Source organism: Enorma shizhengliae (genome assembly GCF_009676995.1).
GTDB classification, from domain to species: Bacteria; Actinomycetota; Coriobacteriia; order Coriobacteriales; family Coriobacteriaceae; genus Enorma; species Enorma massiliensis.
In genome coordinates, this window is record NZ_VTFZ01000006.1 from 57,038 (window position 1) to 114,708 (window position 57,671).

The following is a 57,671-nucleotide window of genomic DNA, read 5'->3' on the forward strand; positions in this document are numbered from 1 at the left end:
CGCATCCTCGCCAACCAGGTCGCGGGCGCGCAGGGTGTACCGAGTCGCCTCGTTGCGGTCACCCTCCTGCGCGGCATCGGTAGCGCACATGAGCAGGCAGATAGCGATCTCGGCGTTCGGATCGGCTTCGAAGCCCTGCTCTTCGAGTGCGCGGGCCGCCTCTTCCTCGCTCGCATTCGCCTCCTCGGGAGCTTCGGCCATGAGGCGCTGCATGAGGGAGAGCGTCTGCCGCTCGCCGGGAGCATACGCCGCCGCGCGGCGCGCGAACCCCGAAGCGAGCATCTTCTCATCCTTATCGAGGAAGAACAGTCCCAGACCCGCGCACGCGCGCCCGAAGAGCTTGGCATCTGCCGCACGCGCGAGCACGGAGTAGTTGAGCGCCGCCCACTCGCGCGCATCGCCGAGCACGCGGTACAGCTCGGCAAGGTCGAGCCGGTAGGCGCAGTTCATCGGATTCCAGCGCACGGCCTGCTTGAGGGCATCGCGGGCGAGCGCGTACTCCTGCTGCTGGATATAGACGAAGGCGAGGTCCGAGTACACCCGGTCGAACGGAATCGGAGCCTGCTGGATGGTGCGCGGGTCTTTCTCAACCCGGCGATACGCCAGAAGCTCGAACGAATCGGAAAACGTGAAATACTGAATATGGTCGGTCGCACGGCACACGCGCTCCGCATAGTCCTCGATGGCGTCGCGCATCTCCAAAAGCGCGGGCAAGGCGCTCTCAACATCTCCCTGACCGAGGAAGTTCTCTACGTGCTGGATGTCCTCCAAGCTTACGGACAGGTCCATTGGTCCTCCAAAAAACTTGCATCGAGCGGCGCATGCAGCCGCCCGGCGTACTCGCTGCTTCGCATCAGTGTAGCGCACGCGGCGAGGTGACGAGCGCCAGATCGAGATGGCCGCGCGCGGGATTGGCCGAGAGCACCTCGACGATCACCCGGTTGCCGGGGCGCACGGTGCGGCCGCTCACCGACCCCACGAGCGCAAGCTGGCGCCCGTCGAAATCAAACCATTCATCTCCCAGGTCACGCAGGTGGATGAGCCCCTCGGCCTGCGTATCGTCCATACGGGCGAAGGCGCCCATCTCGCTCACCCAGCTGATCACCGCATGGTACTGCTCGCCGATGCGCTCGCCATAATATCGCGCAACCTCGACCTTCTGCGAGGCATGAGCCGCCGCGTCGGCGATGCGCTCGCGCTCGCTGCACGCCCTGCAGAGCGCAGGGAGCACGGCATCGAGCCCCTCTCGCCCCGCGCCCACCAGACGCGGAGCGCGCTCGCGGACCGCGCGTGCACCCAGGCGCTCCCGGGCAAGGGCGAGCTTGAGCGTACGGTGCACGATAAGGTCGGGGTAACGCCGGATGGGGCTCGTAAAGTGGCAGTATGCCTCGGCTCCAAGCGCATAGTGCCCCTCGTTGTCTGGCCGATAGACCGCACGCTGCATGGCACGCAGCAGCAGGGCGTTCACAAGCTCAAAGACCGATGTTCCCGCCGCCTCATCGATGGCACGGCGCATGGCTTCCTGGCTGCCTGCAGAGATGGCAAGGCCGAGCGCCCTGTCGATGACGCCGAGCTCCACGAGGGCTGATGCCGCGCCCTGAAGGTGATCGGGGGCCGGAGCATCGTGCACGCGGAATGCGCTCGCAACGCCGCGCCGCGTCAGGTATGCCGCAACGCACTCGTTCGCAAGGAGCATCGCCTCCTCGACAAGGCTCGTTGCAGCGGTCCGCTTGCGGCACGTGAGCTCGTAGGGCCTCCCCGCTTCGTCGAGGAGCGCGTGAACTTCTACGGTATCGAAGTCGAGCGCGCCCCGCCGTTCGCGAACCGTGCGGCGCAGCCGCGCAAGGTCGTCCGCTGTGCGCAGCACCTCGACAAGGTCCGCTCCCTCAGCTGCCGCATGCGCAAGCTTCCGAGCAAGGGCGCTGTCCGGGCCGCCCTCGGCCGCAGCAGCCTCCCCTGCCTCCAGAAGCCTATCCGCCTCGCCGTAGGCCAGGCGCACGCGGGAGCGAATGATGCTCGGGTACATGCGCGCACCCTGCACGCGCCCGCGGGCATCGAGGTTGATATCGACCGTCATGGCAAGCCGGTCCTCATCGGGTCGCAGCGAGCAGAGGTCGTTGCACAGCCGTTCGGGAAGCATGGGCAGCACGCGGTCGGCGAGATACACCGACGTGCCGCGGCGCCGCGCTTCAAGATCGATGGAGCTTCCCCACGCAACGTAGTGCGACACGTCCGCGATGTGCACACCGAGCTCGAAACCGCCCGCAGGCGTGCGCTCAATCGAGATGGCATCGTCGAAATCTCGCGCGTCGGCAGGATCGATGGTGAAGGCGAAGCGGTTTCGCACGTCGCACCGAAGCGGATCGGCGAGCGCGCCCTCAATATCTTGGACAAGCTCAGACGCCGCGCGCTCGGGCTCCTCAGGATAGCCGTCCTCAAGATCGAAACGGGCCATAACGCACTGGATGCCCAGGTCGGCAGCATCCTCGCCACCGATGCGGCGCTCGATGGTCACGACACCCGACTCGTAACGCGACGGATAGGAGACGATGCGAGCGCGAACGATGTCGCCCACCTGCACCCCTGCATCGCGCGCGGAGCGGTCGTGCGGGAGTATGAAGAAGTCGGCCTTTATGCGCGTATCGAGCGGATGCACGGCACCGAGCGGGCCCGCTTCGGCGTAGGTGCCCACGATGGAAGCCGCCGCGCGCTCAATCACGCTCTCCACCGTGGCGCGCTTGCCGCCCTCACCGCGCTGGACGCTCACGGCCACAACGTCGCCGTCCATGACCTCGCGCAGCGCGCGGCCAGCCAGCTTCAGCGACCCTTCGGCTGTCTCGACGAACCCGTGCCGTTCGGTAAGGCGAACCGTGCCCGTCAGGCTCGGTCGCCGCTCACGCCGCACCGGCGAACGCCGCCCGCGCCCCGAACGCTTTCGGCCCATGCTTCTCACCTGCCTCCATCCAAAAGGAGAACATCAGCAGAGCCGATGTTCCCACACACGTTCTACCCACTGTCCCAAGGTATCCAAGGTGTAGCCCAAAACCTTTACAGGGAAGGCCGGCCTTTCCTCGCGCGCGATTCCGCAGGAGTTCAGCAAAAGCTGAACTCCGAGGACCAGCGCGAGAGGAAAGACTGGCCTTCCGCTCGTGAGCATTCTTGGGCTACACCTTGAGATACCGCCGCATCGCGATGGCGGAACCAAAGAGACCGATGACCAGGCCGACCAGAATCAACGCGCCGTAGGTCATGAGGTACACCTCGAGCGGAATCTCGAACTGCCACCAGCTCACCATGTTCATGACGCGCGGCATGAGGAAGTTGCGGACGAGTTCCAGCACGCCAATGGAAAGCAGCGCGCCCAGGAGCGCCTGCAACACGCCCTCGGTCACGAACGGCCCGCGAATGAAGCCGTTCGAGGCGCCCACCAAGCGCATGATGGCGATCTCGCGCCGGCGCGCCGTGATGGAGAGGCGAATCGTGTTGTTGATGAAGATGAACGCGATGAAGGTGAGCAGCGCCACGAGCACGATGCAGGCGATGCGAATGTAGCCCGTCACCTGGAACAGACGGCCCACCATCTCCTGGCTGTACTGCACGCTCTCGTCAACATCGCCGTTATCGGCCATGGCCTGGAAGTCCGTATCTTCCTTGATGCGGTTGGCCATGTCCTCAACCTGCGAAGAATCCTCCATCACGACCTCGTACGAGCGGGGCAGCGGATTCTCGCCGTCGAGCGCGGCAATCGTTGAGTCGGCGCTCGACGACATGTTGCGCCAATCCTCCAGCGCGTCGTCCTTCGACTTGAAGTTGACGCTCTGGACGTTCTGCCAGCTCTCGAGCTTCTCTTGGAACGCCTGCACCTCGTCGTCGGTGGCGTCGTCCGAGATAAAGACGTTGATGGTCACCGTGTCCTCGATCGTGCCAATGGCAGACGTAACGAGCGCCGAGCCCACGATGAAGAGGCCGATGATAAAGAGCGACAGGAAGATGGTGATGACCGCACCGAACGACGTGGTCCAGTTGCGGAAGAAGTGGCTGAAGGCCTCGCGGAGCGAGTAGCCGATGTTAGAGGGCGCCATAGTTGCCGTAGCCTCCCCTCTCCTGGTCGCGCACGACGTGGCCGGCCTCGAGCGCGATCACGCGCCGGTGCATGGAGTCGACCATCTCGCGGTCGTGCGTCGCAACGATTACCGTGGTCCCCGTGCGGTTGATGCGCTCGAGGAGCTTCATGATGCCCAGCGAGATCGCCGGGTCGAGATTGCCCGTAGGCTCGTCGCAGATGAGCAGCGGCGGGCGGTTGACCATGGCGCGCGCAACGTTCACGCGCTGCTGCTCGCCACCGGAAAGCTGGTCGGGCGTGGAGTTCATCTGCTCCGCCAAGCCCACCAGTCGCAGCACCTCGGGCACCTGCGCGCGGATGACGCCGCGCGGCTTGCCGATGCACTCGAGCGCGAAGGCCACGTTCTCGTACGCGGTCTTGTTGGGCAGGAGACGGAAGTCCTGGAACACGATGCCCATCTGGCGGCGCAGGTAGGGCACCTTGCGGTTGCGAATGCGGGTGAGGTCCTGCCCGGCGACCATGACGCGGCCCTGGGTGGGCTTGACCTCGCGCATGATGGTGCGCAGCAGGGTGGACTTACCCGAGCCGGAGTGGCCCACCAAGAAGACGAACTCACCGGGGTAGATCTCGATGTTGACATCCTCGAGCGCGGGCTTGTTGGGCTGTGCCGGGTAGATCTTGGTCACGTGCTCCATCACGATCACCGGGTCGACGCCCGCCTCGCGCGCCATCTTCTTGCGCGATTCCTGCACCGGCGCGAACACCTGCGTGAAATCAGAGCTCTGAAGCGCGGTGTCGAGGGTCGCGACCTCATGGGCCTGGTCGGCGGTTACCTCGGGTTCGGGAGCCGCCATGGGATCGGGGATCTGAGGCAGTTGGGAGCTTAGATCGCCTTGCGGCGCAGGTGCGTCCAGAGGCGACGGCACGCCCGCAAGCGCATCCGCAGAAGCGGAGGCTGCGAAGTCGTTGTTCGCCGGTTGGTAGGCAAACGGGTCAATGGTTGGTTCAGAGACGCTGTCCTGGGCGGCATAGGCCGCGGGTTGCGCGTACGCCTGCTCGGCAGGCGCGGCGCCGAACAGGACGTCCTCGTTCGCATCGGCGCCTGCTGCAAAGCGCGAACCGGCCTGTCCCTCGGATTGCCCCTCGTACGAGGTGGAATACGCAAAATGGGAGGCCGTCTGCGGCTCTGTTTGGCGCGGAGCGTCCTGCCCTTCATCGGGTTTACGGAAGTGGTTGCCCACTGTTGCTCCTTCAAGTCGTGCGTTTTATCTACATGCGCGATTTATTGTACCAGCAAGCGCCACCGCACACAGAAAAGGCGTAGAGGAGCTGTGCCCCCGCGAGGCGGTGGCGTACAACGCTAAGCGGGGCAAGCGCACAACCGGCACTCGCCCCGCCCCACACGCCCGCACGCAGGCGAGCGGCATATCGCTAACCGTCTACTTACCCAGCACCTCGCGCACGCGGGCGGCGAGACCTGCAGCATCCAGACCATAGTAGGCAAGAAGCTCGGCCGCGTCGCCGGACTGGCCAAAGGTCGTCATGCCCAGGCGCGTCACCGGCACGGGGTGCTTCTCGCTGAGCAACTCGGCCACGGCGGAGCCCATGCCACCATAGATGCTGTGCTCCTCGACCGTCAGCACGCGTCCGGTCTTTGCCGCGGAGGCGATGATCGTCTCCTCGTCGAGCGGCTTCACGCTCATGACGTCCACGACTTCCGCCGAGATGCCCTCAGCGGCCAGCGCGTCTGCCGCCGCAAGCGCCTGCGCAACCTCCACGCCGCACGCCATGATGGAGATGTCCGAGCCCTCGCGCAGCACGTTGGCGAAGGCGACGTCGCAGGTGAAGCCCTCGTCATAGACCTCGGGCAAGGGCTCACGCCCTAGACGCACATAGAAGGGACCAGGCGTTGCCGCAGCCAGGCGAATCGCAGCCACGGCGCTCGCGTAATCCGCCGGCACGAGCACGCGCATGCCCGGCAGCACGCGCATGAGGGCGATGTCCTCGAGCGCCTGGTGGGTCGCGCCGTCCGCGCCCACGGTAATGCCCGCGTGCGTGGGGCAGATCTTCACGTTCAAGCCCGAATCGCACACGGTATTTCGGATCTGCTCCCAGCAGCGGCCGGTGCCGAACACCGCAAACGAGCCGGTAAACACCGTGCGCCCGGTGAGCGCCAAGCCCGAGGCCACGCCGATCATGTTCTGCTCAGCGATGCCCACATCAAAGAGGCGGTCGGGATAGGCCGCCCCGAACTTAGCAGTCGTCGTGGAGCCGCAGAGATCGGCGTCCACGGCCATGATGTCCATGCCCTCGTCAACGAGCTTGATGAGCGTCTCGCCGAACGCGGCGCGCGTCGCTTTCGCCATGACTTACGCCTCCTTCTGCGCGGCGAGGAGCTCCTCGTACGCGGCATCGATCTCTGCAATGGCCTGCGCGGCCTCCTCATGTGTGGGCGCCACGCCGTGCCAGCTGGCCTGGTCTTCCATGAAGGAGACACCCTTGCCCTTCACCGTCGAGGCGACGATGATGGCCGGCTTGCCCGTCACCGCGACGGCCTCGTTGAGCGCGCGGTGCATGTCGGCGACGTCATGACCGTCCGCCGCAATGACCTCCCAGCCAAAGGCGGCAAACTTGTCCGCGACGGGCTCGATGCCGTTAACGTCGCTCACATGGCCATCGATCTGCAGGTTGTTGCTGTCGAGAATCGCCACGAGGTTATCGATGTGCTGGTGCGCGGCGAACATGGCCGCCTCCCAGTTCTCGCCCTCCTGGAGCTCGCCGTCGCCCGTGAGCACGAACACGCGCTTGGGGTCTCCACCGTCGCGCGCGGCGTCGGCCCGGAAGCCGAGCGCAATGCCGCATGCAACGGAAAGGCCTTGGCCAAGCGAGCCGGTGCAGACCTCCACGCCCGGGCATGCATGGCAGTCGGGATGCCCCTGCAGGCGCGACCCCATATGACGGAGCGTCTTGAGCTCGTCATGCTCGAGATACCCGATCTGGGAGAGCGCCGCGTACAGAATGGGGGCGGCATGGCCCTTCGAGAGCACGAAGCGATCGCGCTCCGGATTCTCGGCATCCTGGGCGTCGTAGCCCATCACGCCGGAGAAAAAGAGCGTTGCCACGATGTCCGCCGCCGAAAGCGACCCGCCCGGATGCCCGGAGCCCGCCGCCTCGAGCATCTCGACGACATCGCGCCGCATCCGGTTGGCGATGAGGGCAACCTGCGCGTCGTCGTGTGCGCAAGCGCTTCTCAACTGTTCTGTTGCCATGTCCGTCCCTTCAAAGAGAAGTCCCCCTAAGACTCGTTCATCATAACAGGTGGAAGGCGGTAACTGGAGGCTGCAACCACCGTCGCGAAAACTGCACCAGCGGCGGCACGCGAAACGATCCCGCGCCCGCATATGTGGCCGCAACCCGCCGGACGCCCGGCTTACAGACGGGCCAGACGCAGCTTCGCATGCATGGGATTTACCCATCTACTTTGGGGGTCTGACGAAATCCGATCCTTTGGCACGAGTTTTGTTCGCATCATCTACCTGCAGAATTGCATTATTGCTGCAGGTAGATTGCGTTCTATTATTTGGAAAAACTAGCCTCAAAGGATCGAATTAATATGAGCCGCCTCAGTAGGAAACCAATCCATGCATATTAATGCCGCCAGATTGCATATTACGCCCCATCGACGACGCAGCGGGACGCTCAGCGAACGCCGAGCCTGACCGCGCTACGCAGAAAAATCCTTGAAACCGTAACCGATGGCTTCGCTCACGTCGGTAATCATGATGATGGCGTTGGGGTCGTACTCATGCACGATGGTCTTGATGATGGGGATCTCGCTCTTGCTCATGATAAGCAGGATGACCGGTCGCTCGGTTCCGGTATACCCGCCGCGCGCCATGAGCTCGGTGCAGCCGCGGTCCATCGTCGTAAAAATCGCCCCCTTGATGTTCTCCCACTCGTCCGACACGATGAAGGCCGCACGCTGGCGGTTGCCGCCATCGACCACCGCATCGATCACGTAGCCGGAAAGCACCATAGAAAGCGCTGCATACAACGCCTGGATGAGCGAAAACACCGGCGCCGAGGCCGCGCACACCGCCACGTCGATCACCATGACCGTCGCGCCCACGGGCAGCGATGTCTTGCGCGAGATGATCTGCGCGATGGTATCCGAGCCGCCTGTGTTGGTGCCGGCGCGGAACACGAGGCCATAGCCAAGCCCCGAGATGATGCCTCCCCACAGCGCAGAGAGCATGAGGTCGTTCGCCGCGTCGGCGAAGGTTTCGGCCAGCGGCACGAAGAGGTCGGTAAAGAAGCCGAACAGCACGAAGCCCGTGATGGTGCGCACCGCATAGCGTACGCCGCCCGTGCGCATCACGAAGAGCAGCAATACGATATTGAAGACGATGGTCTGTAGACCAACGGGCAGGTAGAAGCCGTTGCGGCGCGCAAGCTCGGAGAGGATGGTGGCAAGACCGGTGAGACCGCCCGCAGCGAGGCCGTTGGGCACCATGAAGATGTCTACCGCGAGCGCAGCGATGGCGCAGCCCGCCACGACGAGGGGCAGGTCGCGCACGAAGCGCGAACGGACGAGTTCGGTAAGGTTGACGCGCGAGATATTCACCCGAGAGGCCATGGGCCCGTTCCTTTCTGCGCACGGCGCGCGCGGACCAACCGGGCCGCCTCGCACCGCCGTACCCTAACAGGCGCATGACGTTGAGTTTTCCGCTGGCTATGGTAGCACGTCAACCGTTCGTTCACACGGATGCCGCAATGTCGTGGACCAAGAAGGGCCGAGAGCGTGCATTCGTTCCACTTTTGGGAACATCTATTTCGCTTGCCGTCAGACAGCGCCCTTGCAGTCGCCGCAATCCTGCGGTTTCCCTCAATGCAAACCAAACTTTCCGGATGAAGCCGGAAAGATATTCCCAAAAGTGGAACGAGCTGACACAAACGGCGCAGAAAGGGCGTGCCCTACTCGCCCGCGAGGTGCAATGCACCGTCATCTCCAAGCGCGGCGAGATGCGCCTCGGGATCGTTCGGCTCGCCATCCTCCGAAGGCGGCAGATCATATGACACGTTCACGGCATGCAGAACGGGCACTCCGTCTACCTCATCGAGCCCGCAGATGGTCGCATAACACGCTGAACCTTCAGCTTCCATCGTCGAGCCCACGTGCCCGCACAGCTCAACGTGCTTCTGGTCAGCAGACCACGTCATAAACGTTGGGCGCTCGATATCACCCAAGTAAAGGTCGGAATAGATGTTGAAGTTAAAGTACGCGAGCGGCGCGTCGGGGTCGGGGTTCTCGCACGGTGCAGCATCGACCTCGTTGCAACGAAGCACCCGCCATAGGGCACAAGCTCGCAGGAAACGCTCAGCATGCCGCCGTCCATGAACGCCTTGTACAACCCGTCTTCGTCAACTTGCTCGCCGCCGAATGAAAGCGTCGCCGATGGCCCCACCATGATGGGATAGCTCGTACCAACGCGAACGCTCGGCACCGTCGCATCGGGCTGCTCGCTCACCACAACCAACGTCGTAAACGTGATGCCGCCTTCGGTTTCCCAACGCTCGTCTTGCACCAAGACGCCCGATACGGCAAGCGGTGTTGAGGCCGATAAATCCGTGCCGGTGTCGAGTTCTTGAGCAAGCGCAACCAATGCCGGATCCGCGTTTTCATCAACAAGTATCTGGTTGTTGGAGGACTGGTCGACCGGCGGGCTCGCGGCAGCAGCAAGGGAGCAGAACGCGGTAAGCGCTACAACCACTGCTCCCAAACCTACCGCAGAGCGCTTCGTCCGGCGGCCCGCCGCCTGCGGCACGCTAAAGGCATAGCATTGACCATAGCGCTCATCACTTTCCACATTCAAAAATGGCTCAGCACACGCCCACGCAAGACCACCCATACACCCGCCCAAGGTGTTGGCGCACACATCAACGATGTCCGTGAGCCCGAGCTCAAACACGTACTGCAGCACTTCGAGTACAAAAGAGACAGCGAGGGCCACGAGTGCAGCCCGCGCAATCGACCCAAAGCGACGGCAAAGATACCAGCCCAGTGGCACGAACAGCGCAATGTTGAGCAGAAGCATACCGGGATATACCTGAACCGTGGCAACAACATCGGCGAGGTTAAGATTAATGCCCCGGATGCCCACGCTCTTGCCCAGAATCGCAAAGAGCAGACCTGCGAGGTAGACACCGAACGCAACGCGCGTAAACGCAAGATACACCCTGTTATTCAGCGTCTGGTAAACAAGGGCCGCTGCGAACACCGCGAAGAGGAGCGACACGAGCATCATCGGCATCGAACTCGAGAGCACGCCCGGGCCCAACAGCCCAATCATGCCGGAATACGCCTGCGTGTTCAGAAGCAGCAGCACACCGAAAAACACTGCGACACCCGCCGTGAGCGCAACGATGAGGCGAATGACTCGCTTTGTTTTATTGTTCATGTTGTCACCTATACGGCCGCCTCGCATGAATACGAGTCGGCATTCGTCAGTCAGGTAATTTGCCGAACGCGGCGATGTACTCGTCCTCGTCCATCCAGTCGATGATGTCACCAGGCTTGCAGCGGAGCGCCTTGCACATGGCTTCAAGCGTCGAGAAGCGGATGCCCTTGAGACGACCGGTCTTGATACGCGAGATATTCACCGGAGAGATGCCAACCTTCTCTGCCAGCTCGATGGAGGACATCTTGCGGTCCGCCATCACGCGATCGAGTCGCATAACGATGGGCATGATGTCCCCCTTTCTAGTACGTCATAGAACGTTAGCGTCATTTTACAGAATGTTATCCGAGTCTTCCTGTAAGATTCTGCCGTATTCAGAAATGGCGGCAAAGATGAAGAACATGATGGACGTGGAGAGTTGGCGCAGGTCGAGCGTTGGACCAACCGCAGCTCCCGCTTCGTAGCCTTGAAAGCTCGACAGGGAGATGCTTGGGACAAGCAGCCCAAGCGCTACCTGCACGAGCATGAGAATCGCAATGACAAGAAGCCTATAGGTTTGTCCTTTGCTAAAGATCTCGCCCTTCCGTGCCACGACCAGAGCAAACGAAACGAAAACGACGAGGACAACGGCATCAAGAACATCGCTGCAAAACGTAATAATCAGATAGCACCACACATTACCAGAAGCTTCAAGATTAGATGGGAAGCCGATGGACAACATGTCGCTCACGTCAAAGATTAAGTTGATGAGACAGCCAAAAGTGAGCACGCAACAAAGCGCTATCAGCAGCCTAATTAGCTTCGATGCCTGTTTCGCCAAGTCCAGCATAATTGCTCCTCATGTAGCTTCATCCAATAAGAAGCTAAAAGCCGATCCTGATACCTCCGATTATTCTGCATGGCCTTTTGCTCTGCACCTCAATCGCAAACAGCATTAGAAAACTCCTTTCACGCCATTGCCACAAGCACGAAGCTCACGGCATCCTCAATCGACCGCTTGTTGTACGCACAGTATGGGTCGCGGCAATCTGCGCGACCATATTCCATATAAGCTCGTGCTCTACAACCACCTCCGCATAGATAGCGCTTGTTACAGTCCTTGCAGCCGTCGAGCTCGTCGACAGTAGGCAAAGCAAACCGAGCGAGCGAATCGCGCAACGTATCGGCTGAATCCTCAAACGCATTACCCAAGAGAAATGGAGCATAGCGCAGCATGTGACACGGATACACCGAGCCATCGGCGGCAACGCTCACGTCCGTTTTGCCTGCTCCGCAGCACGCACAGGCCTGAAGGGTTGGCTGCGCGCCATCAAGGAAGACGCTGTCAACACCCGCCGTTGCCCCTGCCGCCTGCATGACCTCGGCAAGGCGCACGAAATCGTCATCGCTCGGTGCAAGGTCGCCGAGTGTGCCGGTAAGTCCGCTCAGCAAGCTGAAGCCCACGGTAGCGCCGAGCTGTTTACCCAGCTCAAGGTATGCCGGGACGTCGTCTATGTTCTTGGCATGAATCGTTGGAAGAATATGCGCTTGAATGCCGGCACCCTTGATGCGTTTGATCACCTCGACCAGCCGGTCAAAGAGCTGCTTGCCGCGAATATAGGACGGGCTCTGCGACGACGGCCCATCAAACGAGACGGAAATGGTGTCTACCTTGCCTGCAAGCGGGGCGATACGTTCGTCGGTGCAAAGCATGCCGTTGGTAAGGATGATAACCGTGGCAATTCCGCCCTGTTTGGCATGCGCAGCAAGCTCGGCAAGATCCTCTCGTAGGAACGGCTCACCGCCCGAGACAATCAACTGCTCGACACCAAGCTCAACAAGCACATCGACGGCATGCGCCAGCTGGTCAAACGTCGGATCCTCATCACGGTTGCGTCCTTCATCCCTTGAGTAGCACCCAACACATGAAAGATTGCACCGATTGGTCACGTGGAGATAAGCGGAGCGAAGCCGCACCCGGTCGGCGTGCAAAACGCCCTCGCCCGCTCCATCCTCAATAATGCCATGCTGCCTCATGTAGGCAACAAGCTCGACGCAGTCCGCAGGCACGTCCGCTTCGGGGACATCGCGTGTCGCCATGGCCGCACATAACGCCGCCCCGCTGCTGGTCAACCCGATGATGGCGCCTGTTTCAACGTTTCCAATCGCAGGCACCCGCCCAAGATGAAACCGAACTGATTGCCTCGACAATTTCATAGCACAATATCCCTTATGAAGAAAATCGTGTTATAGATTGTAAGTGCATCATAACACACCATGCACAGCCCTCGACGCAGCCCTCCACCGGACTTTCTTGTATCCTCATCTATTATGTATTTTGTCCTATTATTCATATTTTATATTAATATCACACCTACATTATCCTTGGGCATTGCTCCAAGCGAGATCGGAGATTAGAAGATGAAGCACCCATCGCCGCAGGTGTCCAAAGTTTCTGCTGTAGTCGTGCTTGTCTTGCTCGCCTGTGCAGCTGGCATCGCTGTTCTCTACTGCCATGCTGCACAGCAAGCCGATGTCGCTGTGGAAACAACAGGGGGCTGGGATGACGCCATGCATTATTCCAGTGGGACGGTCATCTCATGCGACCAAGAACACCACACCGTTACCGTGCACATCGATACAGACTCAAGCGGCTTCGACGCGGGGAGCCGCCCCGTCTTTTCGTTCAAAGACACCGTTGACCTTTCATGGGTACAGGCGGGCGATCGCGTCACCGTATTTCATTGGTCCCCCTACGAAGACCCCACCATCCCCGTTCCAGCACGGTCGATTTCACAATCGGATGAGTAGATCGCGCGATGCTGCGCCTGAACCACGACTCAAGAATCGCGAGTAAAGGCGGTCTAGAGCTATGAGCCGGACCACCTTTCTCATATCAATCCCAGAAGTCCCGCGCACTGGTTCAAAATGACCCCGTCCCAAAATGAGTCATTTCGCGTACAAAGACGGCCTTTCGTAGTGCCCGAGATTGCCCTGAAAGAGGAGGGAGCACGCCTTGCGTGCGGCGACCGACGATTGAAGGGCAAGGTTGGGTGCTACAAAGGGCCGCCCAGGTTAGGAGACCTCCTCGCTCGTAGCCCAACGGTGGTAGCCGATGATGAACGGGTCCAGGTCTCCCTCCTCCAGCACGGCATCGACATTGCCGGTCTCCACGCCGGTGCGGAGGTCCTTGACCATCTGGTACGGATAGAGCACGTAGCTGCGGATCTGGTTGCCGAAGCCGATCTCGGTCTTGGGACCGCGGATCTCGTCGAGTTTGTCCTCGCGCTTCTGCAGTTCCAGCTCGTACAGGCGCGCCTTCAAGATCTGCATGCACGCGGCCTTGTTCTGGATCTGCGAGCGCTCGTTCTGGCAGGTCACGACGATGCCCGTAGGCAGGTGCGTCACGCGCACGGCGGAGTCCGTCGTGTTCACGCCCTGGCCGCCGGGGCCGCTCGCGTGGTACACATCCACACGGATATCGTCGGGCGCAATCTCGATGTCGATGTCGTCGGGCAGCACGGGGATGACCTCCACGCCCGCGAACGTGGTCTGGCGGCGCTTCTTGGCATCCGTGGGGCTGATGCGCACCAAGCGGTGCACGCCGGCCTCGGCGCGGAGCATCCCAAACGCATCCTTGCCCTCCACGGTGAAGGTCGCACGGTCGATGCCGATCTGCTCGGCCGCCGGGCAGTCGTTGACCGTGACCTTCCAGCCGTGGCGCGCACAGTACTTCATATACATCTTGAACAGCATGAAGGTCCAGTCCTGGGCCTCCAAGCCACCCTGGCCGGGCTTGATGGCCACGATGGCATCGCCGTGGTCGAACTCTCCGGTAAACCAACTCGTAAGTTCCAGCTGGTCGATGGAGCGGCCGAGAATCTCGGCCGTGGACGCTGCCTCGGCCACCAGGTCGGCCGCCTCGGGGTCGCCCCCCATCTCGCCGGCGAGCTCAAGCGCGGCGCGCGCGTCGGCAAGCTCCGCGCGGGCATCCTCGACGGCCTTCACATCATCGCGCGCCGCCGAGAGCTCTGCCATGATTGCGCGCGCATGCTCGGCATCGTCCCAGAAGCCCGGCTGGGCGCTCTGGCGCTCGAGCTCCACCGCACGCTCGCGCTTCTCGCCTAGATGCAGGTAGACCTCAACCTCATCGAGGCGCGCCGCCAAGGCGTCGAGCGCCTCGGCCGTGATGTTCTCCTCGGCCATTAGCGGTTCCTACCGTGGCAGTTCTTGAACTTCTTGCCGCTACCACAGGGGCAGGGGTCGTTGCGCCCCACGTTGGCGTACGGGTCGCCGCTCTCGGCCTTGACGTAGGTCTTGACCGTACCCTGTGCGGATGCCGGCGCGCGGCCAGCAGCGTTGGCAGCCTGCGCGGCGGCCTCGCGACGAATGGTCGAGGAACCGCCCTCGCCATCAACATCGGCCGGGCCGGAGTACGTCGCGTTCGAAAGCTCCGCAGGTTCCTCGGCCGCCCGCTGCGCGGCGCGCGGGGCTTGCTTGACCTCGATGCGCAGGATGGTGCGCAGGTAGTCCTCGTACATGGTGTCCACGAGCGTCTGGAACGCGCGGAACGCCTCGCTCTTGTACTCCACGAGCGGGTCGCGCTGGCCGAAGCCGCGGAGCCCAATGCCCTGCTTGAGGTAGTCCATCTCCTGCAGGTAGCTCATCCAGCGTGTATCGATCACGCGGAGCATGACCTGCGTGTTGAGCTCGCGCATGAGCTCCTCGCCCACACGCTCGGCCTTCTGGTCGTAGCAATCCTTGACATAGGCGAGCACCTGCTCGTTGATCGCGCTGAAGCTCGCGTCCTCGTCATCGATCTGCGGCGCGTCCATGCGACCGGTGAGCTCGACGATCCACTTGTGCAGGCCCTCGAAGTCGCGCTCGCCCTTCTTGGAGTCCTTGGGGCAGAACTCGGCGACGCAACGCTCGACGGTATCGGCCATGACGTCGGTGATGTGCCCGGCGAGGTCTTTGCCGTCGAGCACCTTGTTACGCTCGGCGTAGATGACCTGGCGCTGCTTGTTCATGACGTCGTCGTACTCGAGCACGTTCTTACGCATGGAGAAGTTGATGTTCTCGACCTTGCGCTGCGCGCCCTCGACGGCCTTGGAGATGAACTTGTGCTGGATGGGCAGGTCGTCCATATCGGCCGACGACATGAGGCTCGAGATGCGATCCATCTTGTCGCCACCGAAGAGCCGCATGAGGTCGTCCTCGAGCGAAAGGTAGAACTGCGTCTCACCGGGATCGCCCTGACGGCCGGCGCGGCCGCGGAGCTGGTTATCGATACGGCGGCTCTCGTGCCGCTCGGTGCCGATTACCGTGAGGCCGCCCGCCGCAAGCACCTGCTCGCGCTCGCGGGCGCACGTCTCGCGGGCCTGCTTGAGCGCCTCCTCATAGGCTGCCGCCCGAAGCTCCTCGTAGCCCTCGGCCTCGGGGTCGAGCCCCTTTGCCTCGACCATCTCGTTCGCGAGCTCCTCGGGGTTGCCGCCGAGCAGGATGTCCGTACCACGGCCTGCCATGTTCGTTGCGATGGTCACAGCGTCCAAGCGGCCGGCCTGCGCAACGATGTGCGCCTCGCGCTCGTGGAACTTTGCGTTCAGGACCTCGTGCTTGATCCCGCGCTTGTTGAGCAGGCGCGACAAGCGCTCGGAGCTCTCGATGGAGACGGTGCCCACAAGCACGGGCTGGCCCTCGGCGTGGCGCTCGGCAACCTCATCGGCGACGGCGCGGTACTTGGCATCGATCGTGCGGTACACGAGGTCGTCATGGTCTATACGGACCACCGGTTTGTTGGGCGGAATGACCTGCACGGGCAGGTTGTAGATCTCGCGGAACTCGGCATCCTCGGTGATGGCGGTACCGGTCATGCCGGCAAGCTTATCGTAGAGGCGGAAGTAATTCTGCAGGGTGATCGTGGCGAGCGTCTGGTTCTCCTCGCGCACGAGCACGCCCTCTTTGGCCTCGATGGCCTGGTGGAGGCCATCGGAATAGCGACGGCCTTCCATGATGCGGCCCGTGAACTCGTCGACGATCTTGACCTCGCCGTTCGTGACCACGTACTGCTTGTCGCGGTGGAACATGTACTGGGCCTTGAGCGCCTGCTGCAGGTGGTTCACGAGCTGGCCGGAAAGGTCGGCGTAGATGTCATCGATGCCGAGGCGCTTCTCGATCTTCTTCAAGCCCTGCTCGGTTGCTGCGATGGTGTGCTTGGCCTCGTCCATCACGAAATCGCCGTCGGGCTCGGGCGCGGGCTCGGGCGACAGCGGGTCGTGCTCGACCTCGGGGGCGCGCTTAAGACCGCGGACCGCGCGGGCAAAGTCCTTGTAGGTGCTCGCCGACTTGGTGCCGGCGCCGGAGATGATAAGCGGGGTGCGCGCCTCGTCGATAAGAATCGAGTCGACCTCGTCCACGATGGCAAAGGCATGACCGCGCTGCACGCGCTGCGATGCGCGAAGCACCATGTTGTCGCGCAGGTAATCGAAGCCGAACTCCGAGTTGGTGCCGTACGTGACATCTGCCTCGTAGGCAGGACGCTTCTGCATGAGCGGCATGCCGTTCTGCAAAAGGCCGACCTTCATGCCAAGGAAGCGGTAGATCTGGCCCATCCACTCAGAGTCGCGCTTGGCGAGGTAATCGTTCACGGTGACGATGTGCACGCCCTTGCCGGAAATCGCGTTGAGGTAGCCGGCGAGCGTTGAGACGAGCGTCTTGCCTTCACCGGTTTTCATCTCTGCAATCTGGCCATCATGGAGCGTCATGCCGCCGATGAGCTGCACATCGAAGTGGCGGAGGCCGGTGGTGCGCTTGGACGCCTCACGAACCACGGCAAACGCCTCGGGTAGCATGCTGTCGAGCGACTCGCCGTTCGCATAGCGCTCGCGGAAGAGCTCGGTCTGGTGGGCGAGCTCCTCGTCGTCCATCTTCTCGTAGGTGGGCTCGAGACCGTTGATCTTCTCGACAACCTTCTGATAGCGCTTGAGCTCCTTATCGGAGCCGATTGAAAGGAGTTTTGAGACGAATCCCATGTGGTTCCCTTTTCACAGGAGGTAGTTCGCGCCGCGCGACACCCGTCGCGCCCCAGAACCGCCCCCGATGGACATACTCAGACTGCTTAACTCTATCCCTTTGGCGCACGGACGATACACACGGCGCGCGCATCCCACGGAGAAACCACGGTGAATGGGCTCCCGGGGCCATGTCTCGGCTGTTTGCCTGCAACTCGGGCAGCTCCGACTCGCACGCACATCTTGCAAGCAGAGAATACGCATATCGACAACGAGCAGGCAGCGGCTTCGCGACGAACGTGCCCGCGCCGTTAGGAAGCACAGCAGTTTACTCTCATGGTCAATTTAATATGATTGGTGGTAGTTAAGAAGCGGCGCACGCCCAGCTAAACCTCATTTTGGGGGCTTATTCATGATTGCCATCGATAATCGGGCAAAAGGCACCCTGCCTGGACCACTCCACAACGCTCTTCAGCAGCGCTAGGTGCTCCCAAGCACCACTAACCGTACTAAATTGGCCATGAGGGCGAGAATTTATAAAATCGCAGCCGAACGAATGCCCATACAAGCCTCGCTATATGATTGGTTGCGTCAAGTAATTACGTCAACCATGCTAGGGGGCTCACGTTGAACATGAGACTGGCAAAACGCGAGGTACGCGAAGCGAGTGAGCTGCGGGCAATCGTCGATAGCTGCCAAACCGTGCGCGTCGGCGCCGTTGACGAAGAGGGAATGTTCATCGTTCCCATGAGCTTTGGCTACGACTGGGAACTGGACGAATCCGGCACTCCCCGCCTAACGCTTTGGCTGCATTCAGCTGGCGCGGGACGCAAGGCCGCGGCATTTGGGGCAAACGGAAACGCCGGGGTCGACGTCGCGATCGAGATGGACTGCGAAGATGGCGTCATCACCGGGCCGTACGCGTGCTCGTACTCCTTTGCGTACCGGAGCATCATGGGGACGGGGCGCATCTACCCCATCGCTAGCGGCGAAGACAAGGTCTACGGCCTCACGCGCATCATGGAGCACATGGCTCCCGGCGCACCGCAAGCGCTCGGCCCGGGCGTGCTCGACCGCACGGCGGTGTGGCGTATCGACGTTGCGCGCTTCACCGGCAAGCAGCGCCAGCCCAAGGCATAAGTCGCCAAAGAAATAAGACCTTGCCAGAACGCTGCATGACGGGTTTTCGCCCACCGAATCTAACGGGCTTCATCCAGACGGACTTTCAATAAGGTAGGCCGTTACCTTTCAACCGGGCAGGCCATTATTCAAGTGACCATTAATTAGGCGAGCCTTTATCAAGGCACCCAAAACAGGCGCGCCTCGACCTTCGTGATTGTTGGGCAGCTTTCGAATGTTCGAGGCATCGTTGGGCGAGATTCCGTCATAGCGCGGGCCCTATGCGGCGAAATATCGCCCAAATACGCCCCAGATGTCCGAACCTCGCCCGACAACGCCCCAGGCGTCATATTTCCCCGGGCGCCCGAATCTCGCCCGACAACGCTCCGAACATCCAAAGCTCGTCCAAAGGCGTGCGGCGCGCGCCAAGCAAGCGACAACACTCACATGGCGAGGCACATACAACAAAAAAACGACCCGCACCGGATTCCGATGCGGGTCGCTTCTTCCCTCTGTGCGCGCAGCAGGTGCTACTCAGCAGCAGCCTCGGTCTCGGCCTCAGCAGCGGGAGCCTCGGTCTCGGCGGGAGCCTGAGCGGCCTCCTCCTCGGCCTTCTTGGCGGCCTCGGCGGCGTACTTGGCAGCACGCTTGGCCTTCTCGGCAGCCTTGGCCTCGCGCTCGGCGGCCTTCTTGGCAGCGGCCTCCTCGGCGGCCTTCTGACGCTCAGCCTTCTTGGCGGCCTCGCGCTCGAGCGCAGCCTGAGCGGCACCGCCGAACTTGTCGGCGAAGCGCTGGACGCGTCCACCGGTGTCAACGAACTTCTGCTGGCCCGTGTAGAACGGGTGGCACTCATTGCAGAGTTCGACGCGAATCTCGGGGACGGTGGCGCGGGTCACGAAGGTGTTGCCGCAAGAGCAACGGACCGTGCACTCCATGTACTCGGGATGGATTCCAGGTTTCATGCAGGGACTCCTTACGATCTCGTCCTGGTTACCGACCAGGGCATAAGGCGTCTTGGTTTCCGACCAAGACAGAACAACTGCGATAGGATAGCACACCTGCGCGAAAGCTAGGCGAAGTCATAAAAGCATCATGCTCCAGGAGAACGCATGCCGCAACGTGCACCCGGCCTTACGGCATCTTAACCCGCGGCTGGGTTAGCCCTCATCGCACCCGGCGAAGCGCCTTCTCCCCCAGGTCCTCCCCAAGCGAAACGCCAACCGCGCGTGGCGGCGGAGCCCATGGAAACGACGACAAAGCCCAGAAACAACGGACCACTTGCCCAGCGCAGCAAAACTCTCGTCAAAGGTGCGGATTTTCGAGGACCGCCCAGATATACCCCGTTCAAACAAAATTAAAACCGCAGATAGGAGAAGTGTCGTTGTATAGGCTACTCCGCCCGAGCCATAAAATTCGATCCTTTGACGGGAGTTTTGTCCCGCGCAGGGCCACGAAGGGGCGGGACGCCTCGGATGCCGCGGCTAGGGCGTCCCGAAGCCTCGGATGCCGCGGCCGCAGCGTCACGAGCGCCGCGCGGGGGGGCAGCTTACTCCTGGTCGATGAGCCCTAGATGCACGAAGGCGTTCCAGAGGCCGTCGTCGTCCACATCGGTTGTAACCCAATCAGTGGCCTCCTTGGCCTCCATGCCGCCGGAGCCCATGCAGACGCTCTGGGCGCACGCCTCGAACATGGGGATGTCCACCTTGGCGTCGCCCAAGGCGATGGTGTCGGCCAAATCGGCACCGAGGTGCTCCACGAGCACGCGCACGGCATGGGCCTTATCGATACCCCTAACCCCAAGGTCGCCGAACAGCGCATGCTCGCCCTTTCCGCCCCATGTACCCGCTTTGAGGTCGGGGAACTCCTCGACAGAATCAAGATGGTCCTGATAGCTCGACAAAATGAAGCTCACTTTGTTGAGGTCGTCGCGGTAGAGCTCGGCACCATACACGATGCCGTGAAGGACGTCGTCGACCTCGAGCCCATCGACCTCCTCGGGCGTAGCCCCTTTGCCCAGCTTATACTGGCGCAGTACGGGCCGCGCCGCCTCCTGGAAGCGTTCGCTCGCAAACAGACCGTTGTTGCTCTCGAGGTAGAACTCAAGGCCGCGGCCGTGCAACCAGTCCACGACACGCTTGCACTGGTCGAATGTGATGAGCTGGTGCATCACGACCTCGCCTGCGTCCTCGACGTACGAACCGTTGCCGCCAATCATGCCGTCGAAGCCGATTGCCCAGATTTCTGGCAGATTCTCGGCCTTGCTGCGGCCCATGCACATATAGACGCGGTGGCCGCGGGCGCGAGCTAGCCGAATCGCGCGAACTGCCGAAGGCAGGACGTTGTTCTCGTAGTCCGTGATGGTTCCATCGACGTCGAGAAAAATGATCTTGCAATCGGCCATGGAGCATCCTTTCCGCCTGCCGCGAGAAGAGAACTGCCGCCCAACGCTTCGAGGCGAGGGCGGCACGCCTGCGCGCCCGCTCTGGGGCGACGCCATCGGCGCACCACCCCTCGAGCCGAAGGCGGCGCACCGGGAGCGCAGCCTCGTCTTCTCATCTAAAAGTCCTAGGGTCGCCGGCGCATGATGAGTCAAAACAAACCCGTCCCAAAATAGCTCACTCGCAGAGGTGCTCGACAACGCTGCATGCATCGATATCTATACGCAGTCGCATAACCTCTATCCTGCGCAGATGTTCTGCGATCGGCTGCTCTCCGCAGGGCGCAACGCAACCTGCCACGAAAGCCCGGAGCGGCTCGTGCGAACCGCCCTGGCCACAGGGGCCAACCACGCCGCGGTGGCCATCTCGTACTCGGGGCTCAACCAACAGCTCGATGCCCTCTATGGATGACTGTTCGCTCGCGACTACGAGCGCAGCATCGCGTTTCTGGAACGGTCGCTCCCCTACACGAGGCTGCCGGGATCGGACGACGCGGAGCCCGGCCAGGCGCACCCCCCCCCGATCAGCGGGAACCGGAGCGCGGCCGAGCGGTACGGGGCCCTCAATTCAGTCATAACTCCATATTTGCCACAGTGGTGATACGCGGCGGACGCCGAGCGCAGCATATATGGAGTTAAAGGGGCCTAGGACCGGTCATAGCTTCAAATCTGTCGCGGTGGAGATACGCGGCACCCGCCGAGCCCCGCTGGATGGCAGCTCCACCGCCCGGAGCCCCTTCGGCAGCAGCCCTCCTGGGCGCCCCTCCGCCGGATGCAGACCCCTCTACATGTTGCCCGCATGTTTCGCCGGTGTGGTTCTCCTGTGTTCCGCGCCGCCCGCCGCGCTGCTCCATTGCGCAAATGGGTATAGGTGAATCCATGCATCTACACCGCCCACGGGCCGGGGAGCCCGCGAGAGAAAGGCGCCTCATGGCAGAGAACGCATCCAACCGCATCGTCATCACCGTGCTCGGAAAGAATCGCCCGGGTATCGTCGCAAGCATCTCGCGCGTGCTCGGCGATGAAAACGTCGATATCCGCGATATCACCCAGAGCATCATCGAAGACATCTTCACCATGACGATGATCGCCGACATCTCCGCCGCCGCGTCCGATTTCACCACGCTCCAGGAGCGCCTGTCTGAAGCGGGCGAGAGCATCGGGGTGAACGTGCAGATCCAGCGCGAGGATGTCTTCAACTACATGTACCGCCTGTAAAGCGAACGCTTCGCCAGGCTGAGCGCCGCGCCCGGGCACGAGCTGCGGCGCCCACGGCCCGCGCGATCGGTTAGGTCGCGCCGCCTCGAACCCGAATGGAGGTTGCTGCCCGTGAGCATGACCGAGATCAATCTGAGGCACCCGCTCATTGCCGAGCGCACAACGATCGACTTCGCCGAGACCCGCGAGGCCTCCCCTGCCACCAAGCGCCTGTATGACGGCGCCGTCATGGTGCCCTACGACGAGGAGCTCTTCCGCTCCCATGATGTTAAGCGAGGCCTGCGCAATGCGGACGGATCGGGCGTGGTCGCCGGCCTTACGAGGATCTCGGACGTGCATGGCTATCGTCGCGAGAACGGGACGCTTGTCCCAGATGAGGGCAAGCTCACCATATGCGGATACAACATCGAAGAACTCGTTGCCCATGCGCAGCAGGAGCAGCGCTTTGGTTATGAGGAACTCGTATTCCTGCTGCTCACCGGCGAGCTACCGCGGCAAGACGAACTCGATGCCACCTGCGCGCGCATCGCAAGCCAGCGCCTGCTGCCCATGGATTACATCAACGAGTTCCCCATCACCACCAAGTCCAAGAGCATTATGAACGTGCTCGCGCGAGCCGTTCTCATGCTCTACGCCTTCGACGAAACCCCCGACGACATCTCCGCTCCGCACGAGATCGATGTGGCGCTCTCGCTCCTCGCCCGCTTGCCGCGCATCGCAGCCATCGCGCACAGCGTGCGCAACGCGGAGTTCGAGGGGCGCCGGGCGCACATCCCTCGGCCCAACCCGTCCTACTCGATGGCTGAAACCATCTTGCAGGTGCTCCGAGAGGGCGACAACTTCACCCACGACGAAGCAATGCTCCTCGATGTGATGCTCATGCTCCACGCCGAGCACGGCGGCGGTAACAACTCGACCTTCGCCTGCCGCGTTCTTTCGAGCTCCGCGACCGACGCCTATTCCGCCTACGCCGCGGCCATCGGCTCGCTCAAGGGACCGCGCCACGGCGGCGCCAACTCCAAGGTCATGGCCATGCATGCAGATATCCGCGAGCACGTGCGCCGCTGGGACGACGACGGCGAGGTAGCAGGATACCTCATGAAGATCTTGAACCGCGAGGCGTTCGACGGCGCAGGCCTCATCTACGGCATGGGGCATGCCGTCTACACGCTCTCGGACCCACGCGCCAAGATCTGCCGCCAGTACGCGCGCAAGCTCGCGGAGCAGAAAGGACTGGGCGAAGAGTTCGCGCTCATCGAGCGCATCGAGCGCCTAGCGCCGCAGGTCATGCGCGACGTGCGCGGAACCGCCAAGCCCATCTGCGCGAACATCGACCTCTACACCGGCTTCATCTACAACATGCTCGGCGTGCCCGAAGACCTCTACACGCCCATCTTTGCCGTAGCGCGCACCGCCGGCTGGGCTGCCCATCGCATGGAGGAGATCTATGGCGCCAACCGCATCATCCGTCCTGCCTATAATTCTGTGATGGAGCAGGCGGAGTACGTTCCCCTCTCCGAGCGATAGGCAAGCGAGGCGAGGGCGAGGCAGCCGTGCCACACCAGAACTTGATCTTCTTTTCCGACCTCGACGGTACGTTTTTGACATCGAGGAAGGAGATACCAGAGGGCAATCTAGCGGCGCTCGACGCCATTTACGAGGCGGGCGCGCAATTCGTGCCGTGCACGGGACGGTCCCTTGCCGCCATTCCCAAGGCGCTGCTCGAGCACCCCGCCGCGCGCTATGCCGTGAGCGCGAACGGGGCAGCGGTAACCGACCTCTCCACCGGCAAGGCCATACATCGCTGCGATCTGGGCCACGAGCGGACGCGGACGCTGCTCCGATTTGCCGATGGTCGCGACGTCACCTTCGACCTCTTCGCAGACGGGCGCGTGTTCGAGCATCGCAAGACGTACGACCGGCTTGCCGAGTTCGCGGACGACCCCTACCAGCTTGAGCTCATGCGCTCCATTCGCACTCCCTTTGATGGGGAGACCGAGGCGTTCATGACCACGCTTGAGCACATCGAGCGCATCTCCTACTTCTGGTACGACCCCGCTGACTGCGCCGCGCTGCTCGAGGCGGTGCAGCAGGTGCCCGATATCTCGGTCGTGCGCTCGGTATCCAATAGCATCGAGATCTCCGACGCGCGGGCCACCAAGGGCGAGGCGCTCTCATGGCTCTGCTCGCACCTGGGCATATCGCGCGCAGACGCCGTAGCATTCGGCGACAACATCAATGACATCCCGATGATAGAAGCGGCGGGCACCGGAGTGGCCGTGGCCAATGCCGAAGACGAGACGAAGAGCGCAGCCGACGCCGTGTGCGGTGCCAACAACAACGCGGGTGTTGGGACCTTCATCATGCAGCTGCTCGCAGAGTAATCCGACTGCACATAAAACGTGAAACGCAGACACCCGGTGTCCGCGTTTCAACTTGCCTGCGGCGTCCGGATCTTGCCCGAGAACGTGGCGCGGTGCGAACAGAAATAACCCTTTGTCGAACAGTTTGACCGTTCGTCCGGTTGGAGACTGCGAGACGGAACACGAGGCAGTAATGTGAGTATTTAGGTGCAAAATACATCGCCAGCACCGCATGACAGAGGGGATACGCATATGCTGTTTGAGAACGACAGCTCCTACGGCGCGTTGGGCGAAATGTGCTCCAACACAAGCCGACGGTTGGGAGCGAACGCCCGCGGCACCTGCCCCGTCGATATGACGCGCGCGCTCGTGGGCGTGGCGCACGCGCAAAGCTGCGGCAAATGCACGCCGTGCCGCGTGGGCCTGGGCGCCATGACCGACATGCTCGAGCAGATCATCGGCGGCACCGCCGATCCGGGCACGATCGAACGCCTTGAAGACCTTGCCGAGCAAATTCGCGTGAGCTCCGATTGCGCGGTAGGCTACCAGGCCGCCGAGCAGGTGCTCATGAGCGTGAAGGCCTTCCGCGACGACTTCGAATACCACGCCGCCACCGGAGGATGCCTTCGCAGCTCGAGCCAGGGCGTGCCGTGCGAGGTCAGCTGCCCGGCGCACGTGGACATCCCCGGCTACATCGCCCTTACCGCAGCGGGCCGCTACGACGAGGCCGTGGAGCTCATCCGCAAGGACAACCCCTTCCCCAGCGCATGCGCCTACGTATGCGAGCATCCCTGCGAGGAGACCTGCCGCCGCACCATGGTGGACGATGCCGTGAACATCCGCGGCATCAAGCGCTACGCCGTAGACCACGCGACCGGCCCGCGCGCGACCGACCGAGGCCCCGCCACGGGCAAGCGCATCGCCATCGTGGGCGCCGGGCCCTCGGGCCTCACCTGCGGCTATTACCTCGCCCGCATGGGCCACGAGGTCGTCGCGTTCGAGCAGCGCGAGAAGGCGGGCGGCATGCTGCGCTACGGCATCCCCAACTACCGCCTGCCCAAGAGCATCCTCGACGACGAGATCGCCTCCATCGAGGCCGCCGGCGTCGAGATTCGCTGCAACACCCCGGTGGGGCCAGACGGCATCACCCTCGAAGAGCTCCAGCGCGACTTCGACGTGGTCTACATCGCCATGGGCGCGCACGGCGACAAGAAGCTCCGCATGCCCGGGGAGGACGCCGAGGGCGTCGTGCCTGCCGTGCGGATGCTGCGCGAGATCGGTCTGGGCAACACGCCCGATTACACGGGCCTCGAGGTCTGCGTGGTGGGCGGCGGCAACGTGGCCATGGACGCCGCGCGCTCGGCCGTGCGCTGCGGGGCAAAGAAGGTCACCGTGGTCTACCGTCGCCGCGTAGCCGACATGACAGCGCTACCCGAGGAAATCGAGGGAACCATCGCCGATGGTTGCGAGATCGCCGACCTCATGGCCCCGCTCGAGGTGCTCACCGATGCGGAGGGCCGCGTTCGCGCGCTCAAGGCGCAGCCCCAGATCATCGGCCCCGTGAAACGCGGGCGCCCCGCACCCGTGACCGCCGACCGCGAGCCGCATGAATTCCCCTGCCAGGTGGTCTTCGTGGCCATCGGCCAGGATATCCAGTCCGACTACTTCGCCGACGAGGGCCTTCCCACGAGCTGGAAGCAGTTCGATGTGAACGAGAACCTTGCCGTGCCGGAGCATCCGGGCATCTTCAGCGGCGGCGACTGCATGCGCGGGCCCGCAACGGTGATCCTCGCCATCGCCGACGGCAAGAAGGCGGCGCGTTCCATCGATACGTACCTCGGCTTCCACCACACCGTTTCGGTCGACATCAAGCTGCCGACGCCGCGCCTAGACGACCGCGTGCCCTGCGGCCGCTCCGTGAACGGTGAGCGCCCCACCGAGGAGCGCGTGCACGACTTTGAGCTCGTAGAGTACGGCCTGTCGGAACAGGAAATCCGCCAAGAGACGCTCAGGTGCCTCAACTGCGACCACTTCGGCTGCGGCATCCTGCATGAGGAAGGACGGATGTCATGGTAGAGATCACGATCGACGGTAACGTCTACGAAGCCGAAGAGGGCGCCACGATCCTTGAGGTGGCGCGCGAGCACCGCGTGGACATCCCCACCCTGTGCTACCTGCGCGAGATCAACGAGATCGGCGCGTGCCGCGTATGCCTCGTGGAGGTCGAGGGCATCGATCACCTCGTGGCAGCGTGCAACAACGAAGTCACGGATGGCATGGTGGTCTACACCGATACGCCGCGCGTGCGGCGCGCCCGCGTGGCCAACCTGCAGCTCATCCTTTCGCGGCACGATCGCCGCTGCCCCACGTGCTTCCGCAACGGAACCTGCCAGCTGCAAGCGCTTACCGATCGCATGGGCGTCCACGAGGTGCCCTACACCACGTTCTTCGAGACCAAGCCCATCGACGCGCGGTTCCCGCTCGTGCGCGAGCCCGAGAAATGCGTGAACTGTTTGCGCTGTGTATCCACATGCCAGAAAGTGCAGGCGCTCGGCGTTTGGGACCTCGTGGACTCCGGAAGCCGCGCGCACGTGGACGCCGTGGCTCCCGACGACTGCGCTTTCTGCGGCCAGTGCATCGCCAACTGCCCCACGGGCGCACTTCACGAACGCGACGACACCGAGCGCGTCTTCGATGCGATCTTTGACCCCGACACGATTACCATCGCGCAGGTGGCTCCTGCCGTTCGCTCCTCCTGGGCAGAGCTCCTCGACTTGGGAGGCAAGCCGCCGACACCGGGCCGCATGGTCGCGGCGATTCGCCGCCTGGGCTTCGACTACGTCTTCGACACCGACTTCGCCGCCGACGTGACCATCATGGAGGAGGCAAGCGAGCTCATCGAGCATCTGAAGGAAGGCGCCGAGGGGCCCATGTTCACCTCATGCTGCCCCGGCTGGGTGCGCTTCGCGAAGACGCGCTACCCCGAGCTTGCGAAGAAGCTCTCCACCACGAAGAGCCCGCAGCAGATCTTCGGCGCGCTCGCCAAGACGTACTATGCCGAGATCCTCGGCGTGGACCCCGCAAGGATCTTCGTCGTGTCCTATATGCCGTGCGTCGCCAAGAAGATGGAGGCCGCCTACCCCGGCATGGACTCCACCGGCACCGGCCCGGACGTGGATGCCGTGCTCTCGGTCCGCGAGCTCACGCGCCAGCTTCGTCAGCGCTTCGTAAACGTGGACCTTTTGGAAGAAGAGGACTTCGACCGCCCGCTCGGCGTGGCGACGGGCGCCGGACACATCTTCGGCGTGACGGGCGGCGTGATGGAGGCCGCGCTCCGCACCGCCTACAACTTTGTGACCGGCGAGAACCCCGACGCGGACGCATTCCATGAGATTCGCTCCGAAGGGCCCGAGCGCGGATGGCGCGAGAAGGAGTTCCAGCTGCCCGACCGTACGCTCCGCATCGCGGTGGCGAGCGGCCTTGCCAACGCAGACGCGCTCTGCCGTGCCATCGAGCGCGGCGAGGCGAGCTACGATTTCGTGGAGGTCATGGCCTGCCCCGGCGGCTGCGTAGGCGGCGGTGGCCAGCCCATCATCGAAGGGTTCAACCTTTCCGCCGACCGCGGCTGCACGCTGCGCATCATCGATGAGCAGAGCGAGCTGCGCTTTAGCCACGAGAACCCGGCGGTCAAGGCCTGCTACGACGACTTCCTGGGCGAGCCGCTCTCCGAGCGCGCGGAGGAGCTGCTTCATTCCGACCACGGAGACTGGGCCATGCCCTTCCGCGTTACGGCCGACGGCACCGAGGCATAGCCCTCGGACACACAGCGGGGCGCGCGACGGGACCAGGCCTCACCCAAAAGCGTCGCATAACTCGTAGGCGAAGGCCTAATATCGACCTCGCCTTCGAGTTGTGCGACGCTTTGCGAACAAGGGGCGCGACCTCGAACGTATCGCGCCATGCTCTTGGCACCGCTTCAAACGAGAATGCGAGGCGCTGAGACCCGGTCTCAACGCCTCACGCACGTATGGAATCGTAGACACCTGGTGCCTACGATTCATTCTTCGGTAGGCATACCCCTCAGCCTAGAGACGCTCCTCATAGCGCTCAAGGCGGCGCTCTACGGCATCGAAGAGCTCCGAGCGACCGTGAACGCCAAGTTTTGCGTATACGTGCCGTATGTGGGTTCGGACGGTGTTCAAGCTCACCGTGAGCTCGCGCGCGATACCTGTCGCCGTGAACCCTCGAAACAGGTACCCGAGCACAACGCGCTCGGCATCGGTCAGCCCCGAACCCTCAAGCGCCTGGTCGAGGAACCCAGCAGTACGCCGCGAAAACGCCAGGCGCCGCCGATAACTCGCCATCGTACTCGCAAGCGCCCACGCGCCGCAAACCACACCGATGGCGACCAACGCGATAACCGAGCGAACGGAACCTTGCGGCTGGAGCAACGCATCGACGAGCACACCGCCACTGCACCCAAAGCCAAGAAGCCACGGCATAGCAATGGGAGAGAGCACGTCGAGCAGAGACCGCCCTGCACGTTGGGCGAAGCGCATTGCCCGCATCGACACATACAGCACAGCCGAAAGCGTCGTGCCGTGCAGGACAAGATGCCATGCGAGCGACGACGCTAGGCGCCATGGATGCAAGGCGGTATACGACCCGTTCAGCAGCTGGAAGAGCATACCGCAGGACATACCTGCCACCACCAGAGCCGCGCCGCGCACGAGACCGATGCGAAGCGAGAAGGCCCGCGGCGAAGTTCGAGAATCCCCGCCATGCGGAACGCTTTCCCCAGGTATGGACGAAGCGGAGACAGACGCGCACGAGCACGCGTGGACCACCATGGCAGCAATGCAGACAACACCGCAGCTGAGCACAACCGGCACCAGCGCATCGAAGCAAACGGAGCACCCGAACGCCAGGGATGATGCCATGGGAACAGCAACGAGCTCCCACAGCGGCAGGGCATCGCGCCACAGGCTCCAAAGCGCATGGAACGCAAGCGCAACCGCAGCGCCCCACGAGAGCATCGGCGCGAAGTCGGTGTCCGCCATGTTGATGAGCCCCGTTTCGAACGAGCCGCTGCATACCAGCGCGCAAACGGCGCCGGTTACGAGAGCGACCACGGCGAACGACAGCATCGTCGCAATCATGAGTGCAGCCATGCAGGAAAGCGACAAGCGAACCGGGTCGACACCCTTGGCTACGAGAAGGCTGAGGTACCCGTTCTTGAAGCTCCACGTGCTATCGGCAAGTAAAGCAAGGGGAAGCAGCAACGCGAACGCCTCCGAACCGCCCATCGTCATCGCCGCCATGAAAAGCGGAGGCAGGTCGACGCCGAGTAGGCTATCCGCACCGACCGTGCCGTATGAGATGAATAGGTCGTCAGTCAGTTGGTACGCCACAACGATCGCCATCGCGACGGTGATGAGCGCGAACCGCCTCCCGCATATCAGGCGAAGCAGCTGCCTGATGAGCACGAACGCACCCACGCTAGCCATGCGCACTCCCCTCAGCATCCCAAGCCTTTCCATCCCGCGCCCCCTCATCCCGCAAACATACGGAACGCATCACGGCATCAGCATGGCAGACAAAGCGAAGACCGTCTGTCGTACGGCATGGGTGAAATGTTGTATACGCAGGTAGAAAGCGTGAAGTCATCGAGGCGAAACCATATCGGCCCCGTCGCGCACGCGCGGGGAGCGCATTCGATTCCGCACTGATATAGTGGTAGGTATCCGCGCTCATCACACAAATTCTGGGGGTTTCCATGGGCACCACGCAACAGCAGCACCATGCCACCATCACTCGCCGCGCTTTCGCCAGCGGGCTCGCCACCATCGCCATCGGTCTGGGTATCACCGGCTGCAGCTCAAATACGGACGGTGGGTCGAACGCCGGCAGCGGGATGAACTCTTCGAGCGAGGGCGCAGAGCCCACCACCGTGCGCATCGGCGCGCTCAAAGGGCCTACGGGCATGGGCCTCGTCGGGCTCATGGACGCCGCGGGCATGTTCGCAGCAAGTGATGCTGCGGCCACCGACGACGGTTCGTCGGGCGATGCTGTCGCGACCGATACCCCCGTGGGCACCGACCCCGCCGGCATCGGCGCGCTTGAGAACGACTACGAGTTCACGCTCGCGAGCTCTGCCGACGAGCTCGCTCCTCAGCTCATTCAGGGCGACCTCGACGTGCTGTGCGTGCCCGCGAACCTCGCCGCCACGCTCTATCAGAAGACCGAAGGGGCGGTAACGGTACTCTGCGTGAACACCCTCGGCGTGCTCGACATCGTGGAAGCAGGAGAGACCATCCACGACATCACCGACCTCGCTGGCCGCACCATCTATTCCGCCGGCCGCGGTTCGACCCCGCAGTACGCGCTTGAGTACCTGCTGCGCGAAAACGGCATCGACCCCGAAACGGACGTGGCCATCCAATGGGCGAGCGAGCATGCCGAGTGCCTGGCGGCGCTCCAAGCCGACCCGTCCATCGTCTGCATGCTCCCTCAGCCCTTCGCCACGAGCGCGCTTGCCAAGGTGGAAGGCGCGCGCATCGCACTCGACCTCACCGAGGTCTGGGACGAGACCGTCGCTGCCAACGGAGGCAACTCGCAGCTCATCACCGGCGTGGCCGTGGCTCGGAGCACGTTTGCCTGGCAGCACCCGGCGGCGGTCGAAGAGCTCCTTGATGCCTACGCTGCATCCGTCGGCTTCGTGAACGACGACCCCTCGGCGGCGGCCCAGCTCATCGAGGCAGCCGATATCGTGACCGCGCAGGTGGCCGAGCAGGCCATCCCCTACTGCAACATCGTCTGCATGACGGGCGCGGAGATGGCGGGAGCGCTCACCGGGTATCTCCAGACGCTCTACGACGCCGACCCCGCCTCCGTGGGCGGCGCGATGCCGGGCGACGATTTCTGCTACGGCGCCTAGCCGAGCATATCTAGATCCATGAGCAAGCGGCAGACATCTGAGCGCACGGAACGCGAAGGGCACATCGGTGCGAAGGACGCGCGCCCAAGCCGTCGCCCGGCTCTCTGGGCCGGCGCCTTCTGGCTCGCGATCTGGCAGCTTGCCGCGGTTGCCCTGGGAAGCGAGCTCTTGCTGCCGGGACCCGTCGCCGTGCTCGCGCGCCTCGTCGAGATGGTGCCCCAGCCCGCGTTTTGGGCGCGCGTGGGGTTCTCCCTCGTGCGCATTGCGGGCGGCTTCGCGCTCGGAGCGGCATGCGGCGCTGTCGGGGCATTCGCCGCCGCGCGCTGGCGCGTCGTAGAGGAGCTCCTCGCACCCCTCATGGCGCTCGCAAAGAGCGTGCCTGTGGCGTCCATCACCGTGCTCGCGCTCATCTGGCTGCGCGCCGCCAACCTCGCCATGCTCGTCGTGCTGCTCGTGGTGCTGCCCATCGTATACGAAAACGTCCTCCAGGGGCTGCGCGCGACAGACGGCAAGCTGGAGGAGGCGGCCAGGCTCTACCATGTCCCGCCTGTTCGCCGCCTGCGCCTTCTCGTGATGCCAACGCTCTTCCCCTATCTGAGCACCGCACTTGCGCTCGGGCTCAGCACCGCATGGAAAGCCGGAGTTGCGGCCGAGGTCATCGGCATACCTGCAGGATCGCTCGGCGAAGCGATCTACGACGCGAAGGTTTACTTTGACACGCCCGCGCTCTTCGCGGTGACGCTCGCCGTGGTGCTGGCGAGCGCCGCGTGCACAGCCGCCCTGTGCGGGGCGCTCGCATGGATTGAGCCCCTTGCCTGCGGGCGGGCAGGAAGCGCCGGTCGTATCGAGCGCACAACGACAGCCGAGTCGCCGGTCGGCAACGCGCAGGCAACCGGTGCACCCGCCGCACGGAATGCAGAGCATCGCTTGTGTCTCGAGCGGCTATCGAAGGCGTTCGGCGGCGCGCCCGTCCTCAATGGCGTCACGTTCACGGCGCGCAGCGGCGAACCGATCTGCCTCATGGCGCCGTCCGGCTCGGGAAAGTCAACGCTCCTGCGCATCATCGCCGGGCTCGAGACGGCCGACGACGGATCCGTCGTGTTCGGGGATCCATGCGATCGCGAGCCCCTCCCCCGTGTCGCGATGAGTTTCCAAGACGACCGCCTTGCTGACCAAGCGAGCGCGCTGGCGAACGCACGCATCGGGCTCCCTGCCGAGAGCCCTGCATGGGCCGAGGCTCCGAGCCTGCTCCAGGCTCTCGGCATCGGCGAGCGGCAACTCGCTCCGGCGGGCATCTGCTCAGGCGGCGAGCGTCGGCGCATCGGGCTCGCCCGGGCGCTGCTCGCCCCGCACGAGATACTATTGCTGGACGAGCCCTTCAACGGACTCGACGCAGCCGCCCGGGAGCACGTCGCCACCATCATTCGCGAGCGCGAACGGGGGCGCATCGTTGTCATGGCTTCGCACGACAAGCGCGACGCCGAGCTCATCGGCGCGCGCATCGTGCACGTAGGGCTCAGATAAGAGCAGATCCGGAGCAGAAGCGGAAGCGCATGTGCATGCAGAAGGCGCGCCAGCCCTAATCCGCTCTACCGAGCACGGCAGCGCGAACCGAACGCGCTAGCCCAAGCTCTCCAAGAGCTTCCGCATCTCGCCCTGCACAGCCTGGTCATAGTTGTAGCCAATCACGCGGTTGGCAACTGCCTTGAGCGCGGGGCGGCCGTTGGCCATCGCGCAACCGGTGCCCACGAACCGGATGATTTCGTAGTCGTTCATCGAATCGCCGAACGCCATCACCTCGTCGCGCGTAATCCCATGGTGCGCCATGACCTGCTCGATGCCCGTGGCCTTGTTCACGCCGCGCTGGAGCGCATCGATCCAGTGCGTGCCCGAGGGCGCGAATAGGAACTCGTCGCCCAGCTCGCGGGAGAGCGCGTAGGCATAGTCCATCACGTGCCCGTCCTCGCAGTAGATCGAGATCTTGAGAATGCTCACATCGGGCTCGGGCAGATACCAGATGCGCTCGGCGTTGGGAAGGTCCTTGTCAATCTCGCGCACGAACTTATCCTCGTCGTCGAGCAGGAACGACTTCTCATCGTCGAAAAGCGCCATGTGCAAGCTCTCGAATTTACCAACGGTCTTCGCCAAGCGGCGAATGCCCAGATGGGAGAACACCTCGCGATCCACGAGCTCGCCATCCACATACACCTGGGCACCGTTGGCGGCCACGAAATCCATCTTGTCTCTCACGGGCGCGAAGAACTGGCACAGCCGGTCGAAGCGGCGCCCCGAGGATGCGGCGAAGTGCACGCCCTTCTCGCGCAGGGCGAGAATGAGGTCGTAGGTCTCGGGCGGAACCTCGCTATGCTCGTCAAGCAGGGTACCGTCCATGTCGGAGGCGATGAGGCGGATCAACATGAGCTCCTTTCGGCATTAGCTTGCATACGTGAAGGTCGTGACATCGAAAACGCCCTCAGGGCGAATCCTGAGCGTGGGGATGACCGGAAGCGGGAGGAAGATCATGCCCATGATGGGATCGAGCGGGGGCTCGATGCCGGCAGCGCGCGCAGCCTGCACGAAGGCATCGTGCTCGCGGGCCACGTCTTCCGCCGTGCCATCGCTCATGAGCCCGCCGAGCGGCAGCGCGAGCTTTGCGATAACCGCGCCGTCGCGCACGAGCACAAAGCCGCCCTGCCCCACGTTTCGCACGGCCTCGAACATATCGTGCGGGTTATCGCCCACCACGCAGACGTTGTGGGAATCGTGCCCCACCGTGGAGGCGATAGCGCCACCGGTGATGGTGAAGCCGCGCACCCATCCACGCCCGATGTGCGTGCCCGTAAGGCCGTATCCAGCAGGCCCCGCGCCGTCCGCGCCCGCAGCCTGCGCGGCCACGCCGCGGCCATGACGCTCAATGAGCATGATGCGCCGGAGGCCCTCGCTAGAATCGGGATGCGCGGCCCCCGTAATGGCATTGCCGGGAATCACATCGATCACCGCGCTTCCAGGCCGGAAATCGTAGGAGAACACCTCGGGCGAGAGCTCGGGCAGGCGCACGGAGCCGCGAAGCGTCGCCTCGAGCTCCTGCACGCGCGCGGTCTCCGGCGCAACGTCGCCCACGAACAAGCCGTCTTCGGCAACGAGCTTTCCCGCAGCATACACACGGTGCGGAGCGCGCTCGAACGAAAGGTCGTCAAGCAGCAGCAGATCGGCGCGCTTGCCCGGCGCGATGGCGCCGCGATGCTCGAGCGGGCCGCCGTGGCCGTGATCGAGCCCGAAGCACTCGGCCGTGGAGAGCGTACCCATGGAAATGGCGAGCACCGGATCGATGCCGCGCTCCACCGCGAGCCTGCAGGCGTTGTCGATCATGCCGATCGCGAGGGCATCCGACGGTGCACGGTCATCGGTGGCAAAGCAGCAGCGGCGCGCGCGAAGCGGGTTCTCGAGCACCACGGGGCTTAGCGCCTCTAGATCGTGGCTGCATGTTCCCTCGCGCAGCATGATATACATCCCGCGCGAAAGCTTATCGAGCGCCTCCTCAGGACCGGTGCACTCATGGTCGGCAATGACGCCGCTTGCAACATAGGCGTTGAGGTCCGCCCCGGCTACGAGCGGCGCATGGCCGTCCACCACGCCCGAAATGGTCGCAGCGGCGGCATCGATGCGCGCAAGGGTCTCTGCATCCGCCGCCTCAACGCCCGGATAGTTCATCATCTCGCCCAAGCCGAAGACCTCGCCCGGATGCTCACCCATAAACGCGCGCATATCCTCGGCGGTGATGGAGGCGCCCGCTTGCTCGTCGGGCAGCGCGGGCACGCACGAGGGCATCATGAACTTGATATCGAGTGGAATGCGGCGAGCGTCCTCGATCATGAACGCGAGGCCGTCGAGCCCGCAGACGTTCGCGATCTCGTGGCTGTCCGCGATGGCCGTCGTGGTGCCGCGCGCGAGCGCCATGCGCGCGTATTCTGCGGGCCGCACATTCGAGGATTCGATATGCAGGTGGCCGTCAATGAAACCAGGGGCAAGATAGCAACCCTCACAGTCGATGACCTGCGCTGCAGGGGGATCGGGAACAGCGCCGTCGCGATCGTCGAAGAGCACTCCCGCAATCGCACCATCTGCCACCGCCACACGGCCGCGCACCACGCGCTGCCCGTAGACGTCTACGATCTGGGCATTGGTGAACAGCGTATCGGCCTGCGCACGGCCCTCCGCCACGTCGACCAGGAGCTTGATCTCGTCTGCCGCCATGCTATCCCCTCTCCATCGGGTGCCGGACCGCCCTCGCGCGCAGGAATCCCTGCCGAACCACGCGCAGGGATCCCCACCGAACCACGCAGCGCACGTTTGTGGAGCATGATACCCAAAACCGCGCGTGCAATCCGCTGAGGGGTTGCAGCGAAACATAGGAGGAGCGCGATAGATGAAAAAGCGGGGAGCCGCGCATAGCACGCCGCACCCCGCAATGCTTCGCCGAGTACTCGCCGTATCGCTAGTCCGTAGGATTGGCGGCGTTCGTGTTATAGCTCGTCGCCGGCTGCATGGGAGCCATCATGATGCGACCGGTACCACGGTACACGTTCACCAGGCCCTCCCCGCTCATCGCAGAGCCGATGAGCGACTTGCCGGAGCGCTCGACCGCGAACTCGAGCCCCGAAGTCCATGCGAGCGCATAGTTGCCATCGACCTTGAGCTCGTCGTTTTGCAGGTCGACGTAGAGCACTTCGGTTTGCGGGCACGGCGACTCGAGCGCGACCACACCCGCGCCATCGAGCCTCAGATTGAACAGGCCTTCGTTGCCCGCCACGGCCGACGACATGTTCGACCGACGCTGCAGGTCGTGGCGAATGGTGCTGTCGCATGCAAGGAACAGGCCGTCGTTGAGCACGATCGAATTGCCCCATTGCGAGAGATCGAGCAAGAGCAGGTGGCGCCAGGTGGGCTCGCACACGAGCATGCCCGTGCCGGAATACTCGGGCTTGATGATGGAATCCTGGCTCACCGCGCCGCGCACCATCTTTCCGAAGAGATCGCCCGCGCTCTTGACGCCGGTATTGGCATGGACCTGGCCGACCGTCCACTGCATGGCCCCTGCCTGCAGGGTCACGCCCGTGCGGCCATCGAGGGTCGCGACGAGCTGACGGCGGCGCACATCCATCTGCGATGCGAACCACGCCTCCTGCGCGCTCCAGGGAGCAACGGATAGGTCGCGGTCCCACTGGATAACCTGGAACTGCCCCGCCTGGTGCAAAACCTTTACGTCGTCGTTATTGAGAAAGTTGTAGATGGTGTACGACATGATTGCCCCCTCATCTGCGCCGTGCGCCCTAACCTTACCGGGATTATAGGGCCGCGAGGCAGTGCGCCGGGCGCCCTTTCGCCCAACGGGGCCGTGGTGCGCGCGAGTGCCCCGAGAGCAGGCAGGCGGATCGTCGCGACGGCTAGCGCCCGCGCCGGTGCACGTCCTCATCGAGCTCTCGACGCCAAACGCCCGCCTCCAACGGCTCGCTGCACCGCACCATGCGGGCTGCGCACGACGCCGCCCGATACATCACATTCGTGCCGACCTCATCGTGCACGTACCCGACGGCACAGTCGCGGTCGATACCGAGCCGTTCCGCCTCGCGGGCAACGTCGATGTTCGCCCCGATGAAGATGAACTCCCAGCCCTTCTCCCTCTGCCGCTCGATCAGCCGCTTTACCTCGCGATACGAGTAGCGGCTGCTCGCATTCTCCATACCATCCGTCGTGATGATGAAGAGCACTTTGTCCGCTTCGTAGCCCGCAGGCTGCACGCGCTGCACGAGGTCGACATGGTCGATGGCCCCACCCACCGCGTCGAGTAGCGCCGTGCAGCCGCTGCAGCGGTACTCGTTCCGCGTGAGCGGCTCGACGCTGCGGACATCCATGCGGTCGTGGAGCACGCGCGTATGATCGTTGAATATGAGCGTGGACACGATGGCCTCGCCCGGTCCGTCGCGGTGCTCGGCAAGCATCGCGTTGAAGCCTCCCACGGTGTCGTCTTCCAGACCTGACATCGAACCGCTCGCATCGAGGATGAATATCAGCTCGGTGCGCGCGGCGGGCTCATCGCGCTTGGCGCGCTCGGCGTGCGTGGCGGACTCGCTGCAGACGTGCGAACGGGTGCGCCCGGCGTTGTGATCGAGGTGTCGCTTATCCATGGTTGCCTCCTTACGGCATCGACTATCCGACACCGTGAAGGGTACGCTGCGCCCGCGCTCCGGTGGTCAACCAGCAGGCGACATTTGGCGCAGGCGCCCGGAACGCGCCCGCGGAACGCCCGGCGCCACCCGAACGCCCGGCCCGCCAAGTGCGCCGGCGCCCACCAAGTGCCCCGGCGCCGCCCGAACGCGGCTACACCGAACCGACGAGCGGCAGGTCGTAGGCGAACAGCACTTCGTTAAGCTGGAACAGGTCGTAGATACCGCGCTCTATGAAGAAACGAACGATCACGTCGAACTTGCTGCTCTTCGACAGCGTGAACCCCGCGCGAGCAAGTAGGTCCTGCGTGGCACTCATATCGAGCTCAAGCGCGATGGCGAGCGCCACGACCGTCTGCTTGGACGGGCGGTACGATTCATTTCCTCGTATCTTCGAGAAGAGCTGACGGCTGATGTTCGCACGATGGTACGCCTCGGCGTCCGTCATCCCCCGGGCATCGATGAGAGCGAGCAGCGTCGTGGAAAACGGTGCGTCGAGCGTGGCGACCAGCTGGGCAATCTCCGCATCGAGTGTAGTGCCGGCACGCGACGGCGCGCCTGGCATCGCAGCGCCCGGTGCCGTGATGCTTGAAGCAACGAACGGCCTCGACGCGCTCGGCATCACGATAGGCGCATCGTCCTCTCGGAGGTATTCAGGCAGGGCGACGGGCTCGGCCATCTCCACAGAAAGCGGCGCGGAGGCATCCTCCATCCACCGCAGCTCGCGTTCAAGCTCGCCCGTATCGCGCCGCATAAAAGAGCTCGAATCGACGTATTCGTCATCGATATACTCTTGAACCTGCTCGACGAGCGCGTTGCCCATCTGGACGACCGCACGCTCGAACACCACGAGTGTCAGCTCAATTTCGTCGTGATGCTCCAGAAGCGCGGCAACTTCCTCGCGCACGATAGCGAGCGCGCGCTCAACGGGGAATCCATAGATGCCCGCCGAAATGAGCGGGAACGCGACAGACCGGGCGCCGAGCTCCACCGCGCGCGCGAAGGCGCTGCGGTAGCAACGGTGAAGCAGCTCCTCCTCGTGGGCTCTCCCGCCGCGCCAGATGGGCCCCACGGCATGCACGCACCAGCGCGCAGGCAAGTTGAACGCGGGCGTCGCCACGGCATCTCCCGTCGCGCACCCGCCGATAGCCTCGCATGCCGCGCGCATCTCGTCGAACCCCGCAGCCGAGAACAACGCCCCGCATACGCCGCCGCCCGGCGCCAAGCGCACGTTTGCGGCATTCACCAGAACGTCTGCGTGCACGCGAGAGATGTCATCGCGAACAATCGAAAACGGCATGACCGACCCCCATCAACCTAGCGCCGCACGTACCCGCCGCCGCCAAACGACAGCCCTACCGACACGCGCCACGAGCGGATACTTTTGCATGCAGCATGCCGATGCACGCTGCCGCAATCGCCGGAACGATCCAGCCGAGCCCCCAAGAGGCGAGCGGCAGAGCATCGATGGGCAGCCACGCGCCCGGAGCAACCGCATCGCGCACGCTCCCGAGCACGCCCACCACGGCAACGACTCCCACCACCCAGGGCCACATCTGGGGCAGGCGGTCGCACACGGAATGACACATGCCCATGATCACGAGCACGATCGCCACCGGATACAGGGCGCTCAACAGCGGAACCGAGAACGCCAAGATGGCGTCGAGGCCCGCATTCGAGGCGATGCACGAGAATAGAGCGAACGCAAGCGCCCATCCACGATACGGAATACGCGGCACCTCCTGCGAGAAGTAGGTACCGCAGCAGCCGATGAGCCCGATGCAGACGTTCAGGCATGCCAGCAGGAATATGGCAGCGACCACCGCCGTTCCCACCGTTCCGAAATGCAATGTCGCAGAAGCCGTGAGCACCGTGGCACCGTTCGTAGCGCCCGCGAGCGATTCACTCAACCGGACCCCCACCACGGCAAGACCGCCGTAGATGAGCATCATGAGCACGCCGGCGATGAGGCCCGCGCGGCAGACCTCGCGCGTCACGCCAGCGGGCTCGGTCACGCCCATGCCGCGAATGCTCGTCGCAATCACCAGGCCAAAGGTGAGCGACGCGAGCAGGTCCATGGTCTGGTAGCCCGTAAGAAAGCCCTGCACGGCTGGATTTGCGTCGTACGGGGCGCTGGCGGGCGCGAGCGGCTCGCCCTCGGAAAAGAGCGCAGAACCCACGACCGCGATGATGAGCACGATAAGCAGGGGGCCGGTAATCTTGCCCAGAAGCCTTGTGATGCGCCCCGGGTGCATGGCGAGCGCATAGGCGAGAACGAAGAACGCCACCGAGAACGCCAGACGCATCAAGCCGGGGTCCACGGATGTGGGAAGGAGCGGCAGAAGCATCTCATACGCCGTTGAAGAGGTGCGCGGTATGGCAAGGCAGGGACCGATGGCAAGGTAGACCACCGCGACGAAGGCGCGTGAGAACACCGGATGGACACGGGCGGCGAGGTCGCGCACCGTGCCCGCGAGGGCGACGGCAACGATACCCAGCACAGGCAGGCCTACTCCCGCGACGAAAAATCCGATGAGCGCGGGCAGCGCATCTTGCCCCGCCTGCACGCCAAGAAGCGGCGGCAAGATCAGGTTGCCCGCCCCGAAGAACATAGAGAAGAGCGCAACGCCCACCGAGACCATCTGGCGTGGCGCCAAGACCTCGCACGACGGCGTCTGGTCGGGTTGATTGGGTTGCTGCATCGCCAAGCCCCATCCTTTCCCGGACGCATCTTTTGCATGAGGCTCGGTCGCCGCATGCCGCAGCGTCCCCGCATGCCTGCATTGAGCACCTGCCATACTAGCATGCCGGGCCCTCGGCCGAAACGGCATGGAGCGGCCCAGTCGCCGCGGGCCCTGGCGCGCCCCTCGCCGCCAGACCTCATCGATCGGATGGCGCCTCCACCATGGCATGGCAGGCCTCTCATCACCTGGCCCGCACTTCCACCTCTCCATGCACCACAGCACCCTGCGGCCGCTCCATCACTCGGCGAGTGCCTCCGCCACGGCACGCCGCAGCTTCTTCTTCGAGCCCGCCGACACGATGTCACCCCTCACCCGCACGTACACGCTGCCCTTAAGTTCAGGGTGCTTCTTTCTGCACACCCCGAAGCAGCCACAGCGGACATCTTCCTTGCCCACGGCGCCTTTAAGGTCTTTGGCCTTGATACCAGAGCATTTCTTGCATAGGCGAACCTGAGCTGCCACGGAACCTCCCTCGGCGTCGTCGGCGCATCTGCGCCTCTCGTAAATGATGCCACGATTGTGCCATATAAGATAGCCAAGGGCAACTTTCTCCGTGGAGAAGGACTGCTACGCGAGGCGCACGATCTTGGTCCCATGGACCTCGTTCACGCCGAGCTCGCCAGCAATGCGCGTAGCGTTCTCATAGGTGATGCCGGCACCGGGAAGAATGGCCAGGCGCCCGTTTGCGTATGCGATGAGTTCCCGCAACCTAGGCAGGTTACCATCGATGGGAGTGCCTGCGGGACCGCCATGCGTGAGGATGCGCGTCACGCCCATCTTTACGAGCACGTCGATGGCCTCGAACTGGTCCTCGGGAGCGAGCTCATCGAACGCCATATGAAACGTGATATCGATGCGCTGGTCCTCGCGATCAAACTCACGCGGAATACCGCTCCAGTCGCGCTGGTCCTGCATCCAGCGAACACGGGCAACGAGCGCCTCAATAGCGGAAAGATCGAGCCAGAAACCGTGCCCCCGGCGCTCAAGGCAGCCGAAGACGATGCCGTCGGTGCCAAGCCGGCAAGCCGTCTCGATATCCGATTGCATCATCTGGAGCTCAGCGGGCCCGTACACGAAGTCTCCCCCGCGGGGGCGAATCATGGTCATGACGCGCGCGCCGCGCTCATGCGCGTAAACCGTCGCGGCGCCGATCACGCCAGCAGAAGGCGTGGTACCGCCCACCGCCAGATTGTCGCAGAGCTCGATGCGGTCGGCACCGGCTTCGATGGCGGCAGGAACATCGGTGAAGTTCTCGGCGCAAAACTCGCGCAGCAGGCTAAGAGACATTGGGCAGGCTCCTTAATCGCAATGCATTCATGCCCTCAGAGTACCACGGAACGGGAACGAGGTCGCCCCCTCCCCAGCGCCGCAAGCCGACACGCCCTGCGCCTCAGGCGCGTTGCGCGCTTCATATGGAATGCGCGCCGAACGGGAAGCTGTTCTCCAACGTATTTGCAACTTTTGGGCACTCCATACAGGGAAGGCTAAGTACAGGGCTTGCAGCGACGCATGAACCCACAGGAGGATTGATCGCCCATTTCCGGGATACTTGGCCGGTGCGCTTTAAAGTGCCCAAAAGTTGAAAGCGCCATCGCGCCACGCCCGCGCGCGCCTTTTCCGCGTCGATTCGGCATGATCTGAGCCGCAATCCGGGCGGTAACGCAGGAAGCCCCGGCCCTCTTTGAGCGATTCCGCAGGAACTCGGCATGGCCGAGTTCCGAGGACCAGCTCAGAAGGGGACCGGGGCTTCCGTAGGGAGTCTACCCGCCCAGGTATGCCTTCCTCACATCGTCGTTATGCAACAGCTCCTGACCGGTGCCAGAAAGCGTGATCCTACCCGTTTCGAGCACGTAACCGCGCGTTGCCACCGAAAGGGCCATCTGCGCGTTCTGCTCGACCAGCAAAATCGTGGTACCCGCATCGTGAAGCGACTCGATGATCTCGAAGATCTGCTCCACGAGAATGGGTGCGAGACCCATCGAAGGCTCATCGAGCATGAGGAGCTTGGGGTTCGCCATAAGACCGCGGCCCATGGCGAGCATCTGCTGCTCTCCGCCCGAGAGCGTGCCGGCAACCTGGCGGCGGCGCTCCTTCAGGCGCGGGAACTGGGCATACACGCGCTCCAGGTTCTCGGCGATGCTCTCCTTAGGCTGGGTATAGGCGCCCATGTCGAGGTTCTCCTCGACCGTCATCTGCTGGAAGATGCGCCGCCCCTCGGGCACGTGCACGAGGCCGTTCTGCACGATCTTCTCGGCAGGCATATGCATGAGGTCCTCGCCCATGAACTTGATGGAGCCGGAGCGGGAACGCAGCAGGCCCGAGAGCGTCTTTAAAGTCGTGGACTTTCCGGCGCCGTTCGCGCCGATGAGCGCCACGGTCTCGCCGTCGTTCACCTCGAAGGAGACGTTCTTGATGGCATGGATCGCCCCGTACCAGACGTTGATGTTGTACACGCTGAGCATCTACGCCTCGCCCCCTTTCTGCTTGCCGAGATACGCCTCGATAACCGCCTCGTTCTGCTGGATCTCCTCCGGCGTGCCCTTCGCGATGATCTTTCCGAAGTTGAGCACGCACAGGCCCTCACAGATATTCATGACAAGGTTCATATCGTGCTCGATGAGCATGATGGCGATCTGGAAGGTGTCGCGAATCTTGACGATGTTCTCCATAAGGTCCGCCGTCTCAGACGGGTTCATGCCCGCCGCAGGCTCGTCGAGCAGCAGCAGCTTGGGATTCGTGGCGAGCGCGCGCACGATCTCCAGGCGGCGCTGGGCACCGTAGGGCAGCGAGCCGGCCTCGTGGGTGGCGAGCCCCGTCATGTCGAAGATGTCGAGCAACTCAAGGGCGCGCTCGTGGTACCAGCGCTCGCTCTTCCAATGATGCGGCAGGCGCAGGACGCTCGTGGCAAGGCCGCAGTGCCGCTGGTTGTGCAGGCCCACCATCACGTTCTCCTCGACCGTCATCGTGTTGAAGAGACGGATGTTCTGGAAGGTTCGGGCCACGCCCAGCTGGTTCACCTTGGCCGGGTTCATGCCGGCGGTGTCCTTGCCGTCGACCATGATCGTGCCGTGCGTGGGGTTGTAGACCTTGGTGAGCAGGTTGAACACCGTGGTCTTGCCTGCGCCGTTGGGTCCGATGAGGCCGCAGATCTCGGTCTTGCCCACGGTAACGTTGAAGTCGTCCACAGCCTTGAGGCCGCCGAACTCAATGCCCAGGTGCAGGCACTCAAGAGCGGGCGCAGACCCAAGGTCGCGCTCGGGCATGATCGAGACGCTCGGCACCGGCACCATCTTGGTGGTCTCACGGCGCTGCTTGCCAAAATCGGTGAGCTTACTCATCGGCCTCGCCTCCTTCCGCAGCAGGCTTGGGCGCCGCCTTATGGAACCGCTCGCGGAGTGCATCGGCCGCGCGCTGGTACACCTTGGTATGCGGCACGACCATCACGAGGATGAGCACCACGGCATAGATGAGCATGCGGTAGTTGTTGATGGGGCGAAGGACCTCGGGCAGCACGGTGAGGAACGCAGCCGAGATGATCGAACCAGAAATGTTGCCCATGCCGCCAAGCACCACGTAAACGAGGATGAGGATGGACTGGTTGAAATCGAACTGCGAGGGAATGACCGTGGAATAGTTCATGGCGTAGAGCACGCCCGCCATGCCTGCCAGGGCCGACGCCACGGTGAAGGCGATAAGGCGGTACTTCGTGGTGTTGATACCCACGCTCTCCGCGGCAATGCGGTTGTCGCGCACGGCCATGATGGCGCGGCCGTCGCGGCTGTGCATGAGGTTCAAGACCACGGCAACCGTGATGAGCACCACCACGACACCCAGGACAAAGGTCGAGATCTTGTCGATTCCCACGGCACCCTTGGGCCCGTTGATGAGAATCGTACCCTGGCTCATGCCGAGCGACGAGCTGTCGGTCATAGAGAAGTGCAGCCCGGCATCGTCCACGCCGATATAGAAGTTGTTCAGCAGATTCTTGATGATCTCACCGAACGCAAGCGTCACGATTGCCAGGTAGTCACCACGCAGGCGCATGACCGGGATACCCACCAAAAAGCCGATGATGCCCGCAACGACGGCACCGACGACGGCAGACCCCGCGAAGAGCAAAAGCTCGGACTCGACGCCCATGCGCGCCAAGCACCCCGCCACGATCACGCCGGTGAAGGCGCCCACGCTCATGAATCCCGCATGTCCGAGCGAGAGCTCACCCGAGACGCCCACCACGAGGTTGAGGGATACGGCGAGCGACACGTAGGCGCAGATGGGCACGAGCTGACCCGAGAGGGAGTTGGAGATGAGCCCCATCCCGTCGAGGAGCGTTACCACGATGAACGCGACGATCACGATCGCATAGGTGATAACGGTCGAGCGCGTCTGCGGCTTGAGATGCATGAAACCCATGTGAATCACCTACACCTTCTCGCTCACGGTCTTGCCCAGAAGGCCCGCCGGCTTGATGAGGAGCATCACGATGAGCACGGCGAAGACCACCGCATCGGCCAGCTGCGTGCCGATGTAGGCACGCGCGAAAATCTCGATGATGCCCAAGAGCACGCCACCGAGCGCAGCGCCCGGAATGGAGCCGATGCCGCCGAGCACCGCCGCCGTGAAGGCCTTGATGCCGGGCATGGATCCCGTCGTGGGCATGAGGGTGGGGTAGGCCGCGCACATGAGCACGCCCGCGATGGCAGCGAGGCCCGAGCCGATGGCGAACACCATCGAGATGGTGGAGTTCACGTTGATGCCCATGAGCTGCGCGGCGTCACGGTCCTCGGAGCAGGCACGCATGGCCTTGCCCATCTTGGTCTTACCGGTGAACATGGTGAGCGCCACCATGATGACCACGCATGCCAAGATGGTGATCACGGCCGTGGCGCTGATGGTAAGCCGGCCATCGAACAGATGGAGCGCCGGCAGGCTGATGATCGACGAGAAGCTCTTCGGATCAGAGCCCATGATGAGCAGCGCCGCGTTCTGCAGGAAGTAGCTCACGCCGATGGCGGTGATGAGCACGTTCAGCGACGGGGCGCTTCGCAGGGGCTTATAGGCAAGACGCTCGATCACGATGCCAAGCACCGTGCACCCCACGATGGACAGAAGCACGCCCGCGATCGCCGGCAGGCCCAGATAGCTCACGGAACAGAAGCAGATGTAGGCGCCTACCATGATGACGTCGCCATGGGCAAAGTTGAGCATCTTGGCGATGCCGTACACCATGGTGTAGCCGAGCGCGATGATGGCGTAGACGCTGCCCAGGCTCATGCCGTTGATGAGGTTGGCAAGTACCTCCATGTCCCCCTCCTTTCATGTGAAAAGCGGAGACCGCCGCGAGGCGGGCGATCTCCGCTCAAAAACAAACTTGCGAATGGGATTTGGGCGAGACCTTATGCGAGCGGCATGTACACGCCGTCCTCGATGACCATGCCCATGGGCTGCTTGGAAATCTCGCCCGTATCGGACCAGGTAGCAGCCTCGCCGGCCGTGGTGAGGCCGGTGAAGGAGAAGTCCTCGGAGGTGAAGGTCTCCACGAGCGCGTCGCAGATGTCGGAGTAATCCATATCAGGGGTCACGCCGGACTGCTCGATGGCGGCACGCAGCGCGTAGATGCAGTCGTAGGCATCGGCGGCGAACTGGTTCGGGGTCTCGCCGTCACCGTAATCGGCGCTCTGGTACTTCTCCACGAAGCTCTGGGTGGCCTCATCGGTCGCCGTGGCGACGAACGGGGTCAGGAGCATGGCGCCCTCGGCGAGCGAGGTGTCGAAGCCCTCGACCGTGAGGATACCATCCATGCCGTCCACGCCGAACCACTTGGGAGCGTAGCCCATGCTGTTCGCCTGGGTGAGGATGAGGGAGATGGGCGTGTAGTAGATGGGCAGGAAGACGAGGTCGGCCTCGGCGTCGCGCGCGGCGTTGAGCTGCACGGAGAAGTCGGTGGCGGAGTCGTTGGTGAAGGCCTGCTCGGAGACGATCTCGAGACCCAGCTCGGAGGCCTCAGCGAGGAAGCTCTGGTAGATGCCCGTGGAATAGGTGTCGGAGTTGTTGTAGATGATGGCAATCTTCGTGCCAAGCTGCTGCTCGGAGATGTACTGAGCAGACGCCGCACCCTGGTTGGGGTCGGTGAAGCACATCTGGAAGACGTTCTCCTTGCGCGGGGTGGCGATGTTGCCGTCGGCGTCGGGCTGGCCGCCGATCACGTCGGTCGACGAACCGGAAGGAGTGATCTGGAACAGGTTGTCCGCATTGGTCTCGGCGGACACGGCCACGCAGGGCGCGGTGGTAACGGTGCCCATGAGGATCTGCATGCCCCAGTCCTTGAGGTTGTTGTACGCATTCACCGAGCGCTCGGCGTCGTTCTCGTCGTCCTGGAAGTTGTAATCGAACTGGATGTCGCCGCCCTCGGCGTTGATCTCGTCGATAGCGATCTGGGCGCCGATGCGCACGCCGTTGCCATAGATGGCGGCGTCGCCCGTGGTGGGCCCGATGCCACCGATCATGAAGGCGCTACCCGAGGCGGAACCGGAAGCGGAACCGGCCCCAGAGCCGTCACCCTCGTTGGAGCAGCCAGCGAGAACGCCGGCAAGGCCAAGGCCCGCCGCACCCGCGACGAGGCTCCTGCGGTTGATGGAAACGTTCTGCATGTTCTCGAGCATAGACATGCGATGCTCCTCTCGTGACGCGCCGAGCGCCTGCCCGGCTTACCCTTCCATTCCTCCGAGGTCGAGATGCCTCGCAGGCCCCCGCCCGAACACGCTGTGCAATCAGGTGGTTCGTGCTAGAATACTCCGATTTTATGCAAAAGGTAAGGCAGCCGAACCATTTTGAGGGGTTAGAGCAGCGAAGAGCCGGTATCGCGTTCTTCGCCCAAGGTTTCTACCTGCAGTTTTTATCGGCCTGAAACATCATGAGACGTGTTACATCTGTGTTTCGCATGCATGCCCCATTCCTCGGTAGAATACTAGGCAGATATGGTCGAGGAGCCTTCGCGATGAAAAACCCGCGCGGCCGGGGCCCAGCGCCTGCGGGCGCGGCACCGGTGGCACCCTCGCGGCCAGATGACCAGCCCGCACGCAGCCTCGAATGCAAAGGAGACGCAATGCCAAGCACCACCCGCACCGTCAACGTAGGACTCATCGGGCTCGGAACCGTGGGCGGCGGCGTCGCCCGCGTCATCGCGCGCCATCACGACGAATACCTTTCCGCCTATGGCATCGACCTGCGCCTCAAGATGGCCAGCGCCCTGGAACCCGAGCGCGCGGCAGAGCTGGGCATCGCGCCCGAAGCCTTCACCACCGACTGGCACGACGTCGTAGCCGACCCGGAAATCGACATCGTCATCGAGCTCATCGGCGGCGATCACCCTGCGACCGAGATCTTCGAGAGCGCCATCGCTGCCGGCAAGCACGTGGTCTCCGCCAACAAGGCGCTTCTGGGCCGCCGCATCGACTACCTGGGAAGCCTCGCCGCACAGGCCGGCGTGCAGATTCGCTGCGAAGCGGCCGCGGGCGGCGGCATCCCCATCGTGAACGCGCTCGAGCACGCGCTCGTGGCAAACGGCATGCTCACCATCGCGGGCATCCTGAACGGCACCACCAACTACATCCTCTCGCGCATGGCTTCCGAGGGGCTCGACTTCGACGATGTGCTCGCCGACGCCCAACGCTTGGGCTACGCCGAGGCCGATCCCACGGCCGACGTCGACGGCTTCGATGCCGCGAGCAAGGTGGCCATCCTCTCCTCCATCGCCTTCCACACCCGCGTGACCACCGACGATGTGTACATGCAGGGCATTCGCAACGTCTCCGCCGCCGACATCGAGCAGGCGCGCGAGATGGGCTACTGCATCAAGCTGCTCGGCATCGCCCGCAAAACGGCCGAGGGCATCGACGCGCGCGTGCACCCCACCATGATCCCCGCCGACCACATGCTCGCCGGCGTCTCGGGAGCCATGAACGCCGTGTTCGCCGTGGGCGACGCGGTGGGCGAAACCATGTTCTACGGTGCGGGCGCGGGCTCCTTCCCCACCGCGAGCGCCGTGGTTGGCGACGTGCTTGAGCTCGCGAACGGCATCGCCAGCGGGATCGACTTGGGCCCCGAGCCCGAGCCCTTCCCCCGCACCGCGCCGATTCGCTCCATCGAGGACCTCGAGACGCGCTATTACATCCGCCTTTCCGTCGTCGACCGCGTGGGCACGCTCGCTCCGGTTGTAGCGGCCTTCGCGGACGCGGGCGTTTCCATCTCCGCCATCAACCAGCTGCGCGACGGAGACGGCACCACCTGCTCGGTCGTCTTCCTTACGCACACGGCCCGCGAGCGCGACGTACAGCGCGTGTGCTCTGCGCTCGAGGCGCTTGATGAGGTTGCAAGCGTTGCCAGCGTGATCCGCATCGAAGATGTGGACGCGTGGAGCGAGGGCGCAGAGGAGAACGAGTAGGCTAGAGCCGGGGGTCGAGGCGGGGCCGGACCTGCTGCCGGGGGGGTCGAGGCGGGGCCGGCCCGCGGCTTGAAATCGAGCTGCTCCGGCTGGAATTGCCGGCGCCTTCCCGCGGCCGGGGATTGAGCTGCCCAGAGTTACCCCTCATCTGCCGAGTCCGTCCTGGATTGCCTCCTCTCTCTAGGCCGTCCCCTCGCCCTTTAGGACTGCCCCGCGAAGTCACGCCCGGGTCGGGCCCGGCACGTCACCCCCCTCGCTCTCTTAGGCAGCTCCCTCGCCCAGTAGTTCCCTCGCTCAGTGCTGCATATATGGAGTTATCCGCATCCAGAGCTGCAAATATGGAGTTATCGGCCTCTGCAGGTGGCCTTAACTCCTGATCTGCTGCGCTCGCCGATGGTAACTCCAGATTTGCTGCGCTCGGAGGGCAGGCCGGTCCCGGTAACTCCAGATTTGCTGCGCTCGGCAGTCGATAACTCCAGATTTGCCGCGCTCGGCAGTCGAGACGTTGCCGGCAACTCCATATCTGCTGCACTCGGGAAGGGGCGGTACCCGTAACTCCGCGTGCGCTGCACTCGGTAGCGGGAAAACAGCAACCTCCCGGCACCGCGCTCGTAGCAGCGGGTTATTTGTAGCAGACAACTTCGCCAACTGGATGCATGGCAACCTGCCGTATCATAGAGACGGTATGCAGCCGCTCGGGGGAACGGTTCCGCGAGCAGGATTCGAAGGGCAGGGTTCATGGTCTCTCGCATCTATGTGGAAAAGAGGGCGGGCTTCGACGTCGAGGCGCAGCAACTCAAGAGCGAGCTTACGGAAATCCTTGGCGTAACGGGCCTCACCGGCCTTCGCCTCATCAACCGCTACGATGTGGAGGGAGCAAGCGAAGAGCTCTTCCGCTCGTGCATCCCCACGGTGTTCAGCGAGCCGCAGGTGGACCACGCATACGACGAGCTGCCGTCGAGCCCCGACGCAGCAGCCGTCTTCGCGGTGGAGTACCTGCCCGGCCAGTTCGACCAGCGCGCCGACTCCGCCAGCGAGTGCATCCAGCTCATCAGCCAGGGAGAGCGCCCCACGGTGCGCTCCGCCAAAGTCTATATCCTCGAGGGCGCGCTCTCGGAGGCCGACATCGACGCCATCAAGCACTATGTCGTAAACCCCGTGGAGGCGCGTCTCGCATCGCTCGAGAAGCCCGAAACCTTGGTAGCCGAGACCCCCGACCCCGAGCCCGTCGAGGTGCTCGATGGCTTCCGCGAACTCGATGAAGCCGGCCTTGCGGCCTTCATCGCCGAACGCGGGCTGGCCATGGATGCGGCCGACATCCGCTTCTGCCAGGAATACTTCACCGAGGAGGGCCGCGACCCCTCGATTACCGAGATTCGCGTGATCGATACCTACTGGTCGGACCACTGCCGTCACACCACCTTTGGCACCGTGCTCGACGAGGTCAAGATCGACGACGCCGTGGTGCAGGAGGCCTTCGACCGCTACATGGAGATGCGCCATGAGCTCGGCCGCGACGAGAAGCCCGTCTGCCTCATGGACATGGGCACGCTCGGCGCCAAGTGGCTCAAGCACACGGGCCAGCTCACCGGCCTTGACGAATCGGAAGAGATCAACGCCTGCACCGTGAAGATCACGGTTGATGTTGATGGCGAAGACCAGGACTGGCTCTTCCTCTTCAAGAACGAGACCCACAACCACCCGACCGAGATCGAGCCCTTCGGCGGCGCGGCCACCTGCATCGGCGGCGCCATCCGCGACCCGCTCTCCGGCCGCAGCTATGTGTACCAGGCCATGCGCGTGACCGGCGCGGCCGACCCCACCATCCCCGTCGCGGAGACGCTCGAGGGCAAACTCCCGCAGCGCAAGCTCGTAACCACCGCTGCCGCCGGATACGCCAGCTACGGCAACCAGATCGGCCTCGCCACCGGCCAGGTCTCCGAGCTCTACCACCCCGGCTACGTTGCTAAGCGTATGGAGGTGGGTGCCGTGGTGGGCGCCACCCCGGCAAGCCACGTGCGCCGAGAGGAGCCCGCACCCAGCGACAAGATCATCTTGCTCGGTGGCCGCACCGGCCGTGACGGCATCGGCGGCGCCACGGGCAGCTCCAAGGCGCATAACGTCGAGTCCATCGAGAAGGACGGCGCCGAGGTGCAGAAGGGCAACGCCCCCATGGAGCGGAAGCTCCAGCGCCTCTTCCGCCGCGGCGATGCCTGCCGCCTCATCAAGCGCTGCAACGACTTCGGCGCGGGCGGCGTGAGCGTTGCCGTGGGCGAGCTCGCCGATGGCCTCTACATCGACCTCGACCAGGTTACCAAGAAGTACGAGGGCCTCGACGGCACCGAGCTCGCCATCTCCGAGAGCCAGGAGCGCATGGCTGTGGACGTGGCCGAGGACGACGTGGACGAGTTCATGGCGTATGCCACCGAGGAGAATCTCGAGGCCACCGTCATCGCCGAGGTCACGCACGAGAAGCGCGTGCGCATGGCATGGAACGGCGACGTAATCGTAGACCTCTCCCGCGCCTTCTTGGCCAGCAACGGAGCGCCCAAGCACCAGAGCGTGCACGTGACGGCGCGCCAGGTGTGGCAGCCGGCTTGGGAGGGTGCCACGCTCGCCGAGCGCATGCGCGCGCTCGTAACCGACCTCAACGTCTGCTCGAACAAGGGCCTCTCCGAACGCTTCGATTCGACCATCGGCGCTGCCACGGTGCTCATGCCCTTTGGCGGGCACACCCAGCTCACCCCTGCGCAGGCTATGGTGGCGAAGTTCCCTGTCGACGGCGAGACCTCGACCGCGAGCGCCATGGCATGGGGCTTCAACCCCTATCTCATGGAAGCCGACCAGTTCGCGGGCGCCTACCTCTCAGTCGTTGAGAGCGTGAGCCGCCTCGTGGCCGCGGGCTTCTCCCGCAAGCGCGCCTACCTCTCCTTCCAGGAGTACTTCGAGCGCCTGCGCGACGTGCCGGAGCGCTGGGGCAAGCCAGCAGCAGCCGTACTCGGCGCGCTCATGGCGCAGGTGGACCTTGGTGTTGGCGCCATCGGCGGCAAGGACTCCATGTCGGGCTCGTTCGAGGACCTCGACGTGCCGCCCACCCTCGTGAGCTTCGCCGTAAGCACGGGCCGTGCCGACCATGCGGTCTCCCCAGAATTCAAGGGCGCGGGACACCCGGTCTTCCGCATCGCCCCCGCTTCGTATGGCGACGACCATCGCCCCGACCCCTCGCAGCTCCTCGCCGTCTTCGATGCCATCGAGTGCCTCACCCAAGATGGAAGCGCCCTGGCGCTGGCAACCCCCGGCTACGGCGGCAGCGCTGAAGCCCTCTTCAAGATGTGCGTGGGCAACCAGATCGGCTTCGAGCTTGCCGACGACGTCGACATCGAGAGCCTTTTCGAGCCGATGTACGGCAGCTTCATCGTTGAGGTTGAGGATGCGGCGGCGCTCGATGCACTCGCTGCAGATTCCTTCGTGATCGAGCCCTTGGGCACCACGGTCGAAGGCTACGTGCTCGAAACCGCAACCGAGCAGATCGACCTTGCCGAGCTGCAGGAAGCATGGGAAAGCGGCATCGAGGGCGTCTTCCCCTACCGTACTCCGGCCGAGGAAGCCAAGAAGCTCGACGATGTGGAGCAGCTCACCTTCACCTGCAGCGACACGGGCCGCATCGCACCGGTCTATGCGGGCGAGAAGTTCGCGCGCCCGCGTGTGATCATCCCGGTCTTCCCCGGCAACAACTGCGAGTACGATAGCGCTCGCGCCTTCCGCGCCGCCGGCGCCGAGGCCGATGTCTTCGTGATCAACAACCTCTCGCCCGAGGCCGTGGCCGAAAGCACGCACGAGCTTGCGCGCCGCATTCGCGAGAGCCAGATCGTCATGATCCCGGGCGGCTTCTCCGGCGGCGACGAGCCTGACGGTTCTGCCAAGTTCATCACGGCGTTCTTCCGCGCGCCCGAGGTCACCGAGGCCGTGCGCGACCTCCTGCAGGCACGCGATGGCCTCATGCTCGGCATCTGCAACGGCTTCCAGGCGCTCGTGAAGCTGGGACTCGTTCCGTACGGCGACATCGTGGACGCCACGCCCGAGGCACCGACCCTCACCTTCAACACCATCGGCCGGCACCAGAGCCGCCTGGTACGCACCCGCGTGGCCAGCGACCTCTCGCCCTGGCTCTCTGCTTGCAAGCCCGGAGAGGTCTACACCGTGGCCATCTCCCATGGCGAGGGCCGCTTCGTGGCGAGCGAGGCCGTCCAGCGCGAGCTCATCGCGGGCGGGCAGATCGCGACCCAATATGTTGATGAGACGGGTGCTCCGAGCATGGACCTTTCGGTGAACCCGAACGGCTCCGTGCTTGCCATCGAAGGCATCACCAGTCCTGACGGACGCGTCTTCGGCAAGATGGGACATGTCGAGCGGCGTGGCGAGAACCTGTATCGCAACGTTCCAGGCGAGAAGTTCATGCCGATCTTCGAGAGCGGTGCTGGGTACTTCGCATAGGGCTCGATCCCGGCGGCCCCTGCGTTCGTTCCTCCTTGCTCAAGCATTCTCGAAAGGCCCAGCACTGCTGGGCCTTTCTACGAAACTGCGCAAGAGGAATGCTTGCGAGACCCACTTTTACCCTGACCGAGCAATCTGAAAGGGAACCGCGGCTAGCTCATTGCAATGCTGCACGTGACCGGCAGTGACCTCACCGTTGTAGTTCGGCAGAACGGGCTATCATGTTTGAGGCGCTTGAAAGGTGGTTGGCATGGATACGACAACAGCAGTTGCAGAAGATACGGTCTCCATCGACCGTGAGCGGGCGCGAACGGCGTTCGAAGCGTACCTCGCCCCCTACGACCGGGAGAATCCGCGCATCGCGCTCAAAGCGGAGCACACCTATCGTGTCGCCGACCTTTGCGACCGCATCGCTCGCGCGTCGGGCCTCACTCAGGCGGGCACGGACCTCGCCTGGCTCTGCGGACTCCTGCACGACATCGGCCGATTCGAGCAGCTTCGCCGTTGGGGCACCTTCAAAGACAGCATGTCCGCCAGCCATGCTGCTATCGGCGTTGACGTGCTTTTCGAGGGCGGGCGGCACCTGCTTGACGGCTCGCTCGCCCGCGCGAACGCCACACTGCCGGAAGCCCTCTCCCATGATGATGAGTTCTCGGCCCACGTGCGCACCGCTGGCACCGTTCGCGCTTTTATCGAAGATCCCTCAGCCGACGAGATCATCCGCGCAGCAGTAGGCCACCACAGCGATTTTCGCCTTCCCGACGACCTCGACCTTCGTTCGCGCGCGCTCTGCAATCTTGTGCGCGATGCCGACAAAATCGATATCCTGCGCGTTTCGTGCACTGATACCGTCGAGACCGTCGTGGGAGCAACCGAAGACGAGCTGCTCGCAGGCGACATTTCGCCCGCTGCCGAGGATGCGTTCTTTGCGCACCAGACCGTCCGCTATAGCGACCAATCGACCGCCGTGGACCACGTGGTGGGGCTCGCCTGCTTTGCTTTTGAACTGGTCTACCCCTCAAGCCTCGAGGTCATGATCGACCAAGGGTATCTGTTCGAGCTGCTGAGCACGCCTTTTGGCATAGCGCGCCCGTACACCAACCGTGCCACTCGCGCACTCATCGGCCGCATGGACGGGCATCTGCGCGCTTGGATCGACGAGCGGCTCAGCTAACCGCCGGGCATTTGGGTCGTTGAGGCACCCGGACGTCGCTGAATGCAACTTTTGGGCACTCCAGGGCGTAGCGAACGAGTATAGGCAGATAGGAAGCAAGAGAATGCCCAGCTCAGAGGGCTAATAACTCATGAGCTATCGCGGTTGCACTCAGGGCACACGCCGTGGAGTGCCCAATAGCTGCATCCAAGTCTTACCTGACGGGCTTTCGCGTTTCCTCGCTGAGCCAATCGATAGTGGAAACGCTCGAGAAACATTTCTGGCTGCCGGCTGCATCGCAGCTTTACCGTGATAAAGTGTCCGCAATCCGATGGAGACTACAGAAAGGCTCCGCTATGACCGCCATCGTCAACAACGCCGATACGCTGCACCTGATGCAGCAGGCCGCTGCCTGGTGGTGGAACAAGCGCATACCGTCTCTCTCGGATTAGCAGGCTCCCCTACCAACGCGCTACACCATGGAAGGCCTCCGGTAATCCGGGGGCCTTCTTTTTTGCCGGCGAACGACGCATGTCACCTGATAGCGCGCAACGGGCAACGTGCGCCGGGGCGAAAAGCAAGCCTCTTCGATCGCCGCAGCGCACGTGGGAGCATTCTGAGCTTGGAGCGACTGCCGGCGGGCAGCGCTCCCGGATGAGAAAGGACACATCATGACCGCATCCAAGCACGATCCCTACCGTCTCTACCTCACCGAAGACCAGATTCCCAAAGCCTGGTACAACCTGCGTGCCGATATGCCCGAAAAGCCCGAACCCATGCGCCTGCCGAACGGCGCTGTCGCCACCAAGCCAGATATCGCGCCCGTTTTCGCCGACGCACTCATCGACCAAGAGCTCGACGACGACACCCCGTACTTCGACATCCCCGAACCCGTCCTAGAGATGTACAAGGTCTACCGGCCGAGCCCGCTCTGTCGCGCCTACAACCTTGAGCGCGCGCTCGATACGCCAGCCAAGATTTTCTATAAATTCGAAGGCAACAACACGAGCGGTTCTCACAAGCTCAACTCCGCCATCGCCCAAGCTTACTACGCCTATGCCCAGGGCATTACCAATATCACGACCGAGACGGGCGCCGGGCAGTGGGGCACGGCACTGGCTGAGGCAGCTGCTCACTATGGGCTCGACCTCGATATCTTCATGGTGAAATGCTCCTACGAGCAGAAACCGTTCCGTCGCAACATCATGGAGACCTTCGACGCGCGGGTAACACCCTCTCCCTCCGACACTACCGAGGTCGGCCGGCGCATCCTCGCCCAAGATCCGGGCTCGTCTGGCTCGCTTGGCACCGCGATCTCGGAGGCGGTGGAGCGCGCGCTGCATGTGCCCGAGAACCGCGGGCGTTACCAGCTGGGCAGCGTCCTCAACCAAGTGGTGCTGCATCAGAGCATCATCGGTCTAGAAAGTTACGAGGCCCTTCGCGAGCTGGGCGAATACCCCGATGTGGTCATCGGGTGCGCAGGCGGCGGCTCGAACTTGGGTGGGCTCATCGCCCCGTTCATGCGCGACAAGCTTACAGGCGCACGGCCGGCCACGCGCTTCATCGCGGTAGAGCCCGCGAGCTGCCCGTCGCTCACCCGTGGCCGCTATGCCTACGACTTCGCCGACACGGGCCAGACCTGCCCGCTCTGCAAGATGTACACGCTCGGCAACGGCTTCATTCCAAACCCCGACCACGCAGGCGGCCTGCGCTACCATGGCATGAGCCCCATCGTCTCCAAGCTCAAGCACGACGGCTACCTGGATGCTGTCGCCGTTCGCCAAACCGACGTCTTCGCGGCGGCAGAGCGCTTCGCAAAGCTAGAAACCATCCTGCCCGCGCCCGAAAGCGCGCATGCAATCCTTGTGGCCATGCGCGAGGCGGAGCGGTGCCGCGAGACCGGCGAGGCGAAGACGATCCTCTTCGGGCTCACCGGAACCGGGTACTTCGACATGGTCGCCTACGACAAGTTCAACCGCGGCGAGCTGGAGGACCACATCCCCACCGACGAGGAGCTCGAGCGCGGATTCGCGACGATCCCCTCCATTCCGGGCATCCAATAACGGGTATATGCTCGAACCCGCCTGATGGGCTCCGGCATGCTCCAGCTCTTTGACAACTCGAGGCACGAGTCGGAAGGCTTTTCAAACATCGCCGAGTAAACCGCTGTTTCGCACAAATGCCAACCGGTGTTTTGTTGTCCAAAACCTGAGTCAACTCGGCTCCTTCGTTAAAACCTTCCGACTCGAGCCTCGAACTTGGCTGGACCGGCGTATTCACGCGCCGATGACAGGTACTATGGAGGAAATGCGCGGCTGCATCGCATGCGCTTGCGGTGCAGCGCCCCGCATGCGACACGCCGTGCGCGCATAGCCCTCACCCGCCCTGTCGAAAGGAGACCAAGATGAGCCTTTGGCCAGAACTCAAGAAGCTGCAACAAGGAACCTGGGTAGACCTCACTCACCCGCTTACGAACGACAGCCCGTACTGGGCGGGCATCCCTGAGGGCTCCGTGGAACTGTGCAAGACCGTCTTCGACTACGACGAAGAGATGCTCTCTTGCCGCATTCACACCTACAAGTTCCCCGGGCAGTTCGGCACGCACGTGGACTTTCCGAACCACTTCACGCCGGGCAAGGTTGGCTCTGAGGCCTACGGCGTGGAGCAGATGGCCATGCCGCTCTGCGTGATCGACCTCACCGGCAAGGTCGCCGCCGAGGGGCCCGACACCGCCGTAGCCGTGGCAGACATCGAAGCATGGGAAGCTGAGCATGGGCGAATTCCCGCCGGCGCCTTCGTGGCGCTACGCACTGACTGGTACCAGCGCTGGCCCGATAACGACGCGCTCAACAACTTCGACGAGGACGGAGGCGAGCACTGCCCCGGCTGGTCGATGGAGGCGCTCCGCTTCCTCTATGAGGAACGAGATATCCAGATGAACGGGCATGAGACCTTCGACACGGATGCCTCGTTCCTGGCGGCGGAAGCCGACGATCTTGCCTGCGAGCGCTACGTGCTCGACCATGACC

45 protein-coding genes (2 of these 45 running past the window's edge) are annotated in these 57,671 nt (G+C 63.5%); 15 read left to right on the forward strand and 30 right to left on the reverse strand.

Going from position 1 to position 57,671, the window contains the following annotated elements; translation table 11 throughout:
• From GJE22_RS05610 to GJE22_RS05665, 12 genes are all read right to left on the reverse strand, one after another.
• Window positions 1-789, reverse strand: partial view of a tetratricopeptide repeat protein gene (locus GJE22_RS05610; RefSeq protein WP_144688327.1) — the 5' portion only. 177 nt of this gene lie to the left of the window's left edge; only the first 789 of its 966 coding nucleotides appear in the window; it begins with the start codon at window positions 787-789; its stop codon lies off the left edge, out of view.
• Between the two features lie 64 nt (window positions 790-853).
• On the reverse strand, window positions 854-2,944 hold the full coding sequence (locus tag GJE22_RS05615; RefSeq protein ID WP_144688326.1) for a ribonuclease R family protein: 2,091 nt from the start codon (window positions 2,942-2,944) through the stop codon (window positions 854-856).
• A gap of 220 nt (window positions 2,945-3,164) precedes the next feature.
• Entirely contained in the window at window positions 3,165-4,082 is a 918-nt protein-coding gene (ftsX, locus tag GJE22_RS05620) for a permease-like cell division protein FtsX (RefSeq protein WP_144688325.1), read from the reverse strand.
• Window positions 4,069-5,304 carry a cell division ATP-binding protein FtsE gene (gene ftsE / locus GJE22_RS05625; RefSeq protein ID WP_144688324.1) on the reverse strand — a complete coding sequence of 412 codons (1,236 nt, stop codon included), beginning with the start codon at window positions 5,302-5,304 and terminating at the stop codon, window positions 4,069-4,071. The genes ftsX and ftsE overlap by 14 nt, the downstream gene beginning before the upstream one ends.
• 198 nt (window positions 5,305-5,502) lie before the next feature.
• Window positions 5,503-6,429 carry a transketolase family protein gene (locus GJE22_RS05630; protein ID WP_144688323.1) on the reverse strand — a complete coding sequence of 309 codons (927 nt, stop codon included), beginning with the start codon at window positions 6,427-6,429 and terminating at the stop codon, window positions 5,503-5,505.
• 3 nt (window positions 6,430-6,432) lie between these two features.
• Entirely contained in the window at window positions 6,433-7,332 is a 900-nt protein-coding gene (locus tag GJE22_RS05635; RefSeq protein WP_144688322.1) for a transketolase, read from the reverse strand.
• 455 nt (window positions 7,333-7,787) lie between these two features.
• Complete coding sequence (locus GJE22_RS05640) at window positions 7,788-8,699, reverse strand: YitT family protein (protein ID WP_144688321.1); 912 nt, start codon at window positions 8,697-8,699, stop codon at window positions 7,788-7,790.
• Window positions 8,700-9,037: 338 nt separating this feature from the next.
• Window positions 9,038-9,283, reverse strand: a complete 246-nt coding sequence (locus GJE22_RS05645; RefSeq protein ID WP_144688320.1) for a hypothetical protein — start codon at window positions 9,281-9,283, stop codon at window positions 9,038-9,040.
• A complete protein-coding gene (locus tag GJE22_RS05650; protein WP_186297423.1) occupies window positions 9,280-10,521 on the reverse strand; it encodes a VanZ family protein in 1,242 nt (413 codons plus the stop codon). Before GJE22_RS05650 ends, GJE22_RS05645 begins: the two co-directional genes overlap by 4 nt.
• 46 nt (window positions 10,522-10,567) lie before the next feature.
• Window positions 10,568-10,810 (reverse strand): helix-turn-helix domain-containing protein, encoded by a 243-nt coding sequence (locus GJE22_RS05655; protein ID WP_087186682.1) that lies wholly within the window; start codon window positions 10,808-10,810, stop codon window positions 10,568-10,570.
• 42 nt (window positions 10,811-10,852) lie between these two features.
• Window positions 10,853-11,350: a hypothetical protein gene (locus GJE22_RS05660; RefSeq protein ID WP_144688318.1), complete on the reverse strand. Its 498-nt coding sequence runs from the start codon at window positions 11,348-11,350 to the stop codon at window positions 10,853-10,855.
• Window positions 11,351-11,469: 119 nt separating this feature from the next.
• On the reverse strand, window positions 11,470-12,600 hold the full coding sequence (locus GJE22_RS05665) for a radical SAM/SPASM domain-containing protein (protein WP_186297422.1): 1,131 nt from the start codon (window positions 12,598-12,600) through the stop codon (window positions 11,470-11,472).
• Window positions 12,601-12,921: 321 nt separating this feature from the next.
• On the opposite strand from GJE22_RS05665, the gene GJE22_RS05670 reads away from it, so the two are divergent.
• Entirely contained in the window at window positions 12,922-13,311 is a 390-nt protein-coding gene (locus GJE22_RS05670) for a hypothetical protein (RefSeq protein ID WP_144688316.1), read from the forward strand.
• A gap of 264 nt (window positions 13,312-13,575) precedes the next feature.
• Here GJE22_RS05670 and prfB read toward each other — a convergent pair whose 3' ends face one another.
• Together prfB and secA are read right to left on the reverse strand one after the other, a co-directional pair.
• Complete coding sequence (gene prfB, locus GJE22_RS05675) at window positions 13,576-14,706, reverse strand: peptide chain release factor 2 (protein WP_144688315.1); 1,131 nt, start codon at window positions 14,704-14,706, stop codon at window positions 13,576-13,578.
• A complete protein-coding gene (gene secA / locus GJE22_RS05680; RefSeq protein ID WP_144688314.1) occupies window positions 14,706-17,531 on the reverse strand; it encodes a preprotein translocase subunit SecA in 2,826 nt (941 codons plus the stop codon). Before secA ends, prfB begins: the two co-directional genes overlap by 1 nt.
• A 612-nt stretch (window positions 17,532-18,143) precedes the next feature.
• Between secA and GJE22_RS05685 the strand changes: the two genes are divergently transcribed.
• Window positions 18,144-18,650 (forward strand): pyridoxamine 5'-phosphate oxidase family protein, encoded by a 507-nt coding sequence (locus GJE22_RS05685; RefSeq protein WP_186297421.1) that lies wholly within the window; start codon window positions 18,144-18,146, stop codon window positions 18,648-18,650.
• A 509-nt stretch (window positions 18,651-19,159) separates the two neighbouring features.
• Here the strand turns inward: GJE22_RS05685 and rpmE are convergent.
• Together rpmE and GJE22_RS05695 are read right to left on the reverse strand one after the other, a co-directional pair.
• Window positions 19,160-19,591, reverse strand: a complete 432-nt coding sequence (gene rpmE / locus GJE22_RS05690) for a 50S ribosomal protein L31 (RefSeq protein ID WP_019129152.1) — start codon at window positions 19,589-19,591, stop codon at window positions 19,160-19,162.
• 584 nt (window positions 19,592-20,175) lie between these two features.
• The gene (locus GJE22_RS05695) at window positions 20,176-21,030 is read right to left on the reverse strand and encodes a Cof-type HAD-IIB family hydrolase (protein ID WP_144688313.1); all 855 of its coding nucleotides are present in this window, start codon (window positions 21,028-21,030) and stop codon (window positions 20,176-20,178) included.
• Window positions 21,031-21,256: 226 nt separating this feature from the next.
• Between GJE22_RS05695 and GJE22_RS05700 the strand changes: the two genes are divergently transcribed.
• From GJE22_RS05700 to GJE22_RS05725, 6 genes are all read left to right on the forward strand, one after another.
• On the forward strand, window positions 21,257-21,478 hold the full coding sequence (locus GJE22_RS05700) for a phosphoheptose isomerase family protein (RefSeq protein WP_019129150.1): 222 nt from the start codon (window positions 21,257-21,259) through the stop codon (window positions 21,476-21,478).
• A gap of 518 nt (window positions 21,479-21,996) precedes the next feature.
• Window positions 21,997-22,284: an ACT domain-containing protein gene (locus GJE22_RS05705; protein WP_022349264.1), complete on the forward strand. Its 288-nt coding sequence runs from the start codon at window positions 21,997-21,999 to the stop codon at window positions 22,282-22,284.
• A gap of 111 nt (window positions 22,285-22,395) precedes the next feature.
• On the forward strand, window positions 22,396-23,811 hold the full coding sequence (locus GJE22_RS05710; RefSeq protein WP_144688312.1) for a citrate synthase: 1,416 nt from the start codon (window positions 22,396-22,398) through the stop codon (window positions 23,809-23,811).
• 26 nt (window positions 23,812-23,837) lie between these two features.
• Window positions 23,838-24,668 (forward strand): Cof-type HAD-IIB family hydrolase, encoded by an 831-nt coding sequence (locus GJE22_RS05715; protein ID WP_235895825.1) that lies wholly within the window; start codon window positions 23,838-23,840, stop codon window positions 24,666-24,668.
• A 231-nt stretch (window positions 24,669-24,899) separates the two neighbouring features.
• Window positions 24,900-26,723, forward strand: coding sequence for an NAD(P)-binding protein (locus GJE22_RS05720; RefSeq protein WP_144688311.1), 1,824 nt, complete (start codon window positions 24,900-24,902; stop codon window positions 26,721-26,723).
• Entirely contained in the window at window positions 26,717-28,459 is a 1,743-nt protein-coding gene (locus GJE22_RS05725; protein WP_144688310.1) for a [FeFe] hydrogenase, group A, read from the forward strand. The genes GJE22_RS05720 and GJE22_RS05725 overlap by 7 nt, the downstream gene beginning before the upstream one ends.
• A gap of 273 nt (window positions 28,460-28,732) precedes the next feature.
• Here GJE22_RS05725 and GJE22_RS05730 read toward each other — a convergent pair whose 3' ends face one another.
• Entirely contained in the window at window positions 28,733-30,154 is a 1,422-nt protein-coding gene (locus GJE22_RS05730) for a helix-turn-helix transcriptional regulator (protein WP_186297420.1), read from the reverse strand.
• Between the two features lie 269 nt (window positions 30,155-30,423).
• On the opposite strand from GJE22_RS05730, the gene GJE22_RS05735 reads away from it, so the two are divergent.
• Window positions 30,424-31,584 carry an ABC transporter substrate-binding protein gene (locus tag GJE22_RS05735; RefSeq protein WP_144688308.1) on the forward strand — a complete coding sequence of 387 codons (1,161 nt, stop codon included), beginning with the start codon at window positions 30,424-30,426 and terminating at the stop codon, window positions 31,582-31,584.
• A gap of 18 nt (window positions 31,585-31,602) precedes the next feature.
• Window positions 31,603-33,108 (forward strand): ATP-binding cassette domain-containing protein, encoded by a 1,506-nt coding sequence (locus GJE22_RS05740; protein ID WP_144688307.1) that lies wholly within the window; start codon window positions 31,603-31,605, stop codon window positions 33,106-33,108.
• A gap of 96 nt (window positions 33,109-33,204) precedes the next feature.
• On the opposite strand, the gene GJE22_RS05745 is transcribed toward GJE22_RS05740, so the two are convergent.
• The 13 genes from GJE22_RS05745 to GJE22_RS05805 form a co-directional block, all read right to left on the reverse strand.
• On the reverse strand, window positions 33,205-33,999 hold the full coding sequence (locus GJE22_RS05745; RefSeq protein WP_144688366.1) for a Cof-type HAD-IIB family hydrolase: 795 nt from the start codon (window positions 33,997-33,999) through the stop codon (window positions 33,205-33,207).
• Window positions 34,000-34,017: 18 nt separating this feature from the next.
• Complete coding sequence (locus GJE22_RS05750; RefSeq protein WP_144688306.1) at window positions 34,018-35,838, reverse strand: adenine deaminase; 1,821 nt, start codon at window positions 35,836-35,838, stop codon at window positions 34,018-34,020.
• 241 nt (window positions 35,839-36,079) lie between these two features.
• On the reverse strand, window positions 36,080-36,886 hold the full coding sequence (locus tag GJE22_RS05755; RefSeq protein WP_144688305.1) for an AIM24 family protein: 807 nt from the start codon (window positions 36,884-36,886) through the stop codon (window positions 36,080-36,082).
• A 142-nt stretch (window positions 36,887-37,028) separates the two neighbouring features.
• Window positions 37,029-37,769, reverse strand: coding sequence for a vWA domain-containing protein (locus GJE22_RS05760; RefSeq protein ID WP_218957893.1), 741 nt, complete (start codon window positions 37,767-37,769; stop codon window positions 37,029-37,031).
• A 193-nt stretch (window positions 37,770-37,962) separates the two neighbouring features.
• Complete coding sequence (locus GJE22_RS05765) at window positions 37,963-39,108, reverse strand: macro domain-containing protein (RefSeq protein WP_144688304.1); 1,146 nt, start codon at window positions 39,106-39,108, stop codon at window positions 37,963-37,965.
• Window positions 39,109-39,163: 55 nt separating this feature from the next.
• Window positions 39,164-40,510: a branched-chain amino acid transport system II carrier protein gene (gene brnQ / locus GJE22_RS05770; protein ID WP_144688364.1), complete on the reverse strand. Its 1,347-nt coding sequence runs from the start codon at window positions 40,508-40,510 to the stop codon at window positions 39,164-39,166.
• A 279-nt stretch (window positions 40,511-40,789) separates the two neighbouring features.
• A complete protein-coding gene (locus GJE22_RS05775; RefSeq protein ID WP_144688303.1) occupies window positions 40,790-41,014 on the reverse strand; it encodes a hypothetical protein in 225 nt (74 codons plus the stop codon).
• A 105-nt stretch (window positions 41,015-41,119) separates the two neighbouring features.
• Window positions 41,120-41,839: a copper homeostasis protein CutC gene (locus GJE22_RS05780; protein ID WP_328592321.1), complete on the reverse strand. Its 720-nt coding sequence runs from the start codon at window positions 41,837-41,839 to the stop codon at window positions 41,120-41,122.
• A gap of 473 nt (window positions 41,840-42,312) precedes the next feature.
• Window positions 42,313-43,014 (reverse strand): ABC transporter ATP-binding protein, encoded by a 702-nt coding sequence (locus tag GJE22_RS05785; protein WP_019129129.1) that lies wholly within the window; start codon window positions 43,012-43,014, stop codon window positions 42,313-42,315.
• Window positions 43,015-43,890, reverse strand: coding sequence for an ABC transporter ATP-binding protein (locus tag GJE22_RS05790; RefSeq protein WP_022349242.1), 876 nt, complete (start codon window positions 43,888-43,890; stop codon window positions 43,015-43,017). It abuts the gene before it with no gap.
• Window positions 43,883-44,965, reverse strand: coding sequence for a branched-chain amino acid ABC transporter permease (locus GJE22_RS05795; RefSeq protein ID WP_144688302.1), 1,083 nt, complete (start codon window positions 44,963-44,965; stop codon window positions 43,883-43,885). The genes GJE22_RS05790 and GJE22_RS05795 overlap by 8 nt, the downstream gene beginning before the upstream one ends.
• Before the next feature lie 9 nt (window positions 44,966-44,974).
• A complete protein-coding gene (locus GJE22_RS05800; protein WP_144688301.1) occupies window positions 44,975-45,856 on the reverse strand; it encodes a branched-chain amino acid ABC transporter permease in 882 nt (293 codons plus the stop codon).
• 92 nt (window positions 45,857-45,948) lie between these two features.
• Entirely contained in the window at window positions 45,949-47,220 is a 1,272-nt protein-coding gene (locus tag GJE22_RS05805; RefSeq protein ID WP_235895824.1) for an ABC transporter substrate-binding protein, read from the reverse strand.
• Window positions 47,221-47,657: 437 nt separating this feature from the next.
• Here GJE22_RS05805 and GJE22_RS05810 point away from each other — a divergent pair, with 437 nt between their 5' ends.
• The 5 genes from GJE22_RS05810 to GJE22_RS05830 form a co-directional block, all read left to right on the forward strand.
• Complete coding sequence (locus GJE22_RS05810; RefSeq protein WP_144688300.1) at window positions 47,658-48,995, forward strand: homoserine dehydrogenase; 1,338 nt, start codon at window positions 47,658-47,660, stop codon at window positions 48,993-48,995.
• Window positions 48,996-49,733: 738 nt separating this feature from the next.
• Window positions 49,734-53,489, forward strand: coding sequence for a phosphoribosylformylglycinamidine synthase (locus tag GJE22_RS05815; protein ID WP_144688299.1), 3,756 nt, complete (start codon window positions 49,734-49,736; stop codon window positions 53,487-53,489).
• A 250-nt stretch (window positions 53,490-53,739) separates the two neighbouring features.
• Complete coding sequence (locus tag GJE22_RS05820; protein ID WP_144688298.1) at window positions 53,740-54,663, forward strand: HD domain-containing protein; 924 nt, start codon at window positions 53,740-53,742, stop codon at window positions 54,661-54,663.
• Window positions 54,664-55,313: 650 nt separating this feature from the next.
• On the forward strand, window positions 55,314-56,705 hold the full coding sequence (locus tag GJE22_RS05825) for a TrpB-like pyridoxal phosphate-dependent enzyme (RefSeq protein ID WP_144688297.1): 1,392 nt from the start codon (window positions 55,314-55,316) through the stop codon (window positions 56,703-56,705).
• 341 nt (window positions 56,706-57,046) lie between these two features.
• On the forward strand, window positions 57,047-57,671 hold the 5' portion of the coding sequence (locus GJE22_RS05830) for a cyclase family protein (protein ID WP_144688296.1). The gene runs 125 nt beyond the window's last position; the window shows 625 of its 750 coding nt (coding positions 1-625); it begins with the start codon at window positions 57,047-57,049; its stop codon lies beyond the right edge, outside the window.

Excerpts from the sequence above, each read along its gene's own strand:
- GJE22_RS05615 (WP_144688326.1), bottom strand. The coding sequence starts at position 2,944 with ATGGGCCGAAAGCGTTCGGGGCGCGGGCGGCGTTCGCCGGTGCGGCGT.
- ftsX (WP_144688325.1), bottom strand. The coding sequence starts at position 4,082 with ATGGCGCCCTCTAACATCGGCTACTCGCTCCGCGAGGCCTTCAGCCAC.
- GJE22_RS05630 (WP_144688323.1), bottom strand. The coding sequence starts at position 6,429 with ATGGCGAAAGCGACGCGCGCCGCGTTCGGCGAGACGCTCATCAAGCTC.
- GJE22_RS05635 (WP_144688322.1), bottom strand. The coding sequence starts at position 7,332 with ATGGCAACAGAACAGTTGAGAAGCGCTTGCGCACACGACGACGCGCAG.
- GJE22_RS05640 (WP_144688321.1), bottom strand. The coding sequence starts at position 8,699 with ATGGCCTCTCGGGTGAATATCTCGCGCGTCAACCTTACCGAACTCGTC.
- GJE22_RS05645 (WP_144688320.1), bottom strand. The coding sequence starts at position 9,283 with ATGACGTGGTCTGCTGACCAGAAGCACGTTGAGCTGTGCGGGCACGTG.
- GJE22_RS05650 (WP_186297423.1), bottom strand. The coding sequence starts at position 10,521 with ATGAACAATAAAACAAAGCGAGTCATTCGCCTCATCGTTGCGCTCACG.
- GJE22_RS05655 (WP_087186682.1), bottom strand. The coding sequence starts at position 10,810 with ATGCCCATCGTTATGCGACTCGATCGCGTGATGGCGGACCGCAAGATG.
- GJE22_RS05660 (WP_144688318.1), bottom strand. The coding sequence starts at position 11,350 with ATGCTGGACTTGGCGAAACAGGCATCGAAGCTAATTAGGCTGCTGATA.
- GJE22_RS05665 (WP_186297422.1), bottom strand. The coding sequence starts at position 12,600 with ATGGCGACACGCGATGTCCCCGAAGCGGACGTGCCTGCGGACTGCGTC.
- GJE22_RS05670 (WP_144688316.1), top strand. The coding sequence starts at position 12,922 with ATGAAGCACCCATCGCCGCAGGTGTCCAAAGTTTCTGCTGTAGTCGTG.
- prfB (WP_144688315.1), bottom strand. The coding sequence starts at position 14,706 with ATGGCCGAGGAGAACATCACGGCCGAGGCGCTCGACGCCTTGGCGGCG.
- secA (WP_144688314.1), bottom strand. The coding sequence starts at position 17,531 with ATGGGATTCGTCTCAAAACTCCTTTCAATCGGCTCCGATAAGGAGCTC.
- GJE22_RS05685 (WP_186297421.1), top strand. The coding sequence starts at position 18,144 with ATGAGACTGGCAAAACGCGAGGTACGCGAAGCGAGTGAGCTGCGGGCA.
- rpmE (WP_019129152.1), bottom strand. The coding sequence starts at position 19,591 with ATGAAACCTGGAATCCATCCCGAGTACATGGAGTGCACGGTCCGTTGC.
- GJE22_RS05695 (WP_144688313.1), bottom strand. The coding sequence starts at position 21,030 with ATGGCCGATTGCAAGATCATTTTTCTCGACGTCGATGGAACCATCACG.
- GJE22_RS05705 (WP_022349264.1), top strand. The coding sequence starts at position 21,997 with ATGGCAGAGAACGCATCCAACCGCATCGTCATCACCGTGCTCGGAAAG.
- GJE22_RS05720 (WP_144688311.1), top strand. The coding sequence starts at position 24,900 with ATGCTGTTTGAGAACGACAGCTCCTACGGCGCGTTGGGCGAAATGTGC.
- GJE22_RS05725 (WP_144688310.1), top strand. The coding sequence starts at position 26,717 with ATGGTAGAGATCACGATCGACGGTAACGTCTACGAAGCCGAAGAGGGC.
- GJE22_RS05730 (WP_186297420.1), bottom strand. The coding sequence starts at position 30,154 with ATGGCTAGCGTGGGTGCGTTCGTGCTCATCAGGCAGCTGCTTCGCCTG.
- GJE22_RS05735 (WP_144688308.1), top strand. The coding sequence starts at position 30,424 with ATGGGCACCACGCAACAGCAGCACCATGCCACCATCACTCGCCGCGCT.
- GJE22_RS05740 (WP_144688307.1), top strand. The coding sequence starts at position 31,603 with ATGAGCAAGCGGCAGACATCTGAGCGCACGGAACGCGAAGGGCACATC.
- GJE22_RS05750 (WP_144688306.1), bottom strand. The coding sequence starts at position 35,838 with ATGGCGGCAGACGAGATCAAGCTCCTGGTCGACGTGGCGGAGGGCCGT.
- GJE22_RS05755 (WP_144688305.1), bottom strand. The coding sequence starts at position 36,886 with ATGTCGTACACCATCTACAACTTTCTCAATAACGACGACGTAAAGGTT.
- GJE22_RS05760 (WP_218957893.1), bottom strand. The coding sequence starts at position 37,769 with ATGGATAAGCGACACCTCGATCACAACGCCGGGCGCACCCGTTCGCAC.
- GJE22_RS05765 (WP_144688304.1), bottom strand. The coding sequence starts at position 39,108 with ATGCCGTTTTCGATTGTTCGCGATGACATCTCTCGCGTGCACGCAGAC.
- brnQ (WP_144688364.1), bottom strand. The coding sequence starts at position 40,510 with ATGCAGCAACCCAATCAACCCGACCAGACGCCGTCGTGCGAGGTCTTG.
- GJE22_RS05780 (WP_328592321.1), bottom strand. The coding sequence starts at position 41,839 with ATGTCTCTTAGCCTGCTGCGCGAGTTTTGCGCCGAGAACTTCACCGAT.
- GJE22_RS05785 (WP_019129129.1), bottom strand. The coding sequence starts at position 43,014 with ATGCTCAGCGTGTACAACATCAACGTCTGGTACGGGGCGATCCATGCC.
- GJE22_RS05790 (WP_022349242.1), bottom strand. The coding sequence starts at position 43,890 with ATGAGTAAGCTCACCGATTTTGGCAAGCAGCGCCGTGAGACCACCAAG.
- GJE22_RS05795 (WP_144688302.1), bottom strand. The coding sequence starts at position 44,965 with ATGGGTTTCATGCATCTCAAGCCGCAGACGCGCTCGACCGTTATCACC.
- GJE22_RS05800 (WP_144688301.1), bottom strand. The coding sequence starts at position 45,856 with ATGGAGGTACTTGCCAACCTCATCAACGGCATGAGCCTGGGCAGCGTC.
- GJE22_RS05805 (WP_235895824.1), bottom strand. The coding sequence starts at position 47,220 with ATGTCTATGCTCGAGAACATGCAGAACGTTTCCATCAACCGCAGGAGC.
- GJE22_RS05810 (WP_144688300.1), top strand. The coding sequence starts at position 47,658 with ATGCCAAGCACCACCCGCACCGTCAACGTAGGACTCATCGGGCTCGGA.
- GJE22_RS05815 (WP_144688299.1), top strand. The coding sequence starts at position 49,734 with ATGGTCTCTCGCATCTATGTGGAAAAGAGGGCGGGCTTCGACGTCGAG.
- GJE22_RS05820 (WP_144688298.1), top strand. The coding sequence starts at position 53,740 with ATGGATACGACAACAGCAGTTGCAGAAGATACGGTCTCCATCGACCGT.
- GJE22_RS05825 (WP_144688297.1), top strand. The coding sequence starts at position 55,314 with ATGACCGCATCCAAGCACGATCCCTACCGTCTCTACCTCACCGAAGAC.